At 47.8% G+C, this 57,671-nt stretch carries 49 protein-coding genes and 1 pseudogene (2 of these 50 cut by a window edge); 12 read left to right on the top strand and 38 right to left on the bottom strand.

What is annotated here, in order from left to right; genetic code table 11:
* The 9 genes and pseudogenes from HPY31_RS13155 to HPY31_RS13190 form a co-directional block, all read right to left on the bottom strand.
* A protein-coding gene (locus HPY31_RS13155; RefSeq protein ID WP_172141084.1) for an ABC transporter permease crosses the window boundary here: on the bottom strand, positions 1-493 show its 5' portion. 464 nt of this gene lie to the left of the window's left edge; the window shows 493 of its 957 coding nt (coding positions 1-493); its start codon is at positions 491-493; its stop codon lies off the left edge, out of view.
* An 86-nt stretch (positions 494-579) separates the two neighbouring features.
* Positions 580-2,322: an ABC transporter substrate-binding protein gene (locus HPY31_RS13160; RefSeq protein WP_172141085.1), complete on the bottom strand. Its 1,743-nt coding sequence runs from the start codon at positions 2,320-2,322 to the stop codon at positions 580-582.
* A gap of 165 nt (positions 2,323-2,487) precedes the next feature.
* Positions 2,488-3,435 (bottom strand): phosphotransferase family protein, encoded by a 948-nt coding sequence (locus HPY31_RS13165; protein ID WP_253901794.1) that lies wholly within the window; start codon positions 3,433-3,435, stop codon positions 2,488-2,490.
* Between the two features lie 664 nt (positions 3,436-4,099).
* Entirely contained in the window at positions 4,100-4,486 is a 387-nt protein-coding gene (locus tag HPY31_RS13170; RefSeq protein ID WP_172141086.1) for a VOC family protein, read from the bottom strand.
* 58 nt (positions 4,487-4,544) lie between these two features.
* Positions 4,545-4,628 (bottom strand): annotated as a pseudogene (locus tag HPY31_RS29190) (DUF5710 domain-containing protein); the annotation flags it as partial.
* Between the two features lie 86 nt (positions 4,629-4,714).
* Positions 4,715-5,440 (bottom strand): metal-dependent hydrolase, encoded by a 726-nt coding sequence (locus HPY31_RS13175; RefSeq protein WP_172141087.1) that lies wholly within the window; start codon positions 5,438-5,440, stop codon positions 4,715-4,717.
* A gap of 15 nt (positions 5,441-5,455) precedes the next feature.
* Complete coding sequence (locus HPY31_RS13180) at positions 5,456-5,833, bottom strand: carboxymuconolactone decarboxylase family protein (RefSeq protein WP_015892873.1); 378 nt, start codon at positions 5,831-5,833, stop codon at positions 5,456-5,458.
* Complete coding sequence (locus tag HPY31_RS13185; protein WP_172141088.1) at positions 5,826-6,245, bottom strand: MerR family transcriptional regulator; 420 nt, start codon at positions 6,243-6,245, stop codon at positions 5,826-5,828. The genes HPY31_RS13180 and HPY31_RS13185 overlap by 8 nt, the downstream gene beginning before the upstream one ends.
* Positions 6,246-6,430: 185 nt before the next feature.
* Positions 6,431-7,498 (bottom strand): CapA family protein, encoded by a 1,068-nt coding sequence (locus HPY31_RS13190; protein ID WP_172141089.1) that lies wholly within the window; start codon positions 7,496-7,498, stop codon positions 6,431-6,433.
* Between the two features lie 256 nt (positions 7,499-7,754).
* Between HPY31_RS13190 and HPY31_RS13195 the strand changes: the two genes are divergently transcribed.
* Positions 7,755-10,331 carry a winged helix-turn-helix domain-containing protein gene (locus HPY31_RS13195; RefSeq protein WP_253901795.1) on the top strand — a complete coding sequence of 859 codons (2,577 nt, stop codon included), beginning with the start codon at positions 7,755-7,757 and terminating at the stop codon, positions 10,329-10,331.
* On the opposite strand, the gene HPY31_RS13200 is transcribed toward HPY31_RS13195, so the two are convergent.
* The 4 genes from HPY31_RS13200 to HPY31_RS13215 all read right to left on the bottom strand — a co-directional run bounded on the left by HPY31_RS13200 (position 10,328) and on the right by HPY31_RS13215 (position 13,148).
* Entirely contained in the window at positions 10,328-11,194 is an 867-nt protein-coding gene (locus HPY31_RS13200) for an SDR family oxidoreductase (RefSeq protein ID WP_172141091.1), read from the bottom strand. The two genes, HPY31_RS13195 and HPY31_RS13200, sit on opposite strands and share 4 nt — an antisense overlap.
* Positions 11,194-11,703 (bottom strand): hypothetical protein, encoded by a 510-nt coding sequence (locus HPY31_RS13205; protein WP_172141092.1) that lies wholly within the window; start codon positions 11,701-11,703, stop codon positions 11,194-11,196. The genes HPY31_RS13200 and HPY31_RS13205 overlap by 1 nt, the downstream gene beginning before the upstream one ends.
* Positions 11,704-11,801: 98 nt before the next feature.
* Positions 11,802-12,332: a MarR family winged helix-turn-helix transcriptional regulator gene (locus tag HPY31_RS13210; protein WP_172141093.1), complete on the bottom strand. Its 531-nt coding sequence runs from the start codon at positions 12,330-12,332 to the stop codon at positions 11,802-11,804.
* A gap of 45 nt (positions 12,333-12,377) precedes the next feature.
* Positions 12,378-13,148: a 3-hydroxyacyl-CoA dehydrogenase gene (locus tag HPY31_RS13215; protein ID WP_172141390.1), complete on the bottom strand. Its 771-nt coding sequence runs from the start codon at positions 13,146-13,148 to the stop codon at positions 12,378-12,380.
* Positions 13,149-13,546: 398 nt separating this feature from the next.
* Here HPY31_RS13215 and HPY31_RS13220 point away from each other — a divergent pair, with 398 nt between their 5' ends.
* On the top strand, positions 13,547-14,020 hold the full coding sequence (locus tag HPY31_RS13220; protein ID WP_172141094.1) for a GNAT family N-acetyltransferase: 474 nt from the start codon (positions 13,547-13,549) through the stop codon (positions 14,018-14,020).
* A gap of 57 nt (positions 14,021-14,077) precedes the next feature.
* Here HPY31_RS13220 and HPY31_RS13225 read toward each other — a convergent pair whose 3' ends face one another.
* The 11 genes from HPY31_RS13225 to adhP all read right to left on the bottom strand — a co-directional run bounded on the left by HPY31_RS13225 (position 14,078) and on the right by adhP (position 27,345).
* Positions 14,078-15,103 (bottom strand): Bug family tripartite tricarboxylate transporter substrate binding protein, encoded by a 1,026-nt coding sequence (locus HPY31_RS13225; RefSeq protein WP_172141095.1) that lies wholly within the window; start codon positions 15,101-15,103, stop codon positions 14,078-14,080.
* Positions 15,090-16,619 carry a tripartite tricarboxylate transporter permease gene (locus HPY31_RS13230; protein WP_172141096.1) on the bottom strand — a complete coding sequence of 510 codons (1,530 nt, stop codon included), beginning with the start codon at positions 16,617-16,619 and terminating at the stop codon, positions 15,090-15,092. The genes HPY31_RS13225 and HPY31_RS13230 overlap by 14 nt, the downstream gene beginning before the upstream one ends.
* An 18-nt stretch (positions 16,620-16,637) precedes the next feature.
* Positions 16,638-17,111 carry a tripartite tricarboxylate transporter TctB family protein gene (locus HPY31_RS13235; protein WP_172141097.1) on the bottom strand — a complete coding sequence of 158 codons (474 nt, stop codon included), beginning with the start codon at positions 17,109-17,111 and terminating at the stop codon, positions 16,638-16,640.
* A 131-nt stretch (positions 17,112-17,242) separates the two neighbouring features.
* Complete coding sequence (locus HPY31_RS13240; RefSeq protein WP_172141098.1) at positions 17,243-17,491, bottom strand: HD domain-containing protein; 249 nt, start codon at positions 17,489-17,491, stop codon at positions 17,243-17,245.
* Between the two features lie 186 nt (positions 17,492-17,677).
* Positions 17,678-17,800, bottom strand: coding sequence for a hypothetical protein (locus HPY31_RS29025; protein ID WP_256434409.1), 123 nt, complete (start codon positions 17,798-17,800; stop codon positions 17,678-17,680).
* Positions 17,801-17,803: 3 nt separating this feature from the next.
* The gene (locus HPY31_RS13245) at positions 17,804-19,087 is read right to left on the bottom strand and encodes a helix-turn-helix domain-containing protein (protein ID WP_172141099.1); all 1,284 of its coding nucleotides are present in this window, start codon (positions 19,085-19,087) and stop codon (positions 17,804-17,806) included.
* Between the two features lie 258 nt (positions 19,088-19,345).
* Complete coding sequence (locus tag HPY31_RS13250; RefSeq protein ID WP_172141100.1) at positions 19,346-19,783, bottom strand: hypothetical protein; 438 nt, start codon at positions 19,781-19,783, stop codon at positions 19,346-19,348.
* A gap of 1 nt (position 19,784) precedes the next feature.
* Positions 19,785-24,881, bottom strand: a complete 5,097-nt coding sequence (locus HPY31_RS13255) for a polymorphic toxin type 30 domain-containing protein (protein ID WP_172141101.1) — start codon at positions 24,879-24,881, stop codon at positions 19,785-19,787.
* A gap of 193 nt (positions 24,882-25,074) precedes the next feature.
* Positions 25,075-25,581 (bottom strand): hypothetical protein, encoded by a 507-nt coding sequence (locus HPY31_RS13260; RefSeq protein WP_172141102.1) that lies wholly within the window; start codon positions 25,579-25,581, stop codon positions 25,075-25,077.
* A 13-nt stretch (positions 25,582-25,594) separates the two neighbouring features.
* Positions 25,595-26,002 (bottom strand): hypothetical protein, encoded by a 408-nt coding sequence (locus tag HPY31_RS13265; RefSeq protein ID WP_172141103.1) that lies wholly within the window; start codon positions 26,000-26,002, stop codon positions 25,595-25,597.
* 329 nt (positions 26,003-26,331) lie between these two features.
* The gene (gene adhP / locus HPY31_RS13270; protein ID WP_069848475.1) at positions 26,332-27,345 is read right to left on the bottom strand and encodes an alcohol dehydrogenase AdhP; all 1,014 of its coding nucleotides are present in this window, start codon (positions 27,343-27,345) and stop codon (positions 26,332-26,334) included.
* 260 nt (positions 27,346-27,605) lie between these two features.
* Between adhP and HPY31_RS13275 the strand changes: the two genes are divergently transcribed.
* Genes HPY31_RS13275 through HPY31_RS13290 form a run of 4 tightly spaced genes read left to right on the top strand, consistent with a single transcriptional unit; the run spans position 27,606 to position 32,754 of the window.
* Positions 27,606-28,754 (top strand): iron-containing alcohol dehydrogenase, encoded by a 1,149-nt coding sequence (locus tag HPY31_RS13275; protein WP_172141104.1) that lies wholly within the window; start codon positions 27,606-27,608, stop codon positions 28,752-28,754.
* 10 nt (positions 28,755-28,764) lie between these two features.
* Positions 28,765-30,078, top strand: coding sequence for a sensor histidine kinase (locus HPY31_RS13280; protein ID WP_172141105.1), 1,314 nt, complete (start codon positions 28,765-28,767; stop codon positions 30,076-30,078).
* A complete protein-coding gene (locus HPY31_RS13285) occupies positions 30,047-31,483 on the top strand; it encodes a sigma-54-dependent transcriptional regulator (RefSeq protein WP_172141106.1) in 1,437 nt (478 codons plus the stop codon). Before HPY31_RS13280 ends, HPY31_RS13285 begins: the two co-directional genes overlap by 32 nt.
* Positions 31,484-31,518: 35 nt before the next feature.
* Positions 31,519-32,754, top strand: a complete 1,236-nt coding sequence (locus HPY31_RS13290) for a benzoate/H(+) symporter BenE family transporter (RefSeq protein ID WP_172141107.1) — start codon at positions 31,519-31,521, stop codon at positions 32,752-32,754.
* A gap of 119 nt (positions 32,755-32,873) precedes the next feature.
* On the opposite strand, the gene HPY31_RS13295 is transcribed toward HPY31_RS13290, so the two are convergent.
* The gene (locus tag HPY31_RS13295; protein ID WP_172141108.1) at positions 32,874-33,749 is read right to left on the bottom strand and encodes an SDR family oxidoreductase; all 876 of its coding nucleotides are present in this window, start codon (positions 33,747-33,749) and stop codon (positions 32,874-32,876) included.
* Between the two features lie 119 nt (positions 33,750-33,868).
* On the opposite strand from HPY31_RS13295, the gene HPY31_RS13300 reads away from it, so the two are divergent.
* Positions 33,869-34,825, top strand: coding sequence for a helix-turn-helix transcriptional regulator (locus HPY31_RS13300; RefSeq protein WP_172141109.1), 957 nt, complete (start codon positions 33,869-33,871; stop codon positions 34,823-34,825).
* Here HPY31_RS13300 and HPY31_RS13305 read toward each other — a convergent pair.
* From HPY31_RS13305 to HPY31_RS13315, 3 genes are all read right to left on the bottom strand, one after another.
* Complete coding sequence (locus tag HPY31_RS13305; RefSeq protein ID WP_172141110.1) at positions 34,794-35,987, bottom strand: MFS transporter; 1,194 nt, start codon at positions 35,985-35,987, stop codon at positions 34,794-34,796. The two genes, HPY31_RS13300 and HPY31_RS13305, sit on opposite strands and share 32 nt — an antisense overlap.
* A 165-nt stretch (positions 35,988-36,152) precedes the next feature.
* Entirely contained in the window at positions 36,153-36,929 is a 777-nt protein-coding gene (locus HPY31_RS13310) for a helix-turn-helix domain-containing protein (protein ID WP_172141111.1), read from the bottom strand.
* A 107-nt stretch (positions 36,930-37,036) separates the two neighbouring features.
* Positions 37,037-37,897 carry a LysR family transcriptional regulator gene (locus HPY31_RS13315; protein ID WP_015892898.1) on the bottom strand — a complete coding sequence of 287 codons (861 nt, stop codon included), beginning with the start codon at positions 37,895-37,897 and terminating at the stop codon, positions 37,037-37,039.
* A 171-nt stretch (positions 37,898-38,068) separates the two neighbouring features.
* On the opposite strand from HPY31_RS13315, the gene HPY31_RS13320 reads away from it, so the two are divergent.
* Both HPY31_RS13320 and HPY31_RS13325 read left to right on the top strand, forming a co-directional pair.
* Positions 38,069-39,040 carry a DMT family transporter gene (locus HPY31_RS13320; RefSeq protein ID WP_172141112.1) on the top strand — a complete coding sequence of 324 codons (972 nt, stop codon included), beginning with the start codon at positions 38,069-38,071 and terminating at the stop codon, positions 39,038-39,040.
* A gap of 206 nt (positions 39,041-39,246) precedes the next feature.
* Positions 39,247-41,310, top strand: a complete 2,064-nt coding sequence (locus HPY31_RS13325) for a methyl-accepting chemotaxis protein (protein ID WP_172141113.1) — start codon at positions 39,247-39,249, stop codon at positions 41,308-41,310.
* A 53-nt stretch (positions 41,311-41,363) separates the two neighbouring features.
* Here HPY31_RS13325 and HPY31_RS13330 read toward each other — a convergent pair whose 3' ends face one another.
* From HPY31_RS13330 to lplA, 3 genes are all read right to left on the bottom strand, one after another.
* Positions 41,364-42,254 (bottom strand): GNAT family N-acetyltransferase, encoded by an 891-nt coding sequence (locus tag HPY31_RS13330; RefSeq protein ID WP_172141114.1) that lies wholly within the window; start codon positions 42,252-42,254, stop codon positions 41,364-41,366.
* A gap of 32 nt (positions 42,255-42,286) precedes the next feature.
* On the bottom strand, positions 42,287-44,755 hold the full coding sequence (locus tag HPY31_RS13335; protein WP_172141115.1) for a toxin Cry1Ac domain D-VI-related protein: 2,469 nt from the start codon (positions 44,753-44,755) through the stop codon (positions 42,287-42,289).
* A 110-nt stretch (positions 44,756-44,865) separates the two neighbouring features.
* Positions 44,866-45,855: a lipoate--protein ligase gene (gene lplA, locus HPY31_RS13340; RefSeq protein ID WP_172141116.1), complete on the bottom strand. Its 990-nt coding sequence runs from the start codon at positions 45,853-45,855 to the stop codon at positions 44,866-44,868.
* 242 nt (positions 45,856-46,097) lie between these two features.
* On the opposite strand from lplA, the gene HPY31_RS13345 reads away from it, so the two are divergent.
* Complete coding sequence (locus tag HPY31_RS13345; protein WP_172141117.1) at positions 46,098-47,855, top strand: methyl-accepting chemotaxis protein; 1,758 nt, start codon at positions 46,098-46,100, stop codon at positions 47,853-47,855.
* A gap of 77 nt (positions 47,856-47,932) precedes the next feature.
* Here the strand turns inward: HPY31_RS13345 and HPY31_RS13350 are convergent, their stop codons facing one another.
* Positions 47,933-49,705, bottom strand: coding sequence for a sensor histidine kinase (locus tag HPY31_RS13350; RefSeq protein WP_172141118.1), 1,773 nt, complete (start codon positions 49,703-49,705; stop codon positions 47,933-47,935).
* A complete protein-coding gene (locus tag HPY31_RS13355) occupies positions 49,695-50,420 on the bottom strand; it encodes a response regulator transcription factor (RefSeq protein WP_172141119.1) in 726 nt (241 codons plus the stop codon). Before HPY31_RS13355 ends, HPY31_RS13350 begins: the two co-directional genes overlap by 11 nt.
* Before the next feature lie 198 nt (positions 50,421-50,618).
* Between HPY31_RS13355 and HPY31_RS13360 the strand changes: the two genes are divergently transcribed.
* On the top strand, positions 50,619-51,605 hold the full coding sequence (locus HPY31_RS13360; protein ID WP_172141120.1) for a M23 family metallopeptidase: 987 nt from the start codon (positions 50,619-50,621) through the stop codon (positions 51,603-51,605).
* Positions 51,606-51,741: 136 nt separating this feature from the next.
* Entirely contained in the window at positions 51,742-52,449 is a 708-nt protein-coding gene (locus tag HPY31_RS13365; RefSeq protein ID WP_172141121.1) for an ArsR/SmtB family transcription factor, read from the top strand.
* Here HPY31_RS13365 and HPY31_RS13370 read toward each other — a convergent pair whose 3' ends face one another.
* The 5 genes from HPY31_RS13370 to HPY31_RS13390 all read right to left on the bottom strand — a co-directional run.
* Positions 52,450-53,337: a DMT family transporter gene (locus tag HPY31_RS13370; RefSeq protein ID WP_172141122.1), complete on the bottom strand. Its 888-nt coding sequence runs from the start codon at positions 53,335-53,337 to the stop codon at positions 52,450-52,452.
* A gap of 95 nt (positions 53,338-53,432) precedes the next feature.
* Complete coding sequence (locus tag HPY31_RS13375; RefSeq protein ID WP_172141391.1) at positions 53,433-54,578, bottom strand: GNAT family N-acetyltransferase; 1,146 nt, start codon at positions 54,576-54,578, stop codon at positions 53,433-53,435.
* A complete protein-coding gene (locus HPY31_RS13380) occupies positions 54,571-55,905 on the bottom strand; it encodes a F390 synthetase-related protein (RefSeq protein WP_172141123.1) in 1,335 nt (444 codons plus the stop codon). The genes HPY31_RS13375 and HPY31_RS13380 overlap by 8 nt, the downstream gene beginning before the upstream one ends.
* Positions 55,893-56,744, bottom strand: coding sequence for an MBL fold metallo-hydrolase (locus HPY31_RS13385; RefSeq protein WP_172141124.1), 852 nt, complete (start codon positions 56,742-56,744; stop codon positions 55,893-55,895). The genes HPY31_RS13380 and HPY31_RS13385 overlap by 13 nt, the downstream gene beginning before the upstream one ends.
* Positions 56,734-57,671, bottom strand: partial view of an NAD-dependent epimerase/dehydratase family protein gene (locus HPY31_RS13390; RefSeq protein ID WP_172141125.1) — the 3' portion only. The gene runs 64 nt beyond the window's last position; the window shows 938 of its 1,002 coding nt (coding positions 65-1,002); its start codon lies off the right edge, out of view — the gene reads right to left on this strand; it ends in the stop codon at positions 56,734-56,736. The genes HPY31_RS13385 and HPY31_RS13390 overlap by 11 nt, the downstream gene beginning before the upstream one ends.

Raw genomic sequence — 57,671 nt, forward strand, 5'->3', positions numbered from 1 at the left:
TGCCCCCTGCCGGAAATAGCTTGGCATCGACGGCAAACAGCTTGATAAACAGCAGCCCGACGAAGAAGACAGGCAACGACATCGCAGCAAAAACACCAATCGTCACGAGCGCATCGAACCAGGAATGCTGCCTTGCAGCAGACAGAACTCCGATTGAGATCGCAATCAGCCATGTAAAAAAGGTGGAGGTAATCGCCAGCAAAAACGAATTCCAGATGTAATCGTTTAACAGCGACATCACCGGCTGTTGGTATTGCAGAGAATAACCAAAGTCGCCTTGGAGGGCGTTTTTCATCCAGATGAAATACCGTTCGACGACAGGCTTATCCAGCCCGTACATTTCTTTTAGCTCCAGCTTTCGTTCGGCTGTCAGCTTGAGACTCGTATCGACGAAATCACCGGGCGTTAGGGCATACAGGAAAAAAATCAAAATGGATGCGCCGAAGAGCGTCAATGCCATGTAAAAGACCCTTTTCAGGAAGTAGGACGTCATCGTTGGCCTCCTTTCATGCTTGGGGAAAAAAGAAAGCCCAGCCCCAGGGCCGGGCACAACATTCGTGAGTCAGTTACTCGAACTTGTTACTCGATTTTGATGCCAGGCAGGCTGGTTGAAATGCCCGTGAACGGATTCGGCTCCAAGCCCTTGATCTTGCCGTTGTGCGCAGACAAAATTTTGCGGTAGCCGAGGAAGATGTACGGTGGGTCATCGCTCAACTCTTTGTACAGGTCTTTGTAGATTGCTTTCCGCTTCTCGATGTCTAGCGTAGATAGACCTGCTTCCAGCAATTCGTCTACTTTGGCATTGGAGTAGCCATTCGTTCCGGTAAATCCGCTCTTGCCCTTTTTCGTCGAGAAGGCGTCTACACCGTCATCTGGATCGATCAGCATCGTGGTTGAGAACGAAGCGAGGTCGTGATCGCCTTTTTCCGTCCGTGCCAATACGGCGTTGTAGTCCATCATTTCTGCTTCAAACTGGATGCCCAGCTCTTTGTAGTTTTCTTTGGCAATCGGGATCAGAACTTCTCCCAGCTTTCCTTTAGTCGTGTAGTAATGCACGATCAGCTTTTGTCCGTCTTTTTCGCGGATACCATCCGCGCCCGGCTTCCAGCCCGCTTCATCCAGGAGCTGCTTCGCCTTTTCCGGATTGTAGGCGTACGGATTAACGTCCTCCGTATAGGCCCAGGAAACAGGGCTGATCGGTACATTGGCGACTTGCGCGTATCCTTGGTAGGTCAGATCCAAAATCTTTTGGCGATCCAGTCCGTAAATGAAGGCTTGGCGGACGCGCTTGTCTTTGAAAAATGGCTTGGAATGATTGAACTTGATGTACGAATAAGCGCTGGATGTGTACAGATTGATATTCACGTATCCCAGCTCTTGCAGCTGCTCAATGTTATCCGAGTTGACGGTAAAGGAGTTGTAATCCATTTCCCCTGTCTGGATGAATTGCAGAGCGTCGCCCTCTGTCGTCTTGTAGATAAAGTGCTCAACCTGCGGCTTACCTTTGTAATAGTGCTCGTTTGCGAGATAGCGGACTTCTTGACCAGGAATGTACGCTTCCAATTTATAAGGTCCAGCTCCCAATGGCTTGCCGTGTAAGGTGCGGAGATACTCCAAATTGCCTGGTTTGTACTCCTTGCCGTAGTACGCTTTGGAGAGCACCTGCCCGCCTAACAGGACGAGAGATTTGGCGTTCACTTTCTCCGTCGTGATCCGGAGCGTCTGTGGATCAATTACCTTGATCCCTTCGATGGTGTTCGCTTTTCCTTCCTTGTATTCACGACCACCCTTGATACTTGCTACGAAAATGTCCGTTTCGCCGTCGTACGTTTTGTCGTGCAGAATCGTCAGTGTAAAGGCTACATCCTCTGCCGTCAGCGGTGAACCATCGCTGAATTTCAGATTCGGTCTCAGGTGGAACGTATACGTAAGCTGGTCAGGTGATACATCCCATTTTTCCGCGAGCTTGGGTACTGGCTTTCCTGTTGCATCGACATCCACCAGTGATTCGAAAATGGCTGAGGTGACGTTGCCATCGTAGCCGTTGTGGTAAAAAAACGGGTTAAACACGCCGCCCGGCTCCGTCAGTCCCGCAATGAATGTATCGGTCCTTTTGGCTGCTGCTTCCGGTAGCTTGGATAAATCCGTAGCCAAATTGATGCCGTCTTTTATGTCTTGCACCTTGCTGGCAGCAGGTGCTGTTGCATCTGCCGACGGAGTTGCCGTTTGTGTAGCTGGCGCGCTGCCTTCTGAGCTGCACCCTGTGACCAGGAGCGTCCCTAGCAGTAAAGTTGAAATGATTTGCGAAAGCCTTTTTTTCATGGTGATCCTCCTTCATATGCACTCACTCAGTGAAACCGTTCCTCCGGTGGTCCGGTCGGATCAAAAAATAATAACTTATAATTCCTACATGTTTACTATGAATTAGATTATAGGTATCTACACCTGAACGGTCAACATTTTTTTCCAAACAAAAAAAAGCCCCGATTATTCGAGGCTCTCATAAGTGGCATGTCTTTTATACGGAATGCCTAGTTTTTCAAACGCCTGCATCACGAATAGAGAATGTCGCTCGCGCATGGTTTTCTCCATACTCTTTTCCAATCCCCAATCAGATAGATTCGAGGCTGGTCGCAGTGCAGCACACAAATCCCAGTACGGAAGCTGGGTATAATCGAGTCTCTTGCTGCCAGATTGATAGCAAAGTGTAAAATCATTCATGGCCTTCACTCCAAATGCCCACAAAATCTCCAGTCTGGCATTTCCGAGATCAGATAAGGGGTCGCCGATCGCAGCATCCTCCCAATCGATGATAGCAGCCAGCTTCTCTTCCTTCCACATCGTATTTCCCGGCCAGAAATCGCCATGCAAAAGCGCTGCTGCATTCGCTTGACGTAGCGGCCAAACGGACTCCAGCACTTCGCGAATGAGTCCCTCATCCAATGATTTGTCCAGGATCGCAGGTCTTTTGTAGAGCTTTTCCGTTATCGCTTCTTCTTGTTTCGGCAAATAAGTGCTCGCCAGCCTAGAAGCGTCTACCGAATGGATGCGAGTCAGCACCTCAGCTGCTTGCTGTAGATAGCTGGATAAGTCGGCTGGTTTGGTGACTGTCTGGCCTTCTATGAATTCGATGACAAGGCACGGTGTGGGGAATATCTCGCTGGATGCTTCGAGATGATAGGGCGTTGGAGTCGGTAAGCCAGCGGACTTCAGTATTTGCAAAAGTTTGAATTCATCGGATGCGATCTGCGGATTTCGTTTGAGGTCAGCCTGACCATGCTCGCGGACGACTACTATTTTCTTCTTGCCGTCAGGAATCTCCATTTCAAGCGCGGTGACCTGTGCAGAAATCCCGCCTTTTAGCTCCCATGCGCGGAGGAGCTTGGCTGTAGGGTTCATGTTATGTACCAGGCGTGTCCATTTCTCATCCATCATGTTTCCCCCTTTATTCTCCACTGTCTGATTATCTATACAGCCCTACCTTCATTATATCCATGTACGATTCTATTTCCGCAAAGAAGGATTGGACATGTGCGAAGCATTTATCTCTGGCTACGTAGTTTTCGCCAATTGATGGCGATGTAGAAAAAAAGATGTATTCCATCGGTTGTGGTCGGGAGAAGCCCTGCCACATGTTTTCCAGTCGCCTGTATCCTCTCTGCGTTCGGGCGGTCTCCTTCCAAACATGTGACAGTGCTTCCGGAAAGCTGTAGATTCTTTCGTAGGTTTAAAGCGTTTTGCATGTTAACACAGGGCAAGCTTCAAAAAGATCCACTCAGTTAGAAAAAATCATCTCAGAACCACTTTCAACGAATGAATAAAAGCTACGTAGGAAGAAGCGAATTTCCAGTCCAAGCGCCTCTGGAGCCCATCTCAGCGTAGGAAAAAATGGCGGGGAATTTCAGCTTCACTTATGAATGCCCTCCCCGAAACTTCTACGTTTGAAGCGCTCCCGCCATTTTTTCCGAAGCGGACAGTGATACCCCCTGCTGGGCGTAGGCCGAAGCGTAGACTGGAAATTCGCTTCTTCCCCCACTACAGCAACGATAAAAAGACAAAAAGTTAGCCAGTACCAAGCGGTGTACCGGCTTTTCAACTATCATCTTTTCGGTAAATTAACCTGCCAGGATAATCCGTAACGATCTTGAACCCATCCGAACTTTTCACTAAACGGGTATTGCCCGAGCGGCATGAGTATTTGTCCATCTACTGAAAGCTGTCCAAAAATCCGGTTAACCTCTTCCTCTGTGTCGCAGTCCACAAACAACGAAATCGCCGGAGTAAAAGCATGATAGTCACCGTTCGTATTGTCGATACACATAAAGGTCTGGTCTTTTAAGGTGAAAGTAGCGTGCAGGACTTGTCCATTCTCGTGATGCAATACCTGCCTGATTTCGGAGCGATCAAAAATAGAAGTGTAAAACTTCATCGCTTCTTCCGCTTGTCCGTGGAACATGAAAAACGTAGTGATAGCTTGCACTGACAATCACTCCCTTTCGTGATGTTATACACCTCCATTCTGCCCATTCCTCAAACATGCATAACTATGCCCCATCCGGGATATACCATACTTTTTTCTCAAGGTCCCATTTAGCCCCCGGACTCTTTGCATAGTCTTTCTCAACAAAGGGACTGTTTAATGAAAATAAGGTTCTAGACTGACCAGAAAGTCATTGCCGTTATAACATCCTTAACGGAATACTATCTCTCTTTCTCATTTATCGTGATTGATAAAAATAGTATCACCAGGACTTATATCGTAAACTGTTAAATCTTTAACATCAGAAAGCAAAGCAGAGAGTTCGCTTGGCCGACCAGTTAAAAAATCAAATACGCCAAAATGTGTCGGTATAACATTTTTTATATTTAGCAGGCGGACTGCCTTAGCAGCCTCTCTGGGGGACATCGTATAAGCATCACCGATAGGCAATAGTGCCAGGTCTGGAACGTATAATTCAGCAATTAGAGCCATATCACCAAATACGTTTGTATCCCCAGCGTGATAGACAGTGTATCCATTTTCGAATTTGATTACGTACCCCATAGGCTCCCCGCCATAGAGAATCTGATCACCATCAACGAAAGCCGAGGAATGGTCTGCATGTACAGCAGTAACCGCTATATCTTCGAATTGTCGAGTTCCACCTTTATTTATGGCAACGATATTTTGAACACCTTTTTTCTGGAGAATAAAAGCCAGTTCCCAGCCTGCCAATACGCTGGCACCTGTTTTTTGCGCAAGCCAAACGACATCTTCAGCATGATCTCGATGTGCATGTGTTAAAAAAATGTAATCTACTTTTTCTATGTTTTTAATCGTTTCGGGACAGGAGGGATTGTTTTTAATCCATGGATCAATAAGTATTTTTTTATTTCCAGATGTTTCTATATAAAATCCACCAAAACCAATCCAGGTAAAAGAAATATTTCGGTTTAACATGTTGATACTCCCCTTTTATAAATTTCTAGCTGTAAAAACTTCCTTAGCTGCATTCAGTCCATTTAAAGCGGCGGGGAAACCAGCATAAACGGCCATTTGCATCATTATTTCCATGATCTCTTCTTTTGTCCATCCAACATTTAAGGCACCGTTAATATGAACTTTCAGTTGAGGAATTGCGTACCCAAGAGCGGTTAAGGCAGCAACGGTCGCAATCTCACGAGATTTCAAGTCCAATCCTGGTCGGCTATAGATGTCCCCAAATGGGAATTCAACTAAAAAACGTTCAAAGTCAGGCGCGATTCCTTTCAAAAACTCGCGAGTATGAACACCAGATTCTCCGACAACCTGATTCATTACTTGTGAACCGACTTCATACCTTATTTCAGCCATCTTTAAAATCCTCCACTTCATTGTTATCTGTACCTTCAATGTAACTCTCATAAAATGAAATTTTTTGAGTTACAGCATTTATAAATAATTCAATATTTCGTTGTTGTTCGAGCAACTTATTCCGATGATCCATAAGAATCGAAAGTCGATTCCTAACTGGTTCTTTGGGCATCTCCTCGGATTCCAAACGTTCAAGTATGCAGCCATCTTTTGTGAACTCCGAAATATCTTCAAGTGACATCCCTGTTTTTTTGAGAGTTGCCATGAAAATAAGAAAGTTTACATCAGAATCCCTAAATTCGCGTATTCCATTTTTGGATCTCTTTATTTTAGGAAATAACCCACTTCTTTCATAAAATCGAATGGTATGTGCAGAAAGTCCGGTTCTTTCCGCAACTTCTTTAATATTCATTTCGAGGAGCTCCTTCTGTTGTCGACTTGGTCCAATCTTACACCTTTGAGTTGACTCTAAGTCAAGTTACCAGTTTGCTTAACCCATTCAGTCAAAAACGTTATTTTTGGAGTCGAAAAAGACAGGCAAACGCCTGTCTTAGTTAATGTTTGGTTTCACACGTAGAGAAATGAAGCGGCGACTCGCTATTGAAGCTTAGACTCGGTTACTTCCCCTTTTTCGGATATACTCGCTCCATAGGAAATACGGTTGAGCTTGTCAATGATCCTCTGTTTGTTTTTCTCATCCATCGGAGCAGGCTGACCGTTCGTGAGCTTCACCGGGATTACGTGGCTCTTGCTCCCGTCTTTTGAAAAGGTCAATTGAACCATCATGGCTTCGCGACCTTTCGGATTGCGCGAGGTGGTAAACACAAAATTCCCTACACTGTAGTAGATCGGCGCCTTTTTATAGAACTCAACGCCCATAATCGAATGGCTATGCGACCCGACAATGGCATCCACGCCGCTGTCGATCAGCTTTTTCGCCATCTCACGCGCATATGGTTCTGGGTAATCCTTATATTCCAAATTCCAGTGCATGACCGCAATCGTAATGTCTGACTCTGCCACTGCCTTTTTAACATAGGACAGCATTGGCTCATACGAGTAGGCATGTGCGAGGCCTGGCTTGTTTTTTCGCGCATACCAACCCTCATTTGGAAGGACACGGCTGATCCCGATGATTGCCACGCGTTTTCCCTTGATCGTTTGGATGTAGGGAGCGAATGCTTCCTCCTCGTTTTTCCCTGCCCCCACGTAACCGATCTTTGCCTTTTTCAGATGATCCATCGTATCAGTGAGCGCGTCCATTCCGTAATCCAGCGAGTGATTATTCGCCAGGTTGACCACGTCGATGCCCGCGTTCACGAGCCCCTTCAACGACTCTGGCTTCGCACGATAGGTATATTCCTTTTTCTCCGGACGTCCCCGCGTACTGACGGGTGTCTCCAAATTGCCAATCGTCAGGTCTGCCTGCTTGAGAAAATCGGCGGTTTTTTGAAACGGATAATCTACGCCGTACCGTCCGATCTGATTCCCGACGCTCTTATCGAAAATCATATCCCCGACAAACGCTACCTGAATGGAATCCTGCTCCTGCAACTCCGCTTCGCTACTCGCCTCGACGGCGCCAGAAGATTCCGTTCCCATCGCAACACAGAGCATCCATGCAGCTACCACCATTACAGCTTGTTTCCATCGTCTCTTCTTCATGCCTCTTTCGCCCACTTCTCTTTTTTGCTTCCATTCTAGAAGCCGCGGGATGTGAAGCCTGTTGAAGCATGTCTGGCTTCCGTGGAAATTTCTCGCCGAAAAGTGACGGGCATGCAAAAGATGGCGGTTTGGGGCTTGCTCTTCAAGTCAAAATATTCCTCATTTTTCCAAATGTCGATTCTTGCCGATTACAAGTATAATGAATACAAAAGATTCTAATACATAGGACGGTACAAACATGCTCCATCATTCCATTATGCTGAAAACCAAAACAGCAATGCCCGCCGTTCGGTCGAATAGCGTTCACAGGAGCCGACTGCTGCAAAAAATGGACGCTGGTCTACAATGCCGACTAACCACTCTATACGCCCCAGCCGGTTACGGAAAAACGACCTTGCTCAGTCAATGGGCTCATCAGTACGGCGGTTCCACCGTATGGCTCTCACTCGATGAGATGGATAATGACCTGATTCGCTTTTGGAAATACATCGTATTTACGCTGTCTGAATCTGGCTTCGCTGAACTCTCCGAGCGAATGGAACCAGCCATGAAGGCAACCAGTCATACCTCGATCTTTACCTTCATCGATTCCCTGCTCAATGAACTCGCTGCTACGACACAGCCACTTGCTATCATTCTCGATGACTATCACGTCATCTCGGATGAGACGATTCACAACAGCTTGGCTTATTTTTTGGAATATCTCCCCAGTCACGTCCATCTGTACATCGCCAGTCGCAACAGGTTGCCTTTTTCTACAGTCAAATGGAACGTACGCCATGAAGTATGTCACATTGAGGCAGGACAATTTCTTTTCAGTCACCAAGAGACGGATAGCTTTTACCGGCAGGTTCACGATTTACCTCTAACCGAAACGCAAATTGAACAGCTGGTGAAAAGTACGGAGGGCTGGATCGCCGGCTTGCAGCTCGCAGCTATTTCACTCGTGAATACGGAGAATCACGATCAATTTTTTGCCGGATTTACTGGCTCTCATCGCAATATTTCGGAGTATTTGTTTCATGAGGTAATCATGCGACTTCCAGAAGAGGAGCGCAGCTTCTTGCTCAAAACCTCTGTGCTGGCGAGAATGGACGCTCACGTATGCCAAGCTCTGACCAGCCTGCCCCAGTGCCAACAAATGCTGACCCGCTTGCACCGCCAAAACATTTTTTTAATCCCACTGGATGATTATGGGACGTGGTATCGATACCATCACTTGTTTGCCGATTTTTTGCGCAGTCAATTGGAGCAAACGGCTCCCGGAGAAGCACGTGAGCTGCATCGGCTAGCCAGTGAGAGCTATGCGGAGCGTGGAATGATGGACGAAGCGATCGATCATGCGATTGCCGCTGCCGATTACACGCTTGCAGCAAGCTTCCTTGCGCAACATATTCCGGTACTGCTCCAACGCGGCGAGTTTTCCAGCTTTCTCAGAACGCTGGACAGCATCCCTGATCACGCGAACCATTTCTCACCACTTTTTCGCCTGATCTATGTGTTCCTCTTGGTTGCTTGCGGTTTTACGGATCGGGCAGAGCTTGCCCTCACCCAATTGGAGCAAAGCGCTGCGAGCCTAGAAGACTCAACGGAGCATCAACAGTTTTTGAGCGGGCTGTTTTTTGTCCGAGCGAATCTAGTGTTTGCAACCGGGGATTTTGAGAGTTGGATTGCCAGTTCCTCACAGTTAAGTGGTGAGCTGCCAGAGAGTCCGTTGTTTTACCATTTTAATTACAACACGACTGAGCCGTTTATTCGCCGTACGCGATTCGGGTTAAAAGGGATGCTGTCCGATCAAACAGAGGCTGTCGGCAAGCATTTTTCCAGCATACTCGAAGCTCATGGCTGGAAGGATTCTTTGATCAACCTGTACACCATTCAGGCGTTGGCGGAGGGGCTGTATGAGGAAAACAGGCTGGAAGAAAGCCTCGATCATCTTCAGCGAGTTCGTTTGGTCGCACTACAAAAGCAAATACCTGGCCTGCTCGTCCCAAATGCGCTGACATCCGCCAAGCACAAGCTAGTGGAGGGGAATTTTGTTGCGGCACGAAAAATCATCTCAGAGACACGGGAGACGGTCACAAGCTGGGGTGCTTCGTATTGGTTAAACCCATTACAAGCATTTCTCGCACACATCGCAATCCAGGAAGGGGACATTGCTTTAGCAAAAACGGAGTTGTCCAAGCTTCCCCCTTCCATTTTGAATCAGCCTAGCATTCAGAGAGAATTAGAGGTTTTGACCTATGTCCGTTTGTTGCTCACCCAGCAGCAGGAACAGGAAGCCTTGCGTATTTTAACGATCCTAAAGCCATCCAGTATTCGCGAGGAGCTGTTGATCAGCCAGGTAGACATCGCCATTCTGAAAGCCCTCGCCCACCAACAGTGTGGCAACAAAAAAGAAGCACTGGCTTTCCTCCACGAAGCACTCTTGATTGGCGGAAACAACTGCTACGTCCGAAGCTTTCTGGACGAAGGTACGGCGATGTCTCACCTCTTGCACGATTACCAGCTACGCTTGAAAAAACGATCCCAACAGCCAGGTCCGGCCGTATCGGCTGTGTACGTCAATCAGCTGCTATCCCTTTTCCCTAAGAAAATGGAGAAAAGAAAAGCTCCTTTGATTGAGCCGCTAACCGGAAAAGAAATGATTATCCTTTCCATGCTGGCCGAAGGAGCATCCAACAAGCTAATCGCCGATGAGCTAGGGAATACACTCGGGACCGTCAAGGTGTATTTGCATCGGATATATGGCAAGCTCGGTGTTACCAATCGCACACAGGCTCTTCTAAAAGCCCAAGAAATTTCGCTGTTAGAAAATAACCCTGTCGATTAACGGAACTTTTCACTATGTTCTTGCAGAAAAGCGTCCAGCTGGCGAGGTTCTCTGCCGAGGACACGCCATACATCGTCTGTCGGCTTTTCCGGGATTGTTACTGACATCAATTGAATTTCAACGACATGACTGGCGAGCCACTCCGGCATGTTTCCGTACTCCATCAGATCACGTCGGAGTGCTTCGCTATCCTTGTTGATGTACGTTATCGGGCGGCCAAGCAGTTCGGACAGCTTGCTCGCAATTTGCGAATAGCTGAAAACCTCAGAACCCGTCAGTGTGTATACACGACCTGCTTTTTCGGGATGGGTCAATGCCTCTGCGGCAACATCGGCGATATCCCGGCAATCGATAAAGTTGCAGGCTGTTTCGCCCATCGCGCCGAAGAAAACATGTTGCGTCTGAATTGTCGGTGCGAAACGGAGCAAATTCTGCATAAAGGCGTACGGACGAAGCACAGTATTTTTCATACCCGATTCTAATAAAGTTCTCTCGATTTCCTGGTGCCATCTCGCTACGGCGACTGGCGCCTTTCCGTCGTAGGCTGGACTGGATATTTTGACAATATGTTGGATTCCAGCCTCAGCTGCTATGCGAATCATCGCTGTTTCCAGCTCGACCTGATCGGGACTGTTTGAAAGGGAAAGGAAAAGCTGATTCGCACCAGTGAATGCTGTGCGCAATGATTCAGGGTCAGAAGCTTCCGCTGCTGCGACTTCCACCGTAGATGCTGCCCGTTCTCCCATTAGCATCTGAAGTTTTTCCGGTGTTCTACTCAATGCCCGAGTTGGGACACCAAGCTCTATCAATCTTTTCAAAAGTTCACGTCCTATAGTTCCTGTCGCTCCCATGACTACGATCATTATCTATCTCTCCTCCGTAACTGATTCCATTTTTGTCGGTTATGGCTGATGGCACTACGCCACCGCCATGTGATTAACGTGCTGGCGATTATCGCTGATAGCGGGAAGTCGATCCAGACACGACTTAACCATGCTAACGATTCATCGGGAGCCACGATGACGAGTAACTCCGTTGTTAGCCATGCTGCCAACAGACCGATCACCGCCATTGTCATCCCCATAATCGCTACCAGCGCCAAATGAGGCGTGTGGGTGACCCAGCGTTTATGTATACCTTGGCTCTGTAGCCATCGTCCAAGCAGTGCGGCAATCAATGCAGATGTACCGCCAATCGTGGTCAATGCTCCTATTTGCAGCCCTTTGTCAGCAGTGATCCATCCTCCAATGCTCGCCATGATCGCAGGAGACAAATAAGCCATGACGACCTCTCGCCATAAAACAAACGATTTTCGCTCGGGACCTGCCCTCTTGATTGGATAAACTCCTCCCGATTTTGCAGGATCATGCATCTTTTTCACCTCCTTTCCTCTGTTCTAGAAAAAATAATTAGGAACCTAACTATACAAGGATGAAAATGGGCTAGCTGCCTAGCCCGCTTTACTGCTTACTATTCTTCTGTCAGTGCCGAGATACCTTGTGTCACACGGTCCAGCAGGTCGAGAAACACACTGCGCTCCTGGGTATTGAGCAACCCGACCATCGCTTCCAATCTCGCAAAGTGCTCAGGCGCTATTTCACGCAGCTTGCTTGCCCCGAGCTCCGTTAACATGACCGATTTTTGCCTGCCATCTTTTGCACTCGCTCGTCGTGAAACTAGGCCATCACGCTCGAGGATGTCGATCAGACCGGTAACAGTTGCACGAGTTACACCCAGATGCTCTGCCAATTGTGACGGAAGTACTTCCCCTCCGTTATCTTCAAGGTCTGCCAACAACCGATATCGTCCCGTTGATAAGCCGAATCTGGCAAAATGTATTTCGGCCGCATGCCCTAGTTTGGCTCCTGCCTCCATCAGCCTGGCGGCGACGAGTATAGCTTGTGCATCAACATCGAGTCCATACCGGTCAATCTGGCGTTGCGATTGAACTAGCGATGGGATCGCATCTTCTTGTTTTCTTCCGTTTGAATGGTTTGTCATGGGCATAGTATGGCACCTAACTATTTTCGTGTCAATACTGCTTCTCTATTTCGGTGCCATCCTGATTGCACCATCCAGCCGGATCGTTTCTCCATTTAACATCGGATTGGTGAGGATGCTGTTCACGAGCATCGCGTATTCTTTTGGGTCACCCATGCGTGCGGGAAAAGGAACAGTCGCACCCAACGCTGCTTTTTCAGAGCGCGGAAGCTGATCGAACATCGGCGTGTCAAATAGCCCTGGAGCAATCGCCATCACGCGTATGCCATACCAAGCCAGATCTCTTGCTAGCGGCAGGGTCATGCTTACAATTCCGCCTTTGGAGGCGCTATAGGCAACCTGCCCCACCTGTCCTTCAAAAGCCGCCACTGATGCGGTATTGATGATGACACCCCGCTCCCCCTGTTGGTTCGGCTCATTTCCTGCCATTTGCTCCACCGCCAACCGAATAACATTAAAAGTACCGATTAGATTGACTGAAATGACTTTGCTGAAGGCTTCCAGTGGATGTGGACCGCTTCTCGACAGCGTTTTTTGTGCCAAACCAATCCCCGCACAGTTGACCAGGGCGTGAATCGTACCGAATGTGCCAGCAGCCTGATCAATGGCCTCCTTTACACTCGCCTCACTCATGACATCGGTATGCACGAACAATGCATTCTCGCGCCCCAACTCATTCGCCAGCGCTTGCCCCTTCTCCACCGTCAAATCAAGAATGGCTACTTTTCCCCCGTGTTGAACTACATTCCTCACAGCGGCTTCTCCCAAACCGGAAGCACCACCCGTTACAATGGCAACCACTTCCCGCATATCCAAGCCATTCTCTCCCTTCCTCTGCTGTTGCATCCGCATTCAGAAAAAAGCTCTGCAAGTTGGATACCAATCGAGCTCCCCCTTGTCGCACGTGGTTTTTACGCAGCGACAAGCAGTCTGCACCTTCTCAAATCCAGACAGGTGTGAGACAGCTGTGTCCGGGCAAAGGACAGTTGTGCTTATCCAGCTTGTTTTTATTTGTGACCGGAATGTTGCTTTATCTGGTGGTTCAAAACATGGGTAAAAACCGGACATTGGTTCGAGAGAGGACCATTAGAAAGCTTCATGCCTAAAATAAGTAGGTAACCAATCTGTCGGTTCATCCGTCTGCTATATAGGAGAATTTTACTAATCATACATGCACCTATTTCGAAGTAGTCAGACGAACTGGAGATGATCTCATGAGTCCTATGGTTTTTTTCAAAAAGGCTGTCCCCGCGAACGCTGAGCAACTCACCCAAATTGCCACTCGCTGCTTCGCAGAAGACGTCCAAAAGTACGGAGAGGGCCCTGCCGGACATGACCAGCCTGACCAGCATATTTTGTTCATGCAAAAGGCCCATTACTATACGATCTTGCTGGATGACCAGATCGTAGGCGGCTTTTGCCTCATTCCAGTCGACCATGAGCATTTGGAGCTGGGGATCATTTATGTCGATCCTGATAAGCAAAACCTGCGTATCGGAACCCAAACCATGCAGTTCATGGAAGCCGCGTATCCACACATCAAAAAGTGGACGCTCGATACTGGCTATGAAGCGATACGCAACCAACACTTTTACGAGAAATGCGGTTACAAAAAGGTCGGCGAAACTGAGCCGAACGCAACAAATGGTTTTTATAAATTCAGGTACGAAAAACGGATACCTAAATAGATAGATGGAAAAGGGAGAACAGCTACAGGCCATTCTCCCTTTTTTCTTTTGTCGCCCTTATTTTCGAATGCCCTTCTTGGTCGCCAATTCCAAGTAGTAGGTCGTTTCTGCCTGTGTTTCCTTCGTAAATGCTTCACTTACCGCGTATGCTGGCTCCACATGGATTTCACTCAGCTTTTGCAAAAAGGCTGGGTCTTTTTCCATCTTGGCAATCGCTTCTTCCCATTTGCGGATAATCGACGCTGGCGTTCCTTTGGCAAACGACACTCCCGTCCACCAGAAAACCGACAAGCCTTGAATCCCTTGCTCCTCCGCAGTAGGAACGTCAGGCAGGAACGGACTTCGCGTGTCACCGGATACGGCGAGGATTTTGACCTTGCCCGCTTTCAGCATCGGCATGATCTCCCCCACTGTATGCACCGCCAAAATCGCGTGCCCTCCAGCCACTTTCGGGACAGAGTCGGATGCGCCTTTCGTCACGATCATTCTCGTCTTGGCGAAGTCAGCCCCAATCACATCCAACCACTCTGCTACCCCAAAAGCGGAAAAGCCTGCTGGCCCTACAGAAGTCCAGGTTAACTGCTCCGGATTCGCACGCACCCACGCGGAAAATTCAGCGAAATCTTTCCAAGCTGCGTCGGCTTTCACAGCAAAAGCAAGCGTCCCTTTGCCAATCCTGGCTGTATAGACTTGATCCTCGTTTGTAATCGGCGGTGTTTTCATCCCGGCAGCGAGCATCGTCGTATTGGATACATTGACAGCAAGTGCTGTGTAACCATCGTTTTTGGCTTGCTTTAAAGCATACTCCGCTCCTACCGCCCCACCACCTCCCGCCTTGTTGACGACGATGATGGGCTGCCCCCATTCCTTGCTCAAATAATCTGCTGCCGCTCTGGCCACGAGATCGACTCCGCCCCCGGCAGAATACGGAACGATATACTCCACCTGCTTCGATGGATAAGCCGACTCGGCTGCACCTTGATTTCCACATGCGCTAACGGCTGCCGCCAAAAGTAACGACAGGATGACAGCTGCCCATTGTTTATACCCTTTCAATGACTCTTCCTCCCTACGCGACGACATCTACTCCCCGGTCTCGCTCTTCTTTCAGCCGTTGCTGTGTCCGGCGGTTCAGCATCATAGAGATGATCAAGAGTGCTCCAGCTGCCAGCAAGATGGTCAACGATAGGGGCCGAAACAAAACAATACTGAAATCACCCGCGCCCATCGCCATCGTTTGAATGAAGGATTCTTCCAGAAGAGGTCCCAAAATGAAGCACAACACCAGCGGAACAACGGGCCATTTATATTTGGAGAAAACATACCCAAGTCCGCCAAACAAAAACGCTACCCACACATCAAACATGCTGTTCCGCACACTGTATGCCCCAATCGTGCAGAACATCAGGATGATTGGAGCCATGATGCCATACGGTACCCTCGTTAATTTGACCCACACCCATACCATCGGGAGATTGAGCACGAGAAGCATCGCATTCCCCACGAACATCGAAGCGATGACCGTCCAGACAAAGCTCGCATTTTGTTCAAACAAAACAGGGCCTGGCGTCAATCCATAGATCATCAAGCCTGCTAACAAAATCGCCAGCGGCGGTGAGGAAGGAATCCCGAGCGAAAACAGCGGGATGAAGCCTGCACTGCTCGTCGCATTATTCGCTGCCTCTGGTGCCGCCACCCCTTCGATCGCTCCCTGACCAAACTTCTCGGGATGCTTCGATAGCTTTTTCTCCATATCGTACGCCAAAAACGACGTGATCGCAGCCGAACAGCCCGGCAGCAATCCAAGAAAAAAGCCGATAATCCCGCCCCTCAGCGTAGGCCCAGCACTTACTCTCAAGTCTTCCTTTTTCGGGTAGACACTCCCTGGCTTGCCAATCAGGGTAGCTGTGCGTTTTTCATCAATCCCTTTGAGGACTTCCGTGATCGCAAACAACCCGATAATGATGCTAATCATGTCAAAACCGCCGACCAATGCGGGAACGCCGTAATCAAAGCGCGGCATGCCCGAAGAAGGCCCCAGTCCAACTAGAGCTAGCGTATAACCGAATGCCCCCATCAAAAACGATTTGACCAATGATCCTCCTGATAGACTGACCATCAGCGTGAGAGCCAAAATCATCAGCGCAAAGTATTCAGGCGGTCCGAATTTTAAGGCTTGATCTGCCAGAATCGGTGCGAAAAAGACGAGGCCGATCACCCCCAGTACCCCTGCACCAAACGAAGCCAGTGCGGATATCCCCAATGCCGGCCCACCTCTCCCTTTTTTCGCGAGCGGATAGCCATCCAAACACGTGGGGACTGACGATAGCTCCCCCGGGATATTGAGCAGAATGGCAGTCGTCGAGCCACCGTACATGGCACCGTAATAAATCCCTGCCAGCATGATCATTCCTTGTGTCGGCTCCAGTACGGCTGTCACCGGAAGCAGAATCGCGATGGCAGAAGTGGGACCGAGACCGGGCAATACGCCTACAAAGGTGCCAATAAGAGCGCCGAGTGCTGCCATGAGCAGATGCTCCGGCGCGAGGGCTGAAGCAAAACCAGCCAGTAGTAATGGGAACGTCTCGATGATCAGCACCTCCTTATCATACTTGCTCTAAAACCAATCGCCTCCAGGCAGCGTGATATGCAGCGAGTAGATGAACACCACATACAGCCCCCCTGTCAAAAGGACGGAGTACATGATGGACGTACGCCACCGATAGCTGCCGATCAATATAAAAAATGCAAAGGAGACAAACAGCGTCGCCATTGTGTAGCCGATCGCGCCGAGCAGCCAGACATACAGCAACAGGAATAAAAAGCAAAGCAGCAGGCGCAGCCTTTTTCCAGGAAAAAGCGGTCCGGGATTTGGCGAAGAGGCTTGCTCCGTCACACGGAATGATTGGACCAGCAGCACACCTCCAAGCATGAAAAACAGTAAGCCGAGAATGGCAGGCAACGTGTGATCCCCTACGTACAAGGACGTCGAAAATGCCTCCAGACGATAGGCCTCGAATGATAGGACGACTCCAAGAAACATACTTAGGAGGGCACCGATAAAATCTGGCTGATTATCCGGGCGTCTCATGTGTATCACCTCAGCAAAAAAGCTACCACCAGCCTATGGCACATGCGCCCATTGTGTGCGAAAGCATAAAAAACTACCATAGCCGTTGTCCGTATGGGACAAAGCATATGGTAGTCATTTACATCTTGATTTCAATTTCGTTCCATTTCGATTTGGTCGCTCAGACGAATAATGGCATGAGCGACCTTCGCTTCATACGTCTCATTGCTTTCGAACTCGCTCCAAAGCTCTTTGCTATCACCGTTCGAAACATCGTGGATCATGAGCATTTTCAAAAGCTTCTCCATATTGGCTTGATTGCGGATCAAATGAGGCTCCATCCGCTTAACCACCATCCATAATTTTTGCGAATTGACCATCGGCGTCGTCACCATCTGCATCCGCTACCTCCATACCAATTATAACTACATATAACTAGTTATAATTAATTATAACGAATTACTCAAGTAAAAATGTTGTCTTCCGAAGTCACCTTTTTGCGTATAAGAAATGCCCTCCGATTGGAGGGCATTGATTGTATGGTTCAGTATGTTGCTTATGTTTCTATTGTCAGAGAAAAAAGATGATTACCAAGGCTCCGGCCAGCCATATTGTATAATTAGATTAGATTGCTTGGCTGGTTGTTCTACTAAAACTGGCATTGCAATGAAGGCGGTTAACATACACAAAGACAATATCCATTTCTTCATGACCTATACCTCCTGTTTGGATCTATGATTACTTCCATTATACACGTTTACCAATTTATGGAGTATACCAAAAGGAAGATTTTTTTTCTTTGACACATAGAATTCAAAAAGTACGCTCAGACTCTTATCGGCTTGTTTTATCTCATTGATTGCGCGATAGTAATTCACGCTCTCCACAAGACTATCGATCCCTAAGTCTGCTTCGTCTTTTTGAATGAAAAAGGTGCCCTTTGTTCGGAAATACAGTCCCATTTGATTGTATTGATTCGGAGTAGTTAAATTCTCTGGCAAGATCGATGCTTCTGCCAAAAATAGCTCACGGATTTTCTCTTCGTCTCCTACCTGGATATAAATCTCTAGCAAATCATTCGCAATCACAATTTTTTCATCCTGTGCTTGTTGTGCAAGACACTCTTGTAATACCGGAATGGCTTTATCAAATTTCCCTGTCTTTCCGTATAGTTTCCCCCGAATATGTCTGGCATGTTTATGTACCTCGGGATAATCGAACATTTCGTATCTCTCCAGATAAAAATGTCCTAATGTGTAGTCCTCCAACTCAAAATAGGAAATGATGATCGCAAGAATCGCTGCTGCTTTTTGCTCACTCTGACTATGATCAATTTCAAGTCCTTGTTTACACAGATGAATACAATCTGAATAGAATCCAAGACGTAATGCATGGAAGGAAAATTTATAGTAGGTCAAAATTCGCTCATTGATATGCAGATAGGACGTGTAGTGTAATAGCTCCTTGCCTTCTACATAAGTCTGATCTAATTGGCTTAAATTTTCACGTCGAATCATGTAGCGTTGGAAAAGCGATCTTGCCAGATACAAAGGAATTCCGTGTTCACGTGAGTAATCACAAATCACGTCATAAAGAGCCAAGCGCAGTTCTTCATTCCCTTCCATTCCCGCGCTTTGATACAGATAGTCTAAAGAAAGAAATGTATTGCTTTTGGGACAATTTAGCAACTGCAAAGCTACTTTGTTGGTAAGAACCACATTCTTCTCTTGCATCACAGCCTCTAATAGAGACCGCAGTGTCGCTTCGCGCGTAATTTTATGTAAATAGGGTACGATCGCTGTATAAAGTGGAATATCAAGTACTTTTGCCAGCTTCATTACATGCTGCATATTTGGTAAAGTAAAGGCATCGGATTCTATCTTACTAATGGTTCCAGAAGCTACACCTGTTCTTTCTGATAACTCAGTCAGTGTTAAGTTTGCTCTATTTCGATATACTCGTAATATGCCCCCAAAGGTCTTTCCCTCTGAAATCACAGCAAATACACCCTCCTGATGATTCCTTTTTATGGATATGATAGCACATTAAACCACGAATGATATAATCGATTTGAATCATTTTTAAATAGATTACACTTTTTAATAGAGTGAAGGAAGAAAAAATGGATCGATCATACCTATACTTGACAACATAAAAGGCTACATCCAAATTTGTGTGGATATAGCCTTTATGCGAATAGAGCACTTGATTTACTGAATGTGGAATCCATTCCTTACACAAGTATCCAAGATTCCTTACTGTGATTTTTCGGGGTCGTAATTGATTTCCACCAATGCTTCGGCAGCAGTCTCCCTAATATAATCAGTCGGAGAATTTAAGTAAGGTTCAATTACATTGATAAATTTTTGGTTTTTTGAAGCACCAATTATGGTTAATGCATAATCTAGAATAGGGTCGTTTAGAGTTGGTAAAACGTTTGCTAATTTATCCCATTCTATGGTTTTGGCTACTTCTTGAAATGTTACTGCATTCGCAATTATTCGAAACAAACTCTCTTTTATAGCAAAGTTTTCTTCTACTATCGCAAGGTCTAGGGCATACTCTGTGATATTAATAACGTCATCCCGATTGAGTGTTCCATACTCTATTAAATCACCAATTTCTTCTAATCTGTTAAATAGATCATCACCTCTATTTAGGAATAACCTTTTCAGATAAGTGACGTCGATCATATTATCCTCCTATGGGTGTTTGAATTGGTATATGAGTATCATTACCAAACTCTTCACTATAATTGGGGCTGTTTTTATTGTAAATTCCTCTTGTGTGCCAATTTCCTTTTGAATCCAAGTACTTGTTTCCTCTTACAACTCTTACTATCCAATTATTTCTTGCATTACTTCCTTCTGGAGCTGATGCGTCGGGGCCATGAACTCTCACTCGCCATGATACCCCATCCCCATTTTCTTCCCAGTGGTATTCAAATCCTTTTTCTACCTTCCCTTTAACTGGAGTTAATTCACGTCTTTTTGCATAAGTAGGAATTCTTGAAATAATATCATCTACTGTAGATCCTCTTATTCCAATAAAATCTCCAACACGTCCTGTTCCTAACTTCGCAACATTACCAAATATGATGCTCCCACGTTCACTTTTTAAGTAAGTGAATGCACGCTTTACAAACTCTCCACCTCTGAGATAGACAATAGTGCCAGTAACTATTGGACCTACCACCCATCCAGCTGCTTCGGCAACAATAACTGCATCTCCAATAAGGAAGATTTCGACTGTTTCACCATACCTATCATGTCCTAGTGATGAATCTGCATAAGCATACCCTAACAAGCGATCAGTGATTATTCCGTCTTCCTGTAAATACCCCATGTTTCGTTCATAAACATCTTTTGCAACATGGGTACTCCACTTGTTAAGGGTTACTTGATATGCGACTACACTCATCAGTAAGTCACTGTCGTAAACCCCAGTATTTTCACCATCGTAAAACCCGATTTTCTCTAAATATTCTTGCATCCTACTGATCTTCTCACTTGGAATTGTAGCGTTTAATTTATTTAGTAACTGCACCAATTCAAATTCTTCAAGATCGACCGTATTTTTGACAACTACATCTGCATGGATTGGCCACTGCGGGAAATCAGCTGTTACGATCTTTACTTTATAACGACCTGATTGTGCAAAGGTACCAAACTGTGCAGAAACAATCCCATCCCATTCAAAAAATTGATCCTCGGCTTTCACGTTTTTTCTAATTTGTTCGTATACTTTTTCTTTTTTATCGTTAAATATTTGAATATATGTTGTTTCATGTGGACTTTTAAATGTCCATCTGAATGTAGCACTTTTTTTAAATCCTGGTGTTGCATCAATAACAGCATATGACGGGCTTAACTTTATTTCTTTATGAGTAGTTTGATAACCGCGGCTATCTGGTAAAGTAAGCAATGCTTTAGTAGTATTTTCTGATGCGTTTTCATGATACTGAACTTTTGCAAAGTAAGTACCAGGTTGATTTGCAAAGAAGATTGTCTCTGGTTCATCAGGGTAGAACGTTTGAATCGATTTGCCAGACTCATCTTCTAATGTTATAGCATTTGCTGAGACGAACAAATGAATCTGTGCGGCTTCTTTTAGATTCAAGCGATAGTAATCCACATCAAACCTGGAGGACAATCTATCACTATATATCTCGTCCCACTCAGATGGAATTGCTCCTTCTCTTGCACTATCGGCATCCACAGTTTCAACTGTTATACGAGTATTTAGGCTTCCATTAGTAGCGCCTAATTTTAAATAGTGAGTCGTACCTGCACTCAGATTATATTCAAGCTTCGAGAAGAGCTTTCCATATGGACCATCCGGAACGTTATCGTTTTCTGCCAATAATGTTGTGAATGAATCATCAGAATATAATTGAAGGTACGTATCGTTTTCGGGTCCTTCGTTCTTATATGGGCTGGTAAAAAATCGATAGTTCCCAGAAACTGAAGGAGTAAACTTGTAGTACAAGCTCTTACCAGAGTTTGCTGTTACATCTATAGGCTCATTTTCTTTCAAAATTTCAATATTCTCAGGTTCTGGGTTAGTAGATGGCGATGTAGAGGGGGGCTGCCATGGTTCTACCCCTTCTATATTGATCGTAACCACATCACCAGGAGCTTTATTCTGATCGGTTATCCGAATGAAATAGATCCCCGAACTCAAAGGAGTATAGGTAAGAGTATCACTCGAAGAAGATACAATTTTTGAACCATTTGGGTCATCTAAAAGAGTTATTGATCCTGTCCAACTGAGTCCTTTTTGCACGATTTTGATAGTTTGATTTGCTTGTGCCTTTACAATGTACCAAATGTCTTTAGATGAGCCAAAAGTATCTGTCTGAGGCGCTGGGAACGATACTGGCGTGGATACGAGCCACTCATACTTATTTTCTCCACCACTTCCTCCAGTTAGCATCTTGATATAGTACGTTCCACTTGTCTCGATCCTTACATCCATACGTGAAGTCGTATCAGATAGGATTTCTTTTTTTGTACTATCATACAAGACCCAACCCTCAAGCGGTGAAGAGCCTTTTCCCCAAAGATGATAATTCAATCCTTCTTTTAATTCCGTCCGAAAGAAGATACTATCATTACTCGGAGTGGAAAAAGTAGCAATCGTTCCTTTTATCCCATCCAAAGAAACCGAATATGCTTGATTAAGATCAGACCCATCACCAGCTGTGATAGAAAATGTCTTTCCGCTATTTCCTGAAACTACTATAAAATAGGTTCTCGTTTCCGCAGGGGTAAAAGTAAGAGTGTCTAAAGAAACCGTTTTTATAGCAGGTTTGTTCGGATCATCGTATAAGTACATACCGGCACCAAAACCACTCAAACCTGGTGTATAAACTCTTAAGGTATGATTCGCTTTTGCTTTCACTTGATACCATATTTTCTTTTCTGGCCCAATCGTATAGCTTTGAGGCGTAGATACCGATAGAGGGATCGATTTGAGAATATAGTATTCGTGCTCCCCAGCATTCTCACCGGTTAACAATTTAATGTAGTATGTTCCACTTGTATCAACCTTGATATCAGTACGTGAAGTAGTACCGGATAAAACCTCTCTTTGTGCGCTATCGTACAAAACCCAGCCTTTAACTAATGGGTCTCCCCAAATGTGATAGTTATATCCCTTTGTCAACTCCGCAGCAAAGTAGATACTATCGTTACTAGGACTTGAGAATTTTCCTATACTCTTTTTATCGTCTTTATCAAAAACGATTGCATATGCTTGGTCAATGCTAGATCCATCACCAGCAGAGATAGTAATTTTTTGTCCACTGTTGCCCTTTATTTTAATATAGTAAGTACCGGTGGTTTTGGGTGTATACGTTAAAGTATTCTTTGTTGTGTAAGCTAATGATGGTTGATTTGGATCACTGTAAATGTCTTTAGAGGTCCCTCTCCCCTGAAGATCAGGTGTAAATACGCTTAACGTATGATTCTCTTGTAATGTAATAGAATACCAGTTATACCCTGAAGCTCCGATTGTATCTTCGACAGGACCAGGTGTTATTAATGGTTTGATCTCCTCTGGCAAAACGGAATTCAATGCATTCTTTTGTGAGGTAATTTCTACCTCATTCGAGATAAGCATTTCACCAGTTTCAGTCATACCCGTTACTACATAGTATCTAGATTCATCAGAATTTCGATCAATGGAATGATCTACATAGGAGGTTTCCGTTAGTTTTGAAATTAACTCTTCATAACTTTGAGAATTACTGCTGCGCATTTTTACGCTATAGCTCGTAGTTTTGTCTTCCGTATTCCAACGAAGAACATTCCCGTTCATTGTTGGAGTAACATCAAGATTAATACGTTCTTGAGGATCAGTTACATCAATTTCAATATCTACCGTCTTATCTTCATAATAAACACTGATCAGTGTTGTTCCTTCAGCATGTGCAGTTATCTTGCCATTACTAACACTAATTATCGCTTCATCTTTTACCTTCCAAAGAGCCTCGTTGGTGACGTCTTTCATTGTGCCATCTGGATTTTGAAGCTCAACGGTTACTTGTTTTTCACCACCTACATCTAAAGCTACGTTATGAAGAGAAGGAATTAATGTAGGTTCATCCTGGTATATCTGTACAGCAGTTACATTTGATAAAGTTTGTGATCCATCGGTGCCAAGCCCAATAATTCTATACTCATGAGTGGCTCCCTTTTGTAATGAGGTATCCTTATAATTTGTTGCCCACAATTCATCCGTTATTTGTTCGAAGTCTTCATTGCCAACTCGACGTTGTACAATATACTTTGAGTTTTCTGACCATTCACTCCAAGTCAACTGGATTTCTTCGTTTTCTTGTTGCGCACTAAGGTGAATAGATTCATCGGTACCAACCGATACTTCCAGTTGGATTTCTTTTTGATTGTAAAAGCCGATGATCCTCGTTTTCCCTGCATTCATTGCTTCTATCTTTTCGGTGGTTATCGAAACAATACTCTCATCTTCGACTTTCCATTCTATCTTGGTGCTTACATCTCTAGTCGTACCATCTGTAAACCTTGCAATTATTTCTACTGATTTGGATTCACCGACTTGAAGGTCAAGCCTAGTAGAATCAGTTTCTAATGTAAAGTCATTCTGTCCTTTTTTCATTTTGATTTTCACTGGCTTTGAAACAACGGAATCGCCATTAGATAAGTTTGCTTCAACCCTATAGTAATAGGTTGTACCAGGTCTGACTGTATCATCAGAAAAAGTGTTCTTCTTCAGATCAACCGCAAGAACTTCGTACTTCCTCTTACTTTCTCCTCGTTTCACTGTATAACTAGTAGCATCTACATTTTCCCAGCTTAAAATGGCACTTCCTTCATTTTCACTTGCCTTAATCTCTAGGTTCTCTTGATTAGGTGATACTTGAACAGGAATTTTTAATTCTTGTTCTCCATACTGAACAGTTACCAAAGTTGAACCAATAGCTGTTGCTGAAAACTGTCCGTCTTTAATAGATACAATGCCTTTCTTTTTTGGGGTCCAAGAGACCTCTTGAGTTACATCGCCACTGTTGCTATAGAAGTCACTAAAGATACGAACGTTTGTCGATTCCCCGACTCGTAATTCCACTTTTTCATGAGATGCGAATAATGATTTTACTTTTTGATCAACCTTCTCTTCTTCAGAACTTGAGAGATTCACCTCTTGTAAACTAGACGCAGACACTCTTTGCACCGCATTTGGAAGATAGCTTATTGGGACTGAACCTGTTAATAATAGAACGAATGCTAAAAATATTCTTAGGTACTTCTTCAAAAAAACGCCTCCATTATCCCTGTTTTTAACATAACACATAAATTTTAGGTTATATAACCATGTTTTTACATAGGTCTTTTTTCTGGTTTTTTACAAATTATTGCAGGGACTAGAAAAAATGAAAAGCTATCCCTTGGCCATAATAAGCCTTATGAGATAGCCGAATGTTGGCTTCACTACATATATTCATTTATTATTTTGCTTTTTTAGTGATTACCCATTGTTGGTTATCCTTGTCTAATTCGAACTCAGCAAGGATAAGATCTCCATTCCCTTCCTCTTGTAAGTAAGCTATTTTTCCAAACATAAGATTCTCGTTGACTAACAAGACAGGTATAGTATCTCCTTCCTGTATAATTGGATCTAAAATTTGCTCTTGAACATCTATAAATGAAGTAGCCACTTCTCTAGAGTATTTCTCTTTTAATTGCTCTTCTATTAAGTTGCTATGTAAATACGAAACATAGATCCATTCTTTGCCCTCGTTATCCACTACGGTATCAAGAGCAGAAAAACTAGAAGAATTGTTCTTCATGAATGAAGAATTAGTAGATCGTATTCCCAGTTTATCTAAGGTTTCACTCTGATATTTTTGTGAGGAATCTGTTAATTGAGGAATTCCTTTATCCGCCAATACCTTAGGACCAATCAAAACTACAAAAACAAGTCCAATGCACAAAGGTAACATTTTCTTCATCATTTAATTTTTCCTCCTATTTCTTCTTTTTCCAACTAGCTGCACTAGTCTCAGATAAGTAAGAGCTATCAAGAGTATAAACTTTGTGAACCGTTTTTACCTCTGCTTCCGTTGTACCCGGTCTAGTATAGTATGATGTCTGAGTCCAAGCGTCTCTACCAGTGTCACTTTCCGTTTCAGATGTGACATAGGTGCCGTTTTTATAAAACTTAGAGGAAGTCGTGACTTTTTCTAAATCTGGACCAGTTCCTTTCGTGTAACCACTAAGAAGAACATTCCCGGGATCTGCTTTTGAGTCTTTGGCATACGAATAAAAGTCTTCAAAGTCCCAAACATAATCCGGTCTAGCGAGAATAGTGCCTCCACCAACAACTAGCCCGAGGATAGTTGTAATAGAAAAAATAATTTTACTCATTTTACTCAAGTTACAAACACCTCCAAATAATGTAAAAATATAATTTCATAATATTCTTTATTTGTCAAATTTTATCAAAAGGGGTCGGTTTGCATAAGTACTATGTACTTTCTAAAATTCAGGTTTATTAAATTTTGAAGATAAATTCTTTTACCCAGTACTGAAGATTCGTAGCCAAAGATTAACTACCATGCCCCATCAGCACGGGAAATAGGGCATCGTAGTCACCTATATTTGAATCTGGTCGGTCAGATGAATAATGATCTACAAATAAAAAGCAGTCGCCAGGACAATGCTTGAGAAAGCATAGCCCGACAACAGCTTCACCTATCCCTCAACTACTCCATCGTCAAAACAACCCGACCATTGATTTGACCTTTTTCCAAACGCTCCAATACATCGTTGATCTGATCCAGCGGTTGCGTCTCGATGATCGCGCGAACCTTGCCGCGTGCTGCAAAATCGAGTGCTTCTTGCATGTCCTTGCGCGTCCCCACGATGGAGCCTTTCACTGTCACTCCATTCAGCACCGTGTCAAAAATCGGAATCGGCAGCTCGGCATTCGGCAAGCCAACAACGACGAGAGAACCACCACGTCGAACGGATTTGTAGGCTTGTTCAAACGCCTTCTTGGTAACGGCCACGCTGATCGCACCGTGGACACCGCCCACCTGCTCTTGAATGGCTTGTACCGGATCTACCTCACTGCCGTTTACTGTCACATCTGCCCCTAGTTCTTTTGCCAAGTCCAGCTTCTCCTTGTGAATATCGACAGCTACGACGTTGTAGCCCATCGCCTTGGCATATTGGAGAGCCACATGCCCCAAGCCACCGATGCCGTAGATCGCCACCCATTCACCCGGCTTCACGTTTGCTACCTTCAATGCTTTATACGTCGTTACCCCAGCGCACAGGATCGGTGCTGCCTCCACATCGCCCAGCTCGTCAGGAATCCGGGCGACATAAGCAGCAGGCGCTACGCAATATTCGGCATAGGCACCGTCTGCGGAATAGCCCCCGTTTAACTGCTGCATGCACAGTGTCTCCCACCCTGTCAGGCAGTAGTCGCATTCGCCGCAAGCGGAGAAGAGCCACGGAATTCCTACTCGGTCACCGATTTTCAGCGAGGTTACGCCTTCCCCCAGCTTTTCGACAACACCTACGCCCTCATGCCCAGGAATCAAAGGCAGCTTTGGCTTCACAGGCCAATCCCCGTGTGCCGCATGCAGGTCCGTATGGCAGACACCACATGTTTTGATTTTTACCAGAACCTCACCGTGTCCGACCTCTGGAATGGCAACTTCCTTTACTTCCAGCTTTTGATGGAACTCGTTGACTACTGCTGCTTTCATCTTGACCTTCCTCCTCTTTTTTCCCCTTCAGGCATGTGCGCAAAGGGCAGGTATTCTTCCCGCCTCCTACTACTTGCAAGCAGTATGCCAAAATGAAAGCGCTTCAAAAATAAGACCATTACGCGGATTCTTTTCTTTCAAGCAGCCGATATTACGGCACATTAGCCGAAAAAACGGCCCACTTGCCAACCTTTTGGCCGAAAAAGGGTATTCCTCCTTGCCTGCGGTATTACTACGTAGTGGAAAAAGGGGGCGAACACATGCAAATATCCAAGTTCATGACGCCGGAAATCATTTTCGGGAACCAGTCTCTCGGCCAGGTAGGGGAAAGCTTGCGCCGATTGGGAGCTTCTCGCGTCTTTCTTGTCAGTGATCCTGGAGTCGCAAACGCGGGCTGGATCGAGCGGATTATCTCTTACTTGCAGCACCAAAAGCTCGACTACCATCTATGGACCAACGTGACAGCCAATCCGAAAGATTACGAGATTCATGCCGGGATTGCCGAATATCGGGCCAAGGAGTGCAATGCCATTCTCGGTGTTGGCGGAGGCAGTGCTATTGATGCAGCCAAGGCCATCGCGCTGTTGGCTACCAACGAGGGCAGCATCGTCCAATACGAAGGCGTCGACAATATCCAGCATCCTCTTCCTCCCATGGTGATGGTACCGACGACAGCGGGCTCCGGTTCGGAGGTTTCGCAATTTTCTATTATTGTGGACAGTGCCCGCAAGGTGAAAATGGCGATCATCTCCAAATCGCTCATACCCGATATCGCTATCATCGACCCGCAAACCTTGATGACCAAGGACAAGCTGCTCACTGCCAATACAGGCATAGATGTGCTGACACATGCCATTGAATCGTATATTTCGCTTGCGGCAACACCGCTGACCGAAGTGCATTCCCTGCAAGCCATGCGGCTCATCGCCAAGCATTTGCGCCCATCTGTCGCCAGTCAATACAATACAGAGGCCAAGCAAGCGATGGCCATGGCGAGTCTTCAAGCCGGAATCGCTTTTTCCAACGCCATACTCGGTGCTGTCCATGCCATGTCCCATCAGCTCGGGGGATTCCTCGACGCTCCACATGGCGAGGTGAATGCCATCCTGCTTCCTCATGTGCTCGAGTACAACTACATCGCGGCACCGGAAAAATACAGGCAAATCGCAGAGTGCCTCGGTGAAAACACAGCGGGCTTAAGCACACATGCCGCCTCTCGTCTCACACTCAAAGCGGTCAAGGAGCTGGTAAGTGATCTGGAGGTGCCCCAATCGTTGTCGGCCATCGGGCTGCATCCGGAGCAAATCGACCTGCTCAGTTCTCTCGCTGTGCTGGACGTGTGCATGACGACCAATCCCCGTGACATGACCGTCCACGATGTCGCGACGCTGTTTCGCCAAGCCTTGTAGGAGGTTCGCCATGCATACCAAACAAGAGATTCTAGAAAAATTGACCGGGATTCAATCCTCGCGAAAAAGCTATTACAGCGAGCTCGTCTATCTGATCGAGGAGATGAAAAAGAAAAACAAGCAGCTGGCCGTCATTAACCAGCTGACACAAATCCAGATCAACGCCACCTGGCAACAAACAACCAGTTATATCGCCGCCCAGCTCTCGCAAATTCTCGTGTTCGAGCATTTTGCCCTGACCATCGTGAAGGGAGGCATGCTCTCCTCTTATCTCGCCAAGTGGAATGATGCGGATTGGCAATGCCATACGCTGACACAGACCGTTTCTGTGGAAGCCCCTGTCCTCACTGGACAGGTTCATCTTACTCTTGCCGAAGTGCTGCCTGAGCATCACGCCACCTCTGTTCCACTGCGCAGCCAGTTGAATCAGACCTTTGGATTTCTGACGCTCTTACGCCAATCAAAGCAGCTAGTCGATCGGGACGAAGCCGAATTGATCCAGCTCGTCGCCAGCCATGTCGGTGTCGTCGTAGAAAACAGCCTGCTTTTTCAAGACGTGAATGAAAAAATCAAAATCGAAGCCCAACTGATTCAATCTGCCAAAATGGCTGCGATTGGCGAGATGGCTGCTGGCATTGCCCATGAGTTGAACAGTCCGCTCACGGCCATCCTCGGAAACTCTCAATTGCTCATGCGCGAGAGGACAGATGCCCCAGAGGCTCCCCTGATGAAAGACATCTATCAATGCGGGGTACGCTGCAAAAAGATCATTCAAAACCTGCTCACCTTCTCACGGCAGGAAGAGTACTTGTTTTCCACTACCTCTATTGACGAGGTCGTAGAGGACGTACTGGGGCTGATTGGCTACCAGCTGTCTGTTTCCGGCTTGACCATAACCCGGGAAATGTATGAGCCTCCTCTGCTGTTTCATGGAAGTCGTCATCAGATCGAGCAAATTGTCATCAATCTCCTGTTAAATGCACGGGACGCTGTGGCAGGCAGGGAAGCTCCACAGATCGTCATCCGTTCCTTCCTCGTACAAGAGGAGAATAGCTCTTACGTAGGCTTATCCGTGTACGATAACGGTACAGGCATTTGTGAAGAGCAGCTTTCGCAGATTTTTCAGCCCTTTTTCTCGACGAAGGAACGGACAAAAGGGACTGGTCTCGGGCTTTCCGTCAGTCTTGGAATTGCAGAAGCGCACGGCGGGAAGCTATTTGCCGAAAGCGTGGAGGGAGAGTACAGCAAGTTTACGATGCTTTTGCCACTGTTAGCTGACGAGGAGGACAACGATGGAGAAAAAGCGGATTTTGATCGTGGATGATGAAACAGAAGTGACTACCTTCTTCACCTATTTTCTCAAGAAAAAAGACTGCGATATCGTCGTCGCCAATTCTGGCAAGGACGTGGAACGGCTACTTCACTCGGATTCTACCGGCTTTCACGCTGCACTCGTGGACCTGAAGCTGCCAGATGCCGACGGGTTGACGCTGCTCAAACAGATCAAGGCCGTATTCCCCGCCTGTGAAGTCTTGATTATGACGGGCTTTAGTACGATTAAATCGGCTGTGACAGCGATGCAATGGGGTGCTCGCGATTACTTGGAAAAGCCTTTCGACGATCTGGACAGTCTGGAGCAGGTCATCGACACGGTGCTCTCCCCTTCCAGCAAACACAGCGATCACCTATCCCAAGAAGCCGCCCAATATGGTATCGTGTATTCATCTGACAGTCCGATGGCTAATGTGACCGCAATTGCCAAAAAATTAGCAAAAAAGGCAATCCACGTCCTTATTGAGGGCGAAACGGGTACAGGCAAGGAGCTGATGGCCCGTTTTCTCCACGGAGCAAGCAATCGCGCCCAGCAGCCTTTTGTCGCTTTTAACTGCGGGGCCGTGCCGGAATCCTTGCTGGAAAGTGAGCTGTTCGGCTATGAAAAGGGCGCTTTTACCGGAGCGCTCAAATCACGCAAAGGCTTGTTCGAGCTGGCACATAACGGAACGCTGTTTCTCGATGAGATCGGGGAGGCTCCCCCTTCTATCCAAGTGAAGCTCTTGCGTACGCTGGAGACGGGAGAATTCATGAGGGTCGGTGGTGAGCAGATCGGTCAGAGCAATATTCGCTTTATTTCTGCTACGAATCGTGATTTGGAGCATGAAGTCGAAATGAATCGCTTCCGCAGTGACCTGTTGTATCGTCTGGAAGGGATCAAGCTGTCGATTCCACCTCTTCGCGAACGGATTCAGGATATCCCCACAATCGCGCGCTACTACTTGCAAAAGCGCAGTGGAGAGCCATGTGAAATCGATCAGGATGCCATTGAGCTCTTGCAGCGCTACGATTGGCCAGGCAATGTCCGCCAACTGATCAACGTACTGAATCAAACCATCGCGTTGCACGAATGCGAACGACTGCGTGCCGAGCATTTGCCAGCGAATTTGCGGAGCCGTACAGTACAGGTGCATCCACCCACTGTCCCCAAACGGATCGAGCAGGTCATCGATCACGAATGTGAGCGCTTTGTCGATACGATCAGTCGACTTGTCACCTCTGTAGACGGGATCGACTTCGATTATTTGATCAAGCGGATTAAACAGCTCGAAGGCGAGATCGGGCGAACGATAATCGCAAAAGGCTTGACCGAAACAAATGGAAACAGGCAGCTTTTAAGCAAAAAATTAAACATCACCAAACGGACGATTCGCTACATTTTGAACGAAAAAGCATAACGTCTGCATTGGCGCATCTAGGAGGCATTCACGTCGTGGTTCCCGAAAAACCTTTCTCGACCCTGAAAAAAATCCCTGCTGACTTCTCTCTATCTGCCGTTATTGTAGGACTCATCGCCACGATGGTCTCCTATGCAGGACCATTGCTGATCGTCTTTCAAGCTGCCAAAGGTGCAGGACTCAGCGATGCTGTCCTCGCCTCTTGGATTTGGGCCATCTCGATTGGCAGCGGCTTGACGTGCATTGTGCTCAGCATCTGGTTCCGTACCCCGGTCATCACGGCTTGGTCGACGCCGGGGGCAGTCCTTTTGGTCACCAGCTTGACGGTTTACTCCTTTCCCGACGCGATTGGCGCGTATATTTTTTCAGCCGTGGTCATTACACTAGTCGGTGCTTCCGGTTTGTTTTCCGTCTTGATGAAATACGTCCCGCAATCGATTACGACCGCCATGCTCGCGGGGATTCTTCTGTCTTTTGGCGTAGAAGTCTTTGTTTCCATGCAGCACCTGCCTGCCTTGGCTCTGCCAATGATCTTTTGCTATTTGTTCGCCAAACGCTGGTCACCACGGTATGCTGTCGTGCTTACGCTTTTCGTCGGCTTGGGTGTCGCCTTTCTATTGGGGCGTTTGCAAATGGACAATGTCCAGATGTCCCTTGTCCAGCCTGTCTTTACGATGCCGACGTTTTCTCTCGATGCGATCATCGGCTTGGGGATTCCATTGTGCGTCGTCGCGCTTGCCTCGCAGAACGCTCCAGGAATTAGCGTTTTAAAAGCAGACGGGTACGATACACCTGCTGGACCTCTCGTAACGACAACTGGCATCGTGTCGCTCTTGCTCGCTCCTTTTGGTTCACCTGGTATCAATCTCGCAGCGATTACAGCGGCGATTTGCACGGGAAAAGAAGCTCATCCGGATCATACCAAGCGCTACATTGCCGGAATTGCCTGCGGGGGCTTTTACTTACTCTTCGGGATGTTTGGCGCTACGATGGCCTCGGTGTTCGCTGCTTTGCCCAAAGAATTGATTGCTGTCATTGCTGGTTTGGCTCTGTTTGCCTCGCTCAGTTCCAGCCTCGCACAGGCGATGAGCGAAGCGAAGGAACGGGAATGCGCCTTGGTTACGTTTCTCGTCACGATTTCCGGCATCTCCATTGGCGGAATCGGCGCTGCTTTCTGGGGCTTGATTGCGGGGGTGATCACCCATCTGATTTTGAATGGCAATGTGAAAAGCTGGTTTGGGAAAAAGAAGAATACGCAGCCGTTGGCATAATCACCCAAGACGCCATGGGGGGTTGTGTCAGACGAGATTCCCTCTATTACGGAAGAGGATGTACTAGAAAACGGCTCCTCGAATGCATCTGAGGAGCCGTCTTCTATGTTCCCTGAAAACTAGCGGTAAAACCCTTGTTCCTCTGCGTAATTTCCCCAATGCGGGCGGCTACCATCTCGATCCGTAAAAGGATACTCGTCCGACAGGCCCCATGTACTGAGTGTTTTCCCTGTTTTTTCTGCGACTGCCGGGTCCGAAGCCAGCGCAACCACCGCTCTACCGATGTACGTAGGTGTTTCCGACATGAGGAAGTGCTTGTCTTGCTTTGCTGCCTCTCTCCACGTCTCTTCTGTCACGCCAAATTGATCGAGCATCGCTTCTGAGCGCAGGAAGCCCGGTGTTAAAGCCAACGCGGTAACCCCGTACGGCCGCAGGTCCTCTGCCATCGACACCGCTAGATGAATCGTCGAGATTTTTGCCAAGCTGTAGTACAGATTGTCGCGGTACCGATAGTCGATTCCGTCCGTGATCTCGATAATCAGCCCTTTTTTCTGTGCGACCATGAGTGGAACCGCATAGTGACTGGTAATCATATGCGTACGAATGGCGCGTTCTTGCATCAATAGACCGTCTGCCAATGGCTGCTCCCAGAACGGCGTCCCCCAGTGAGTCAACGGATCTCCACCCCAGATGTCATTGACCAAAAGATCGAGTTGTCCACTTTGCTCCACCTTTACTCGCTCAAAGAATGCTTTTACCTCTTGTTCCTGCGTATGATCGACTCGCACAGCGATCCCGTTTCCCCCGCTTGCCGTCACGAGCTCTGCTGTCTCTTCAATTGTCTCCTGTCGTGCCATATCAGAGTGCTGACCACGCACCGTGCGTCCCGTCACATATACCGTCGCCCCTGCCTCTCCCAGACTGACCGCAATCCCCCGTCCTGCTCCTCTTGTGCCGCCTGCTACCACCGCAACTTTGCCTTGTAATGGCTTCATTCGTCATACCTCCTTGTCGATTCATACATGAAGCATAGCGAAATAAATATGACAACCGCTGTCATATTCGTTACGATACAATCAAAGTAATGTTGTTTTTATTTCTAGGAGGGCTTTTTATGCGGGCAGATCGACTCCTTGCGATTTTGTTACTCTTGCAAAACCACGGTCGTATGACTTCCAAGCAATTAGCAGAAAGGCTGGAGGTATCCGAGCGAACCGTTCATCGTGATATGGAGGCTTTGAGTTCGTCAGGCGTTCCCGTTTATGCGCTGCGCGGTGCAGATGGGGGCTGGGCTTTGGCTGAAGGGTATCGCAGTAATTTGACCGGAATGAAAATAGATGAGCTGCAATCACTGCTCGTAGCGTCCCCTGCTGCCCTGTTGAATGACCTCGGGCTGCATGAAAACTATGAAGCGGCTTTTCTCAAGCTGCTGTCCGCGCTGCCAAAAACGGTTCAGCAGGATGCCATCCACGTACGTCAGCTTCTACATATCGATGGGGCTGGCTGGCATGAATCGACGGAGACGTTTTCTTTCTTATCAGTGGTTCAAGATGCCGTATGGCTCTCCCGCAAGCTGTTCATTCGTTACATGCGCGAGGATGTGGCAGTAGAACGCATTGTCTGCCCACTCGGACTCGTCGCCAAGCGAAGCATTTGGTATTTGGTCGCAAAAGTGGACGAGGACATGCGGACGTACCGGATTTCACGACTATTGGATGCACAACTTCTGGATGATAGCTTCCTCCGTCCAAGCGATTTCGACCTCGCTTCTTATTGGGAACAATCCACTTTAGACTTCAAGTCCAGCCTCCCACGTTATCCTGCGCGGTTGCTCGTCAAAAAAGAGACATTGCCTGCCGTAAAACAGGAGCGTTATATAAAAATAGCTTCCACCCAAGCCGCAACAGACGACTGGATGGAAGCAGAGGTTGAATTTCATACACTTGCATCAGCATGCTCACTAGTGCTCAGCTTCGGACCGCACATTCAAGTGCTGGAGCCAGAAGAACTGAAACGTGAGGTCATGGAGCAGGTGCGTGCTATACTTGGCCTGTACGAGGTCCCGAATTAGCGAGGACTTTTGTTTCTCGTCCGTACATGAGCAGGACGATGGCTCCCACGATCAGCACCGCGGTAAACATACTAAAAATGAACGTGTAGCTGTAATGATGTGACGAGTAGTAACCGACGAGATATGGCGCGATAATACTGCCGATTCTTCCGACACCTGATGCCATACCGGAACCGGTAGCGCGCAGCGGTGTCGGATAATTTTCCGGCGTGTACGCGTACAAAGCACCCCAAGCACCCAGATTGAAGAAAGACAAGAAGGCTCCCGTCACCAACAGCTCCATGGTGCCACTGCTTTGTCCAAAAGCGAACGCCATCACACCAGTCATAAACAAGAAGGTCGCCAGCGTCCATTTCCGTCCCCATTTTTCCACCAAATAGGCTGCCGCGAAATAACCTGGCAGTTGGGCCAACGTCATGATCAGTACATACTGGAAGCTTTTGATCATTGTAAAGCCTTTGTCGACCAATACAGATGGCATCCATAAAAACATGCCGTAATACGAGAACGCAATCGCAAACCAGACGACCCATAGCGTAATCGTCTCAGTGCGATGAGACGTCAACAGCTTTCCAACCGGAATCTTTTCGGCCTGCTTTTGAAACTGCGGAGATTCAGGAATAGTCCTCCGAGCGAACCAGGCGTATACAATGGGCAACGCCCCGATCATGACAGCCACGCGCCAGCCATAGTCCGGAATGATGAAATATGATATGACGGCTGCCGCGATCCAACCGACCGCCCAAAAGCTCTCCAGCAGTACAACCGTACTTCCTCGCCTCTCCGGTGGCGCAAACTCGTTTACCAGCGTCGAAGCTACTGGCAGCTCAGCACCCAAACCGAGTCCCATCAGGAAGCGGAACAGCAGCATGGTCGCAAAGCCAGTTGCGAAAGCGCTCGCAAAACTCGCCAAGCCAAACAAGATCAAGGTCAGTAAAAACACTGGCTTGCGGCCAATTCGGTCAGCCAAATAGCCACCTGCAATCGCTCCAATCGCCATGCCGACGAGATTGCCCGTCCCTAATAGCCCGGCTTCTTCCCCCGTCAAACCCCATTCCTGTCGTAATGCCACCATAATAAAAGATAAAAGTGCAACATCCATGGCATCGAACATCCAGCCAAAACCGGCTGCCCAAAAAACTTTTTTGTAAGGCTTTGACATTCTCTTTCCCTGCTTTCCTTTCTTTTGCGCATGTGATATTCACGCCTAGTTATCATTTCACTTTTTCGTCCAATATCCTGCACGCGAAAAGAAGTTCGACTATTGTGATAGTAGGCGCAATCCCGTAAGACCGCCAATTTAAAAACAAGGGATTCTTGTTCTTATTTAAGGAAGCTGCTGAATGAATCTGTTCATAAGCAAAGAAAGAGAAATCAAGATGGGAGGGTCGTCCGGATGAGGTACATGAAGAGTAACCTGCTGATGAGGGACGATCGTAGTTGGTGTGACAATGATTGGTTTCTTGGAACGTGTACGCAAGGTCTCATAAGGTAAGAGAAAATCCATCGCCTGCATGCCCCAGGCAACAGACGTCGCCATCAAGTAATACGTGCCCGGCTTGACATTGGTAAAACAAAAATCGCCTAGCGAGGGCAGCAATGTTCCGTACAAAGGAAGACCTTCTGGAATCGGCTTGGCAAACAATCCAATCAAAATGACGCCTTGAAAAGGCTCTGTGGACTCGATTGTCCCTGCAATGGTCATTGGTCGTTCGGGGGCCGGATGTAACCGACTCCACTCTGTCAACTGCTGCAAGGAACGAAGTCGGTCTTCCGCTAGCTGAGCCGTTTCTCGAAATTCGCTAGGCGATACCCCGACACGCTCCGTAAAACGGGTAGAGAACGTACCGAGACTCTGCTGACCAATTTCCAGACCAATGTCCCGAACACTCATGTTTGTGCGTAGCAGTAAATCCTTTGCTCTTTGGAGTCGCATAGTCGATACGTAATAAAGAGGTGGGAGACCGATTCTTTCTTTAAAAATTCGCGCAAAATGATACTGACTATACGCAACATGATTCGCCAATCGGGAAAGTGGCAAAGGCTCGTCTAAATGCCGATGTATATAAGCAATCACTTCGTCAATTTCGGTATACCTGTCCATCAATCGAGCTGCTCCCTCCCTCTTTTGCACAGCGAAATACAGAACGTTTGTTCTGAAATGAAATTTACCATATTTTTCTGAACAATGGAAGGAGTAAATTGCAGCAGCTACGCTTTCGCTTTTTGCAAACGGATTTCGTCCAGAAACGCTTGCATCGTGTTCGTTACAAATGAATCTTTTCTACGAATAAAAACCGTTGTCACCTCATGATAAGGCTCCGGGATGCGATGAATATGAACCGTTCCGCTCTCCACCAAGTGGTGTACGGCCGACTTCGGCAAAATGGTAATCCCGATCCCCGCTGCTACGCCCCCGATAATGGTCTCAAACGTTCCGAATTCCATCACCTTTTTCGGAATCAAGCCCTCCACCTTCATCCAGGTCTCTAACCGTTCTCGATACCCGCAGCCTTTTTTGTAGAGCAAAAGAGCTTTCCCTGTGATATCACTGGCAGTGAAGGAACTGTTTTTCGTTACCAACACCAGCTCCTCTTGAAACACTTGCTCCTGCTCGATCAAAGGATGGTTGATTGGTCCACTTACGAACGCTCCATCCAGCGCGAGATCCAATACTTTTTGTAGCAAATGCTCTGTCACGCCCGCCTTAAGTGAAAGATCCACATGCGGATACTGGCTGCAATAAGAGGATAGCAACCTCGGAAGGGCATTGATCGTCTCGACCATCCCAACCTCCAGCACCCCGGACGGCTCGGAAGCCCGATGAAAGTACTTTTGCATTTCTTCGAATTTGGCGATGATCTCTCGTGAATATTCGAGCAGGCGCTTCCCTTCCGTATTTAAGGTCATGCCTCGCTTGTTGCGATAAAACAAAGGTGTCCCCAGCTCTTTTTCCAGCAGCTTGATCCGTGCCGTCACATTCGACTGAACGTAGCTCAGCTCGGCTGCGGTCTTGCTCACGCTACCCAATGTGGCGACCATCTGGAATATTTTCAAATCATTGATCTCCACGTTTCTCTCCCTCTTTTCATCCATCACTAAAAATGATACATAAAGTTATTATCAATCATTATACTAACATATTTCCATCCAGTATGATGTGGTAAGTCAGCATCTAAGCAACTAAGAGAAAGTTCAAAAAGACGACTTTTTGAACACATAGGAAAAGGGAGAAATCGCATAATGAACAAGCAACTACTTTTGGGGTCTATTTTCTGCATGGTCGCCAGTATGTCATGGGGGGCGATGTTTCCGGTTGCGCACATCGCACTGCAAGAGATCGATCCATTTTACTTCTCATTTCTTCGCTATTTTTTCGTAACGGTCATTTTGTGCGGTTTGCTCTGGGCAAAAGAAGGCTTATCTGCTTTTCGTTTGGAGGGGCGCGGGAAGTCTCTGCTGTTTTTTGGAACAATGGCGTTTACCGTCTACAATATGGGAGTATTTCTCGGGCAGGATTTGATGGGAGAGCCAGGCACGATTGCCGCGTCCATTATGGAAGTGCTCATGCCGATGATCTCGATTGTACTTTTGTCCATTACCACTAGAAAACTGCCGCCGTCCTATACGTTGGCGACGATTCTCGTTGCCTTGGTCGGCGCTGTCCTTGTGATTACCAATGGCAATCTTGCCTTCTTTACTACTGCAAGTGAGCATTTGATCCCATTGTTCTTCATTTTCATCGGTGTCGTGGGTTGGGTTGTCTACTCGATCGGCGGCGGACGTTTTAACACGTGGTCTACGCTTCGCTACTCCACGTTGACGTGTCTCTTGGGAACAGGAGTGAATTTCGTGATTGTCACGACTTCCTCCCTCTTTCAATGGCTTCCGGTTCCTACTGTCGAAACGGTGATGTCCATCAAATATGAAATGGCGTTCATGGTTCTTTTACCCGGCTTTGTCGCTCTTTTGAGCTGGAATGCAGGCATTAAGCTGCTCTCTCCGCTCAACGGCATTTTGTTTATCAACCTGGTTCCGATCACGACCTTTGCCATGATGGCGTTTCAAGGATACGAGATCAGCCGTTACGAATTGTGCGGCACCTTGCTCGTGATCCTGGCCCTGATCGGGAACAACCACTTCCAAAGAAAGCAGCTCCAATACCGTTCCGTCACCAAGCAACAACCGAGTGGAAGAAAAGTTCCGTCCATGTAAGAAAGAACTACAAAGGTGAAGATTAACTACTGTCTTGCGTCCCACAAAATTTATGGATAGAAATCCAGCTAACCCTGGATCTCTATCCATTTTTTAATTGTTTGGAGAATTGGTTAAATTCGCCATGTTTCGACATAAACGAATTCAGGGTATCCATTAACTATCTAATATATTAACGCAGAGATGCAGACAATGGAGGAATTTTTATGGCATGGCGTAACACTATCTCATTCAAAATGATTTTATCGCTGACATGCGTCATCCTCATTACCTTTTCTTTGTTGGGCTACTGGATTTATTCAGAAACACGCGCGTTAATTGTGAGCAATGTTGAAAAAAGTCTCCAGAAGAACAGCGAAAGTATTGTCGCAGATGTAGATGCTCTGTTAGAGGAGAAAGCGGTTCTGGTACGGCAAATGGCGACCAATCAACAGTTTCTCAAGCTGCTTGGTTCCGACCTAGACAGGGATACCGTTCAGACGGATACGCGTTATCAAGATGTGATGGCTTCTCTTGATGCGATAGCTGGCACAGACCCGCTGCTGTCGTTGGTATGGATTGCCCATGAACGAGGGAACTTTTTGTTGGGGAACGGGAAGACACTTTCCAAACCGGATTGGGATATCCAAACACGCCCATGGCATGAAAAGGCTGGAGCAAAGGACGATGTATGGTTTTCCGATCCTTATGTGGATGCGATGACTGGCAAGCTGGTTATCAGTGCCATTCTGCCTGTTAAAGACGGAGGAAAAGTCCTTGGATTTGTTGCAATTGACCTCCTGCTGGACAAGCTGCCGGAAATCATGAACGTCTATAAGCTGGGAGAGTCGGGACACAACTTCCTGCTGTCCACAGACAGTACGGTCCTGTATCATCCGCAGACTGAATTGGTGATGAAAGCCAAGTTTACAGAGCAGGAAGGGGATCGTGCCCGTATCGCCACCAAAATGATTAAGGGCGAAAGCGGGATTGAGGAAGCCGACATCGATGGTGTAAAAAAATATGTTGCCTACTCTCCCATCCCTATAACCGGGTGGTCCGTTGGGGCAACCATTACCGTAAAAGAAGCGCTGGCAGAACTAGAGCAATACAACACGATCCTACTGGTGGGGATGGTTTTATCAGGCAGCGGACTTGTGCTTGTGGTCTATATCTTGACTCGCCGTCTTCTCAAGCGTTTGTTAGGCTTGACTACAGTCCTTCAGATATTGTCCACGGGCGATTTGACTGTAAAATGGCGTGATTCTTCCCGGGACGAGCTGGGGGTTGCTGCGGATAGTCTGAATACGATGATCGATTCGTTCCGCACTACGATTCAGCAGGCGCATGACACAGTTGCGATTCTTGCAGGCTCTTCACAGCAATTGACGGCAGTCTCGACAGAAGCCGCACAGATGGGCAACCGAATCGATGCGGCGATGAGCAGTATCATGCGAGGGACAGAATCTCAGCATGAAGGGGCGCAGCAGACGGCGCTCGCGATGAACGAAATGGCGGAAGGGGTCCAACGAGTAGCTACATCTGCAACTGAGGTCTCCGCCTTAACCCAGGACTCACAGGTAATCGCAGAACAAGGGAATCTTTTGTTGCAGCAGGTTGTCACCCATATGCACGGTATTCGCAAAACAGTAGGTCAGTCCTCAGAAGACATGGACAAGCTGGAACAAATGACCAAACAAATCGGAACCATTGTGGCAGTCATCAATGAGATAGCCATGCAAACACAATTGCTTTCATTAAACGCCTCGATTGAGGCGGCTCGCGCGGGCGAACACGGTAGAGGTTTCTCTGTCGTGGCGAGCGAGGTGAAAAAGTTGGCGGAACAAACAACGAACTCCCTTGGGGATATCACCAGCATGATACATGATATTCAGTCCATGACCGACAAAGCTGCTGCAACCCTTTTATCAGGCGTAGAAGAAGTGGAGCATGGCGTGCATCTGATCGAGCAAGCAGGAGAAATGGTTGAGGGCGTCTACCGAAATATCGTTGAGATTACTGGACAGACCGAAGAGGTTTCTGCATCTACGGAAGAAATCTCGGCGGGAACGGAGGAAGTGGCTGCTTCCATGAACGAGATCGTCGCGATCAGTCGCTCCGCTTCCGAACATACGCGGGAGGTAAAACAATCAGTAACATCACAGCTGACAGCGATGAAAGAGATTGCGCAAGCAGCTGAGTCTCTCAGTAATACCGCTGAGCAGCTTCAAGAAAGTCTGTTCCACTTTTCGGTAGAAAATGAGGGCAAGGACCAGAATTCGCAAGAATAATACGAGGTAAAATAGGAAAAGCTTCCTACAAATACAGGAAGCTTTCCATCCATTTAGCACAGGTGATCTGCATATTGCCGTGCCAGCACCTTCGTCGTTTCAATCCAGAGCTTGCGGTGCAAAATCGTCGGCCCCAATCTTCTTTCCATAAACCGCAGCATGGGCTCGTTGTCATGCTCGATAAAGCAAATGCCAAAAGGAAACGCTGGCTGCGCCTGTGCAATGGTTTTCATCAAAAGCGTAATTCCTCTTGCCTGCTTCTGATACTTTTCCTGGACAAACATCGTTTTGTATAAAAGCAGATTCCCAGCCATTCGCTGTACGATCACCCAGCCAATGACTTTCCCCTGATAGCGCAAGCCTGTACTGTAATCGGGATCGAATTTTCCTTCTTCAAAAAATGGCGACAAAAGCGACGTGTACCATTGCCCTTCACCTTGCTCAATTTCCAGACGCTCTGCTGGGGTCAGGTCTTTCCATGGAAAGAGGGTAAAACCTTCAGGGAGAGACAGCCTCTCTACCCACTGGCACTCCCCCAGCCGCATCGAGCCGAGTGTGTACATATAGGTTTTTACCTTTGGCAACTGCCAGCCTTCCCTGAGCGCGATTTTGGAGAGCCATGGAAAATCCTGTGCTTTGATGAAACCAGCAAACTGTCCGTCGCTGATACCTTGCTCTCTCATTTTTTGCTCGGCGTGCCACAACAGCTTCATGCCCATTCCCCGCCGTTGATGCCCCTCTGCTACCACAAGCTCGATGATCTTGGCCTGTCCCTCGCTTACAGCAGATCGCCCCAAAACGATGCCCGCAGGCTGATTGTTGTTAGAAGCCCCGAATCCCCAAACAGATGAACTGTTGATCTGGTCCAGCCACTCCAGGTGCTTGGGGTGCACCAACGATTTATACGCCCGTGCAGTGCTAGCAGTCAGTTCTTCTAGTTGCAATGTTCGTACCTCCTCGATGGACTTTGGCTTACTTATTGCTTGGGTTTTACAGATGCTGTTGCTGTACCTTGTATGAGGTTCCCGGCCTTATCCCTTATGAAGCCTGGCTCAAAGGAAACCTTGCTCTGTTCTGTGATGAGAGACCCGAACATGTTGTAGAACGTATCCTGAAACGTTACGCGAATGGTGTTTCCTGATACCTGGAATCTGGCATACCCCGTCACTTCTCTCTTGTCGTCAAAATTCCCGGAAGGTGAGAATAACAACCGCAAATTGGGATTTGGGTCATTACGTAGTGGCTCTGACGCCGACAATGTATAGGTTGTTCCCTCTTCGGTAACGTCTGGGGACAATTGTGGGTTTGTAGCATCAAACCCGACACCGATCTCCTCTGTATCCAGCAAATCTTGGCCGCGATAAAGCTTGAACACTGCATAAGAGTTGTCATCTTCTGTAACCGCTGGTCTGGCCTTAAACGTCACTCCATATTCTCCATGGGTCATTTCCAGTAAAGACTCGTCGACCTCGACGGTGATGTACTCCTTTTCATTGATGACAAAACGATCCAACTGCTTATCATAGTTGTACGAGAGAGGCTGGTTTTTTACAGATACCTCAAGATATTCGCTCAATGCCCTTTTGTCCATTGCCGGCTCCCATTTGTCGCCAATCGTAACTTGACGGTTCTGGGTCGGAGCAATTGGCAGCTCGATCTTTGCATCCGGCCAACGATCTACGCGTGGATTGTTGAACAACATTTGTGCTTTTTCTACATAGGACATCCAGTGTGTTTTTTCTGGACCGTCACGTAGAAGCACGACCTTGGAATAGGCTGCATCGATCATTTCCTGCGTGACCTTGGGCCTTAGTTCGATCATATCATTCGTTGTAAAAAGTCCCTCAACTGCTCGCTTCACTTCCTCCGGGAGATTATTCCCTAGTTCCAATAGCTCCTGTGCTTTTTGGATGTCTGCCAACAGCAATACCTTTGCCTCCGAACCATCCTTTAACCTATCTACCTTTTCCTTCGCTGCATGAATCGTGCTTTGTGTCACTTCCGGTTTTAATGCTGCCCCATTTGAATCGGTGAACAGGTCACGCACGGCTTTTTTGGCTTCAACGAGCAGCAAGTCGTCATACTGGTCCTGTGCCTTCTCGATATCGGCAAGCAGACCAGGCTTTTCCTGCACGCTATTTTCCAGACCTTCGACCAGCTTCTTGGCATCATCGATCTGTTTCTGGGTCGTTCCTTCCCGCAGCTCCTCTTTCTTCCCATCCGTAAACAGCTCTTCAACAGCTCTCTTCGCCTTTAGCAGAGCCGGGATCGGTGGAGGATCGATTGGAGACGGAATCACGATGACGGGGTCTCTGAAACGGATGGAAAAACTGTCACTTGTGACATCTTTCTGTGCCCGCTTGATGTTTCGCTTGTCGATCGTGAAGCTGACCTCTTTTACCGTGTCCGCGACGCTATGCTTTTTGGCCTGTCCCGTAAATAAAATGCTGAGCTCGTCGTCGCTCTCTTGGTTGACCTCAATAGCCAGCCCCTCAGGCAGATTATGTACTTCGATATCATCAGCTGATAGTTCACCAACGAACTTGCCATTTGATAGCTTGAGTGTTTGTTTGGCTGAGATGCTGCCATCATTTGCCCCTGCTTCTTCTATCACTGTCTCGCTGACAGAAAGCGCTGGCAAATCTGGCAGCTCAGCTCCATCTACGGCTATCTCAAAGACGGCTTCTGCATCGTCCATTTTTGCTGTAATTTCAACAAGTCCTTCGTTCTTGGCTGTTACCTTGCCCTCGATGTTGACGAACGCAATTCGTTTATTGCTAGAGCTCCAGAGTAACTCCCGTCCCGTAACGATACGGTTATTTTCATCGAATGCAACGGCGATCAGCGGCAACGATTTATCCGTAGTATCCTTGGTAGATAGCTGGGCATCCTCTGCGACCGCTACCAGCTCCATCCGCTCTGCTTTTGTCCCTCTTTCGGCAATCACGAATGGTTCAAATTCCTCTTCTTCACCGTCATACTGCAAGCGCAGGGAAACCGTCTGTTCTTTTTTCGCGGCACGAATCGGTGAGAAACTGAGCAATACAAGCTGCTCTTTCTCTAGCCAAATAAAGTTTTTGATTTTGATCCGTGTAGGATTTCGATCATCTATAGCGGCTGTCAAACGGAAATTCTTTGCAGCAGGTGCCTTGTCTGGAGCATTCTCCAATCGATAGGCAATAAATCCATTCGTCGCTGTTTGCCCCTCTGACTCTAGCAAGGACTCCCATGACTGGTTCTTTTCTACTTCTACTTCCTCTGATGCCTCTCGTACTTCCCCATCCGTTTGCTCCTCTGCTACGGAAGCGCTGGCTGTCCCAATTGTCTGGATCTCTTTAATCGGATAGGAAACGGCTGCATAGGCATTGCCGACAAAAGAAAGCAAAAAACCCGTGGATACAACAGCTGTTAGGATTGTTTTGGCTTTTGGCTGCTGTTTGCCCATATGTAAATACCCCCTCTTTTTCTTTTGTATGACAAAATCATGCAAACTAATGCTATCAGAGGAGAAACTGAAAAAAACCTAACAAAAGTTAGGTTTTTGACGTTCTTTTTTTAGACGAGTAACAGATCGACAAAAGATGCTTGATCCAGATTCCCGAAAAACTCCTGAAGATTGATGTCGGCGAGTCTCTCACTGATTGAAGAGCGATCGTACGGCGTATCTCGCAGCACGGCTTCCAGCTCCGCTATATCACGTACACCGAAGAAATCTCCGTATATCTTCGCTTCTTTCATTTTGCCCTTTTCAATATCAAGCTGGATCTCCACGGTACCGATATCGAAACGTTTGGATTGACGGTAATTGCTTTTCGGTGACTTGCCGTAGTTCCACTCCCAAGTCTGGTAACGGGAACGGGAAAGCTCGTGAATGTTCTCCCAGTCCTTTTCAGTCAGCTTGTATTCTTCGATCTCTCCATCTCCAAAAATCGAACGGAGAACCGCCAGACGGAACTCTTCAATGGTCATCTTCGTCTCCAAAAACTCTGAGATGTTGGCGACACGGCTGCGAATCGATTTGATCCCTTTGGACTGGATCTTCTCTGCGTTTACCTTGAGAGCAGACACGACGTTTTCCATCTCCGAATCAAAAAGCAGCGTGCCGTGGCTGAACATGCGTCCCTTGGTCGAATACTGTGCGTTGCCAGAAATTTTCCGTTCCCCGACCTGTATGTCATTTCGTCCTGTCAGCTCTGCTTCTACCCCTAATGTTTTCAAGGCTTGTACCACAGGAGCCGTGAATTTGCGGAAATTGTGGAAGGACTCGCCATCATCATTCGTAATAAAACTGAAGTTGAGATTGCCCAGATCGTGATAAACAGCACCACCGCCAGACAGTCTGCGAACCACGTGGATATGGTTTTCCTCTACATAAGTCGCATTAATCTCCTCAATCGTGTTTTGGTTTTTCCCGATAATAATAGAAGGTTCATTGATATAAAACAGCAAGTAGTCTTCACTGTTGGGCAAATGCTTCAGGGCGTACTCTTCAATCGCCAAATTAATGCGCGGATCTGTAATCCCTTGATTATCGATGAATTTCATGAGAGAGCCTCCATCCGTAAGCGTTCTATCTTCCTAATCATACCACTTCCTGCTTGTCTGTACTGCTTTCGAATCTGCTCATGTATGAAGCATTATTTCCTAATCTAATATTTTTTGTTGATTTTTTGAAAATCCTCTATAAAAACGTTTTCAGATTGTCGATAATTGACGTAAGTCTAGGGGCAATCATCTTGGTGTTTTCTTTTCTAGATGAAATACTATGGATCAACGAGGTGTTCTTTATGAAAACAGCCAAGTTCTCCCGTTCAAGCTCTCTACGCACGAAGCTCGTCCTGTTATGTCTTCTGCTATTGGCGATTCCTTGCCTTAACATCGGAATTCAGGGCTATTATTCTGCGAGTTCCAGCTTGGACGACTTGGGCAGCCGCATCTTAAAAAACAACGTGAACCTGACGATTGAAATGATTGATATTCTTCAGAAACAGGTCGACGCTGGAAAAATCAGCAAAGAAGATGCACAAGAGCAAGTAAAAATTCACATCCTCGGGCCTAAGCAATCGGATGGAACCCGCTCGATTAACAAAAATATCGATTCGGGTGCCAGCGGATACATGCTCGTTACGAACGAGAAGGGTGACATGCTCGCTTCTCCTTCGATTGAGGGGAAAAATCAGTGGGATGCAAAAGATTCTGACGGTATCTTTTTTACCCAAGAAATGATTAAGCGCGGTCAGGAAGGTGGCGGCTTTACATACTATCAATGGTCGAAGCCAACGGAGCCCGATGTTCTCTATCCGAAAATCGCCTATTCCAAGCAAGACCCTCACTGGGGATGGATCGTAAGTGCAACCAGCTATATGGAAGACTTCAATGCTCCTGCCGAAAAGGTGCTATCTGATTTGCTGATCGTGCTGGGACTCTTCTTGATTATCGGGTTTGCCATCACATGGTTTGCCTCCGGATTCATTTCCAAGCCCATCTCCTTGGTTGCCGAGCGCGTGAAGGAAATTGCTGGTGGTGATCTGTCCGGGAAAGACATCGTGATTAAAAACCGTGATGAAATTGGGCAATTGGTACATGACGTCACCCATATGACAGAGAATTTGCGCGAGCTCATCTCTCGTGTCCGCACCAGCTCTCTGCATGTCGCTTCTACCTCTGAGGAGTTGACGGCGAGTGCAGAACAGACGAGCAAGGCAACTGAGCAAATTGCCGTCACGATGCAAGAGATCGCCATCGGAGCAGAGGATCAGTCCAAAACGATCGATGGAACGGTCAAGACGATCAACGACATGTCCTCGAGTCTGCAACAAATTGCGTCCAGTTCCGAACAAGTCTCCCTGACAGTCGATACAACGAACATGCTGGTCTCAAACGGCAATGAAGCAATTGTCGGTGCCATCGCTCAAATGAATTCTATCAACACAACTGTCCAAGAGCTGGCAGAATCAATCAAAATGCTTGGTCACCGCTCTTCAGAAATCAGCAATATTGTAGAGGTCATCACCTCGATTGCCGAACAAACGAACCTGTTGGCGCTAAATGCTGCGATCGAAGCGGCCCGTGCTGGAGAGCATGGACGTGGATTTGCTGTCGTCGCCAATGAAGTACGTATCTTGGCTGAGCAATCAGCAAAATCTACCCAGCAAATTAAAGACCTCATTAGCGCGATTCAGGTCGATACGAACAAAGCCGTTTACGTAATGCAGACGACGACATCTGAGGTTTCGGCTGGAATCGAAGTCGTACATGAAGCCAGCAAGGCCTTCCAGGAAATCTTGTCTGGAACGACAGAAGTAGCACGTCAGATTCAGCAAGTCACCACTGCTACTCATCACATGACAACCGGAGCAGAGCAAGCCGTCCATTCCGTTGAAGCGATTGCGACCACTGCGGAGACAACGGCTTTCGGAACACAAAACATTTCCGCTGCCGCTGAACAACAATTAGCCTCTATGGAGGAAATCTCGTCCTCTGCTGCTTCCTTGTCAAAAATGGCGGACGAGCTGCATGAATCGATTCAACAGTTTAAGGTGTAACCATAAACACTCAAACGAAAAAGGCTGCCTTTGCCGGTCACCTCTGACCTCGCAAACGCAGCCTTTTCCTCTCCCTATCAGCCTATTTTAACCCGTGGCGGCTGCTCCGCTTCCCACGTAATCGAAATCGTCGTCCCCTGCCCGACAGCTGTTTTCACCTCGATTGAACCACCAAACGCTTCCACTAATGCTTTTGTAATGACCATCCCTAGGCCAGAGCCTTCCGTGCGGGACTCGGTGTCTGTGCCACGATAATACCTCTCAAATAGTCGATCTACTGTTTCTTCATCCATTCCACTACCATTGTCGCTAAAAATGAGCAAAGCTGTAGCTGGCCCCACTGCTTGTACGCGGATGGACACAATCGTACCGCTCTCGTTGTGAATCAAGGCATTGGCAACCAGATTATCCACGATACGCTGAAACCACGGCTTGTAGACCAGCATGTAAACAGGTTCGGGAGAGGGAGTAAACCTTATACAGCCTTCTGGGTACAACGGATGTTTTGCTGCTTCCGTAATGGCTTCAGCTGTACAACTATTCAAGTCAACGAGCTCGACCGTAGGAGCGCCTTGTCCGTTCCTCAATCGATACGTCAACGCCAAATCGTTGATCAAGTCTTCCATATACGCTGACTTGTCCAAAATAATTTTGGCGAAGGTATGTACCTCTTCTGCGGTCCACGTATACTCGGCATTCCCTAATAGATGCGCGTACCCTTTGACAGAGGACAACGGCGTTTTCAGATCATGGGAAACGCCAGCGATCCACTCATTTCTCAATTGCTCCGTTTCATGACGAAGCTTTTCGTTGCGGTTAAGCGTTTGCGACAAGGAGTCCATCGAATCGATTACATCTTGGTAAATACGGTACTTGCGCTTTCTCTTCCCTCGCTTGTCTTGGCTGAGCGGAACACCCTCCGCATTGGCAGGCTCCTCGTACTTCCCCCCACGCAGAAAGGTCAGCCACCGTAATACGTGAACAATCGGTGCGCCAAATCGCTGTCCGAACAAGTAGGACACAATCCCGAAGACGAGCATCGCCGACAAGAGCAACATGCCCATCCCGATATATAGGGCCTTACTTTCCGGTGTCAAAAGCGGTTCTTCCCCGGGAGTCGTTCCTGGCAACGGATAACTGAGTACCCAGGTTTGGCCGCTTTTTTGATCATAATGCGATACGATTGTTGCTCCGTAGCGATCCGGGTATATCGAGCGCAGCGCCAGTTCTTCCACGGTGAAGTCCTTGATTGCTTTTGCTGGCTTATTAAAGGAAGCCAGCTCTGCCCCTTTCGGATCTAAGAGCTGCACCCAGCCCGCTTTCCTCTTCAATTGATTTTGGATGCTTGAAGGAAGCAGGATCTCGTTATTTTTATGAGCAGCCTCCTCGATCACCTGTTGCAAGAAGTCGTCATCCCGCTTCGTCATCCCATACAGCAAGGTGTGTACCACGCCGTCCTTTTCCTGTATCCATAACGATAGCTGATAGGGGAACGGGCTTTTCCGGAGCCAATAAGCCGTTAATTGGCCAGGGCCGTAGTAGCTGGGTACGTCAGGCGGGGTAAAGAAAGAGTCAGTGACATACCCCTTTTCATCAATCCGCTGAAGCCACCCTCCACTATCTCGCACCTTCTCCAACAGCTCGGGGTCAAAGTGGACATCCTCTCCCTCTACTTCTATGGTCTGGATCAGCCGCTGCAAGCCGACGCTCTCAAATTGACGCGAGGACTGTACTTTTGACATTTCTTCAAGCGTCCAATATAACGTAAACCCGGCTAGCACAAAGAGAATGAGGCCAACCAGCACCAACCACATGATCAAATGGAGTGCGATTCTGCTCTTAATATTCATAAGGAAGGCCCTTTTTCACCATTTTGTACCCGAGTCCCCTGACGTTCAGCAAAAACTCTGGCTGCGCTGGATCGGGCTCGATGCGCTCCCGAATCCGATGGATATGTACCATGATAGTGTTGTCGTCACGTAAGCTATTCACGCCCCATACTCGTTCGTACAGCTCGCTTTTCGAAAATATCCGATTCGGATTTTTGCACAAAAATAGCAACAGTTGAAAAACAAGGGACGGACAAGGAATGACTTTCCCCTCCACACAGAGCTCGCCTGCTGCTTCATGAACTTGAAAACGGCCAAAATCATAGACCCCTTGAACGGGTGCTGTCGGTACAGCCGCGTTCGTTTTGCGTGTACGGCGAAGCAATGCCTTGATGCGTGCAACGATTTCCATCGGGTTAAACGGCTTCGTCACGTAATCATCACCGCCAACGGCAAAACCGGTTAGCTTGTCAAAATCGGTGTCTCTCGCACTCAAAAACAGAATCGGCGCATCCGTCAGACGGCGGATGAATGGGCAAGCTTCTATGCCGCTCATGTTCGGAAGCGTTACGTCCAGAACGATCAGGTCATAGCTTTTTCGTTCGCATGCACAGAGCGCCTCCTCGGATGTTTTCACCTTGTCGATCGAGTGGAATCCTTCTTTGTGCAGTACGGTCTCAAGCAATTGGAGAATTGCTTGCTCATCGTCCACGAGAAGGATAGCTACATCTTTCACGATCACTTCGCTCCTTTTGCGCTTTTGCGTCATCCTCCATTTTATCATGCGTAGTGTCGGCGCGCGTCCGCAACAACCTTAACGGAATCATAATTTTGCCGCGACAGATTTAAGCATCCTGTAAGCCAGCGTTTCATGTCCGATAATAGTGGCTTTCTATAATAAAACGAGCGCTTAGAACAAGATAGGAGTGGCGACATGAAAAAAGTTTGGATTTCACTTGTAGGAGCAATTCTTTTGACAGGATGTGCTGCGCAATCAGAGGCAACCGCAATCCCCTCTACTACTGAATCCCCCACAAAGAAAAAAGAAGGTGCAAAGACGATGACGGATCAAGCGGAGTCGATTGTGCAAGCTCTCCTTCACGGAAAAATAGGGGAGGTATATGAGCAAACAAGCCCGTCATTCAAACAGCAGGTTTCAAAAACGCAGTTTGTAGAAGGGTATACTGCTTTTAGCTCGGGGGTGAAGTCGTGGAATCAGCATTCCCACACGACCGTAAACGGCAGCTATTATGGTACCTGGGTAGATCAGGACGCCAAACGAGGCCTTGTCCTTACGACGGATGAAAAAGGGATCATTACGGGTGTTTTATTAAAGCCGCTGCAAAACTACCCTGACACCGACAATGCTTTGACAAAGCTGGCGTATAGCGCACCGTTTACAGGTGAGTGGTATGTGTTTTGGGGAGGTCAGAATGTCCTTTCAAACTATCACTACGCGGTGGAGAGCCAACGCTATGCATACGATCTGATTCAGGTAAAAGACGGATTATCCTACAAGGGGGACCCTGCGAAAAACGAGAGCTATTTCGCATTCGGGCAAGAAATACACGCACCGCAGGCAGGAACTGTCGTGCATGTCGTCCATGATCTCAAGGATAATGTCCCTGTCGGAACGATGAACGCACAAGAGCCCGCTGGTAATGTCGTCATCCTCGATCATGGCAATGGGGAATTCAGCTACTTCGCCCATTTGAAGGAAGGCTCCGCAAAGGTAAAGGTTGGCGATCGTGTGGAGAAAGGGGATTTGCTTGGGCTATGCGGCAACTCTGGCAATTCCAGCGAGCCTCATCTGCATTATCAGGTCTCTGACGGCAAGGATTTGTTCCATAGCAAATCCATTCGCGTGCAGTGGGAGAACGGATTGAATCCGCGTCAAGGTGAAAGCATTACCGCGAAGTAAATCGTATAGCTGTTAGACAGCGGCAGTCCATCCTTTGTCTTCTGCTTTTCGCGAACATCTCTAGTTTTTTTAGCTGTAAGATTCTGCTAGAGTCATTGATAGAAGATAAAAAATGATGGAGGAGGTCCGCTGTCTGATGAGTACCAGCCCGAATATTATAGAGGTCGCGTCCCTCATAGGAGAACCATCCCGCGTCTCCATCCTGGTCAGCCTGATGAACGGCAAGGCACTCCCCGCCAGTGAACTCGCACGAAACGCAAAAATCACCCCCCAAACGGCAAGCACGCATTTGGCAAAGCTGGTGGAAGGCGGTCTTTTGGTCAGCGAGTCACACGGTCGACATCGCTACTATCGCCTAGCCAGCCCTGATGTCGCCCATGCCCTGGAATCGTTAATGACGATCGCTGCACCTAAGCCGGTTCGTTCCTTGCGCGAGTCTGACCAATTGCGAGCCATCCGCTATGCGCGTACCTGCTACGACCATCTCGCTGGTGAAGTAGGCGTTGCCCTGACGCAGAAAATGCTGGAGATGCAGTTGATCGAGGCATCCGATCAAGACTACGTGCTCAGTGAAACGGGAAAAATCAAGCTGCAATCACTCGGCGTAGACCTTGTGGTCAAACCAAAGAGCAGACGTCGCTTTGCCCGTCCGTGTTTGGATTGGAGCGAGCGTCGCCATCACTTGGCAGGTAGCCTCGGAGCCTCACTCACCAACCGATTTTTTGAGCTTGGCTGGATCGAGCGAGTGCCAGGAGGGAGGGCAGTCCGTGTCACGCCGCTAGGCAGCACTGGTTTTATGACCGAGTTCGGACTACAAGTAGATGAATGCAAAAAGCACAGCTAGCTACTCTGCCAGCTGTGCTTTTTCACTGACTTGCCTGCGTGGAGCAAACGTCCAGTTCACCAAGAAAATCCCTGCGAAAATCAACAACCCTCCCACATACACATGCCATTGCACGACTTCACCCAGCAACACCCACCCTGACAAAACACCGAAGAACGGAGCGAGGAACAAAAAAGCACTCGTCCTGCCCGGGTCTCCGTGATTCAGCAAGTAAAACCACGTCGCAAACTGCACAATGGAAGCCATGATCGCGAGCCATAGGACGACAAACACAGCGGTCGGTGTCACAATCAGCTTCGGCGTTTCGAGCGTGACCCCCATCACAAGGAGTAGAATTCCTCCGAACAGCATCTGATAAGCTGTCAGCACCCACACATGGAAGCGGACTCCCCACTTTTTAACAAGAATCGTAGCCATTGACCACGCAAGAGCGGACCCGATCCCAAACAGCGTTCCCGTCTCCCATTGCAGATGGAAGCCAAGCGTGATGAACACCCCTACCAGTCCAATCAGAACCCCCGCCCATTGCGTCAGTCGATAGGCTATTCCGAGAAACAATGTGCCCCAGATGACCACAAGCAGTGGGTTCATAAACGTCAGGATCGAGGATTCACCCGCTGTGATCGTACGCAGACTCAAAAAGATACACCCCATGACGGCTGCCGTCTGCAAAAATCCGATCAGACACAGCTTCCCCCAGTCACCTGCCGACTTCGGGAGCGGCTTTTTCCATACCCATGCTCCCATGATCAGTCCTGCCAGCGTAAAACGCAGTCCTACCAGCAGCAATGGTGAAAAATAGGCCAATCCAATCTTTCCTACCGCAAAAGACGAACCCATCAATGATGTCGTCACGACGACAAGTATCCCGAACAAAATTCGATTCATGGCATTGTTCCCCCGTTTCAGGCATGCTACTTGCTTCTTCTTACATGCAGTGTACCTGACGGTTAGTTCGATGGGGGCCGAAGTGTGCAAATGGTTTACAGTTGGTACTTCTCCACCATCTTGATCCCGATTTGATTCAGCAAGACAGTGAGCACCTTCCAGACCGCTCGACGATAAAACGGCAAATGTTTAACATACACCGCTGTATATTCCGGCTCTCCCTCGGCCCCCCTGTCCGCTTTGAATGCACCTACACCCGCACTTTGATGGAGCAGGATGCCCTTGCTCTGTGCTTCTTGTACCAAGAGGCACGACAGCATCCGATACAGCCCGGTCTCTTTGGGGAGCGTCGTATCATAGCCGAATAGCGGTGTCGTCATCACACCATTTCGTTCAAAATAGCCAAGAATGCCGTCCAGCTGTCCGCCTTTCTCCAAGCCGATGAGGGTCAATGTCCTCTTGTGCATCGCGAGTTGGACGAACTCCACCGAAAACTGTGGATTATGCCGCGAGTATTTATCCAGATACAGCGCGTTGTATAAAGCGACGATTCGCTCGACATGCTGTTCTCCCAGCTCCTCATGACGTAGGATACGATAGCCCGATTTGGCAAGCATTTTTCGATCGCGGTTGAGCGTATTGCGGACCCGCCACTTGCCCTGTGCGGGCCAATCGGGATGAAAAAGGTAGACGTAGCGGCTGGGGACCATGAGATAGCCCTTCTCTACGAGCCCCTTGTGAAAATCCGGATACAGCCTGCGACAAACAGATCGAAACGCGATGATATGACTAGGGAACTTTTGGATGCAGCTTTCCGTGATGTCCTTCACTTCATCTGCACGCACATCATGATACAGATTCGTCGATAACAGCCAGTTGTTGACGATGACCATTTTGTTGCATTGGCTTTTTTTCATCCAGCGTCCAAGCCCTGTTAGTACAGTCGACAGTACTTGCCTCAACACCGCTGAACCGAGCATGCCTAGCTCTTCCTTCGCATACGTCACGTAATGGGTAAACACCGAACTAACATACGAATTATCGTACTCGGTATCGTTCACCGTTATGGGCATAATCCGATCACCTACACGGAGTGCATCCATACGCGTCTGTACATTTTGCACATAGCGGGAGGGTGGTTCCGTCATCATGGGCAACAGGTAACTTTTGACGTAGTCGGCATCCTGCGCCTGTTCCCAAGGGATTTGCCCCGCCGAAGTCCCTTCATACCATTCAATCAATGGCCTGCTCACCTAGAACAAACATCCTCTCTACCCGCCGCAATTTTTTCGTACCGAGATTCAGCTCGTACGGTGCAAACACAATCGCAGGCAATTGTCCTTGCTGATCGGCAATGACTCGCTCAAGACTATGGCGTACTCGTTCCCGCTCACGCATGGACGGTCCCTCCCCATCCTTCATGAGCAGTGCTACCTCGACTTGCTCGTAGCTCAGCTGCCGTACCGTATACTCTTCAATCGCATCAGACGAGGTAATGACGGCACGCCGAATGAAATCAGGAAAGACCGATATCCAACGCGCTTCGTTTTCATGGCGAAAAACAAACAGATCATCTGCCCTGCCCTCAATCGATTCCAGCGCCATAAACACCGAGCCGCATGGACATGGTGTGCGCTTTTCCGTCAAAATGTCGTTCAATCGATAACGGATAATCGGCTGTGTCGTCCGGGAAAAGTCTGTGATGATCGGAAAGAATCGCTCCTTTTTCTCATCGAGATATTCCTTTTCCACTACCACGAGGTCTTCATTGACATGTAACGTCCCGTGTGAGCAGCTCGCCGCAAGCAGACCTTCTGTGCATTGATAAATTTGATGCACGATCTGCCCGAACACTTCTGCGATGTACGTTTGATCCAACGGGTCCAGTACTTCCGCCACCGAGATCACCTTGATCGGGGATATCCGCAATTTCCCCTGACGCTGTGCAGTCGCGAGCATTCTCAACATCGAGGCTGGCGCAACCAACACCGTCGGCTGATACTGGTTCAGATGTTCAAGGTGCTGATCGAGCGGTATTTGCAAATCAAAGAACGAGAATTGAATGCGACGCCTGTTGACCGCCGTATACAGGTTGCTATTCGCTCGCAAGAAAAAAGCAATCCGATGCGTCGACCATAACTGACCAGGCAGTGCTTTCGCCAAAATCACCCCTGCCCATTTCGCCTGTTCCTGCGGTCCCACGAGAAAAAGCCCGCGATTACCAGATGTCCCAGATGACAAGCCTACGGTCACGCCGTTTAATTGGGGAGTGAAATCGCGTGTCGTTTCTGCTTTCAGTGCAATCGCAAATGCTTCTTCCTTCTTGATCCCGTAAGTATTCAGCTCGTCAAAATGGTCCATCATGCTCTTTTTATCGATTGGCTCCATCTGTCTCCAGCGTTCTGGCGTTCCCAACCTCTTTCGGTAAAAAGGAGAGGCTGGCAAAATGCGCGTCAACATTGCTCTGACCTGCGCTTCTTGCCATTTCACCAGCTGCTCACGCGAGGAAAACCGACGGGCAAGCCACTTCGTTTTTACATACTGCTTCAAGATCGTCATGATCTCCATGTGAACGCTCCTCTGCTGGCCTGCCAGACTTCCCCGCAGTGTGTCGGCATGATTTTCATGTCGGGACGTTGGCGGGATAGCACATGCAGCTTGTGCAAATGCTTCCGATACGCTTGTCGATCCGCCATGATCAACATAGCCAGTGGATGAGGCAACAGGTTGCCGCGATAGGCTTCACTCGACCAAGCAGCATCCGCGCACAAAAATACATCCCCATGATCCCGATCGCGCAGGAACACACCAAATTGCCCGATTGCATGTCCGTTCAGATCGACGATGTACAGACTCTGATCAGCAAATAAATCGTAGCCTTCGGTGTATGGCGCATAAGCTTCAGGCAATGCCACAGGCCCTCCTCGATCAATGAAAGTCACCCGCTCTTCGAAATCGTCAGGCATCAAATCAGGCAAGTACGCCTCCCGCAGCGCCGCCCACCCCGTCTTTCCCTTCACGTGGTTATAGGCACTCTCGAAGCAGTATATTCGCGCATGCGGAAAATCACGCAAACCGCCGATATGATCTGCATGAAAATGGGAAATGAGAATACCCGCTATATCTGTCGTTTGGATTCCGCGTGCTGCGAGCTGCTCAGCAATACTCTCATGTGCCTCCGATAATACGGGCGTTATTTTGCCGTACAGCGAATAAGGAAGCTTGCTCGTGGCTTCAAAAAAGCGCTGTGAATAGCCCGTATCAAAGAGCAGCAATCCGTGGACGGGATGCTCGATAAGCCCTGCGATGGCGTGAAACGGAATGTTTTTCATCCGGCCGCCTTTTCGTGAAAACATTTCGAGCTGCTGGCAGTAGCCCGTGTCCATCAGCGTCAGTTTAACGTCCATCCTGCGTCCTCCACCATTCTGTAAAGGTCTCGATGCCTTGGGCAATGCTCACCCGCGGTTCATAGCCCAGATCGCGCTTCGCCTTTGAGATATCCAAGGTTTGTGATTTGGCGAGCACACCGACCGAGTAACGAGTCAAAACCGGCTCGCGATAGCCCAAAACGGTCTTGGAGAGTGTCTCCAGCACCCAAGCTGCGGCATACGCCTTCCAATATGGCAGCTCGCGCGTTTTCAGCGGAACCCCCAAGCGCCGAAACACATCTGACAACACCTTGATCATCGTCACTGGCTCCCCATTTGTAATGTTGTAAGCCTGTCCCAATGTGTGCGCTGGAGAATCCATGCACAAGATCAACGCGTCCACGACATTTTCCACATAGGTCAAATCAATGAGCGCCTTGCCTCCGTCGATCAGCGGAACGAATTTCTTTTCATTGGCGCGGATCAATCTGGGAAGGATTGCATTGTCTCCTGGGCCAAACAAGGCCCGCGGACGAATCGTAACCGTCGGTAGTCCTGCAAGAAACGCCTTGTCGACTTCCAGCTCCGCCTGGTATTTGGTTTGTGCGTATGTATTGGCAAACCGGACGGGCATCGGCTCATCTTCGCGGATTCCCAGCTTGTCGTCAAAAGCAAAATAAATACTTGGCGTCGATACATGAACCAGACGCTGGGTGCCGTGCCGCTTGCAGCCCTCGATGACATGAATGGTTCCTGTCACATTCGTCTCGTACATGTCACGGTACGTTCCCCACGGGGAGGAAAAAGCAGCAGCGTGTTGCACGATGTCCTGATCGCGGCAAGCCTTCACCATGGCTTCTCTGTCTCTTAGGTCTGCCCGAAGGAATCGAATGCCTCGCTCCTGCAATAGCTGGCCGATTCGCTCGTCTCGTCCTTGCGCTGTTACGTCATAGCCCATTTCATGCA

It is taken from the genome of Brevibacillus sp. HB1.3, from assembly GCF_013186635.1.
In the GTDB taxonomy this organism is placed as follows: domain Bacteria; phylum Bacillota; class Bacilli; order Brevibacillales; family Brevibacillaceae; genus Brevibacillus; species Brevibacillus brevis_D.

What these genes read in the sequence shown, in the direction of transcription:
- HPY31_RS13370 (WP_172141122.1), bottom strand. Translation starts at nt 53,337, where the DNA reads ATGAATCGAATTTTGTTCGGGATACTTGTCGTCGTGACGACATCATTG.
- HPY31_RS13190 (WP_172141089.1), bottom strand. Translation starts at nt 7,498, where the DNA reads ATGAAGAAGAGACGATGGAAACAAGCTGTAATGGTGGTAGCTGCATGG.
- HPY31_RS13250 (WP_172141100.1), bottom strand. Translation starts at nt 19,783, where the DNA reads ATGATCGACGTCACTTATCTGAAAAGGTTATTCCTAAATAGAGGTGAT.
- HPY31_RS13225 (WP_172141095.1), bottom strand. Translation starts at nt 15,103, where the DNA reads ATGTCGTCGCGTAGGGAGGAAGAGTCATTGAAAGGGTATAAACAATGG.
- adhP (WP_069848475.1), bottom strand. Translation starts at nt 27,345, where the DNA reads ATGAAAGCAGCAGTAGTCAACGAGTTCCATCAAAAGCTGGAAGTAAAG.
- HPY31_RS13300 (WP_172141109.1), top strand. Translation starts at nt 33,869, where the DNA reads ATGCGGGCAGATCGACTCCTTGCGATTTTGTTACTCTTGCAAAACCAC.
- HPY31_RS13365 (WP_172141121.1), top strand. Translation starts at nt 51,742, where the DNA reads ATGAGTACCAGCCCGAATATTATAGAGGTCGCGTCCCTCATAGGAGAA.
- HPY31_RS13310 (WP_172141111.1), bottom strand. Translation starts at nt 36,929, where the DNA reads ATGGACAGGTATACCGAAATTGACGAAGTGATTGCTTATATACATCGG.
- HPY31_RS13165 (WP_253901794.1), bottom strand. Translation starts at nt 3,435, where the DNA reads ATGATGGATGAGAAATGGACACGCCTGGTACATAACATGAACCCTACA.
- HPY31_RS13350 (WP_172141118.1), bottom strand. Translation starts at nt 49,705, where the DNA reads ATGAATATTAAGAGCAGAATCGCACTCCATTTGATCATGTGGTTGGTG.
- HPY31_RS13285 (WP_172141106.1), top strand. Translation starts at nt 30,047, where the DNA reads ATGGAGAAAAAGCGGATTTTGATCGTGGATGATGAAACAGAAGTGACT.
- HPY31_RS13235 (WP_172141097.1), bottom strand. Translation starts at nt 17,111, where the DNA reads ATGAGACGCCCGGATAATCAGCCAGATTTTATCGGTGCCCTCCTAAGT.
- HPY31_RS13205 (WP_172141092.1), bottom strand. Translation starts at nt 11,703, where the DNA reads ATGCATGATCCTGCAAAATCGGGAGGAGTTTATCCAATCAAGAGGGCA.
- HPY31_RS13210 (WP_172141093.1), bottom strand. Translation starts at nt 12,332, where the DNA reads ATGACAAACCATTCAAACGGAAGAAAACAAGAAGATGCGATCCCATCG.
- HPY31_RS13220 (WP_172141094.1), top strand. Translation starts at nt 13,547, where the DNA reads ATGAGTCCTATGGTTTTTTTCAAAAAGGCTGTCCCCGCGAACGCTGAG.
- HPY31_RS13320 (WP_172141112.1), top strand. Translation starts at nt 38,069, where the DNA reads ATGAACAAGCAACTACTTTTGGGGTCTATTTTCTGCATGGTCGCCAGT.
- HPY31_RS13385 (WP_172141124.1), bottom strand. Translation starts at nt 56,744, where the DNA reads ATGGACGTTAAACTGACGCTGATGGACACGGGCTACTGCCAGCAGCTC.
- HPY31_RS13260 (WP_172141102.1), bottom strand. Translation starts at nt 25,581, where the DNA reads ATGATGAAGAAAATGTTACCTTTGTGCATTGGACTTGTTTTTGTAGTT.
- HPY31_RS13240 (WP_172141098.1), bottom strand. Translation starts at nt 17,491, where the DNA reads ATGCAGATGGTGACGACGCCGATGGTCAATTCGCAAAAATTATGGATG.
- HPY31_RS13280 (WP_172141105.1), top strand. Translation starts at nt 28,765, where the DNA reads ATGCATACCAAACAAGAGATTCTAGAAAAATTGACCGGGATTCAATCC.
- HPY31_RS13200 (WP_172141091.1), bottom strand. Translation starts at nt 11,194, where the DNA reads ATGATCGTAGTCATGGGAGCGACAGGAACTATAGGACGTGAACTTTTG.
- HPY31_RS13345 (WP_172141117.1), top strand. Translation starts at nt 46,098, where the DNA reads ATGAAAACAGCCAAGTTCTCCCGTTCAAGCTCTCTACGCACGAAGCTC.
- HPY31_RS13175 (WP_172141087.1), bottom strand. Translation starts at nt 5,440, where the DNA reads ATGTTAAACCGAAATATTTCTTTTACCTGGATTGGTTTTGGTGGATTT.
- HPY31_RS13180 (WP_015892873.1), bottom strand. Translation starts at nt 5,833, where the DNA reads ATGGCTGAAATAAGGTATGAAGTCGGTTCACAAGTAATGAATCAGGTT.
- HPY31_RS13185 (WP_172141088.1), bottom strand. Translation starts at nt 6,245, where the DNA reads ATGAATATTAAAGAAGTTGCGGAAAGAACCGGACTTTCTGCACATACC.
- HPY31_RS13360 (WP_172141120.1), top strand. Translation starts at nt 50,619, where the DNA reads ATGAAAAAAGTTTGGATTTCACTTGTAGGAGCAATTCTTTTGACAGGA.
- HPY31_RS13160 (WP_172141085.1), bottom strand. Translation starts at nt 2,322, where the DNA reads ATGAAAAAAAGGCTTTCGCAAATCATTTCAACTTTACTGCTAGGGACG.
- HPY31_RS13195 (WP_253901795.1), top strand. Translation starts at nt 7,755, where the DNA reads ATGCTGAAAACCAAAACAGCAATGCCCGCCGTTCGGTCGAATAGCGTT.
- HPY31_RS13305 (WP_172141110.1), bottom strand. Translation starts at nt 35,987, where the DNA reads ATGTCAAAGCCTTACAAAAAAGTTTTTTGGGCAGCCGGTTTTGGCTGG.
- HPY31_RS13275 (WP_172141104.1), top strand. Translation starts at nt 27,606, where the DNA reads ATGCAAATATCCAAGTTCATGACGCCGGAAATCATTTTCGGGAACCAG.
- HPY31_RS13335 (WP_172141115.1), bottom strand. Translation starts at nt 44,755, where the DNA reads ATGGGCAAACAGCAGCCAAAAGCCAAAACAATCCTAACAGCTGTTGTA.
- HPY31_RS13295 (WP_172141108.1), bottom strand. Translation starts at nt 33,749, where the DNA reads ATGAAGCCATTACAAGGCAAAGTTGCGGTGGTAGCAGGCGGCACAAGA.
- HPY31_RS29025 (WP_256434409.1), bottom strand. Translation starts at nt 17,800, where the DNA reads ATGAAGAAATGGATATTGTCTTTGTGTATGTTAACCGCCTTCATTGCA.
- HPY31_RS13380 (WP_172141123.1), bottom strand. Translation starts at nt 55,905, where the DNA reads ATGGAGATCATGACGATCTTGAAGCAGTATGTAAAAACGAAGTGGCTT.
- HPY31_RS13325 (WP_172141113.1), top strand. Translation starts at nt 39,247, where the DNA reads ATGGCATGGCGTAACACTATCTCATTCAAAATGATTTTATCGCTGACA.
- lplA (WP_172141116.1), bottom strand. Translation starts at nt 45,855, where the DNA reads ATGAAATTCATCGATAATCAAGGGATTACAGATCCGCGCATTAATTTG.